Here is a 55059-nt window from a genome sequence, read left to right as displayed (position 1 = left end):
GGCGGCCGGCCGTGGGTGGTCAGCCAGAAGGCCCGCCCGCCCCGCCGCAGGAATAGCGGCACCGCCAGCAGCGTGCCGGCGGCGAATCCCCCCGCATGGGCCCAATAGGCCACCCCGGCATCGCCGCCATGCATCGCATAGCCCGAAAACAGCTGCAGCCCGAACCACACCGCCAGCATCACCCAGGCCGGGACGGTAAAGACCTTGATGAGGATGACGATGATCGCCACCACATCGACCTTGGCCTTGGGAAACATCAGCAGATAGGCCCCCATCACCCCCGCAATCGCCCCCGAGGCGCCGACCATCGGGATGCCGTTCGACGGGTCCGAGGCGATCTGCACCCCGGCCGCCGCCAGGCCGCACAGCAGGTAGAACACCATGAACCCCAGATGCCCCATCTGGTCTTCCAGGTTGTCGCCGAAGATCCACAGGAACAGCATGTTGCCGCCCAGATGCATGAGGCCGGCATGCATGAACATATGCGTCACCAGCCCCCACAGGTTCGACCCGTTCATCACCGCGACGGGATACAGGGCCAGATCCTCCCACAGCGCCTCCATCCCGCCGCCCCAGGGCGCGGTCAGCAGGAACAGCACGACGTTCACGAAGATCAGCCCGATGGTGACGTAGGGCGTGGTTTCGGAGGAGTTGTGGTCTCGGATCGGGAACATCAGGGTCTCTGCTGCTGCACGACGACGCGGTCGCGGCCGGCGCGGGTCAGCGCCACGGTGGCGCCGGGTCCGTGCCGGGCGCCGTCCACCTCGGCCAATGCGCGGGCCAGCCCGGCGGCGCGGTCCATCACCAGCGCCGGGCAGGCCATCAGCGTGCCGACCAGCGGCCCGATGCGCAGCGTCCGTTCGGTCTGCACGACCGGGCCGGACAAGGCGTTGCAGCCGTCGTTGCCCTCGAGCCGCCCGTCCCGGATGGTGAAACCGGCGCCAAAGCCATCCGGCACGAGTTGTCCGTCGATCGACACCACGTCATAGGCCGCGCCCTCGATGAGCGCGCCCGTGGCCGGAGCGGGGATGACCTCCTCGGGCGGCAGCGGCAGGGGGCCAGCGGGCACCGGCGTTTGGGCCGCGCAGGCCGCGAGCATCAGGATCGCGGGCACAAGCATCGCGCGCGGCATGGCATGGTCTCCCTTTCGGCGAACCCTGCGCCAGCGCGGTCCGGCTTTCAAGGGCTCCGATCCCGCTGGTCTCACCTGCGGCGCAGGGCTAGAACGGGCCAACCGCAGCCGCCCCCCGCAGGAGGAACCCGATGGCGACCGAGACGATGACCGACCGCAAGAACGCCGCCATCTCGCGCGGCGTGGGGATGACCACCCAGATCTATGCCGACCGCGCCGAGAACGCGGAAATCTGGGACAAGGACGGCAACCGCTATATCGACTTTGCCGCCGGCATCGCGGTCGTCAACACCGGCCACCGCCACCCCAGGGTGATCCAGGCCGTCAAGGACCAGCTCGACCGTTTTACCCACACCTGCCACCAGGTCGTGCCGTATGAGAACTATGTCGCGCTGGCCGAACGGCTGAACGCGCTGGTCCCCGGCGATTTCGAAAAGAAGACCATCTTCGCCACTACCGGCGCCGAGGCGGTGGAAAACGCCGTCAAGATCGCCCGTTATGCCACCGGGCGCAGCGCCATCGTGGCCTTCACCGGCGCCTTCCACGGCCGGACCTTCATGGGCATGACGCTGACCGGCAAGGTCCAGCCCTACAAGGCCGGCTTCGGGGCTATGATGCCCGACGTCTATCACCTGCCGTTCCCGAACGATCTGCACGGCGTCAGCCAGGACGACGCGTTGGCGGCGCTGGACAAGCTGTTCAAGGCCGACGTGGACCCGGGCCGCGTCGCCGCGATCATCGTCGAGCCGGTGCAGGGCGAGGGCGGGTTCTACCCCGTCCCCTCGGGCTTCATGCAGACGCTGCGCAGCCTGTGCGACGATCACGGGATGCTGCTGATCGCGGACGAGGTGCAGACGGGCTTTGCCCGCACCGGCAAGCTGTTCGCGATGGAACATCACGGCGTCGCCGCCGACATCACCACCATGGCCAAGGGGCTGGGCGGCGGCCTGCCGATCTCGGCCGTCACCGGCCGAGCCGAGATCATGGACGCCCCAAACCCCGGCGGCCTGGGCGGCACCTATGCCGGCAACCCGCTGGGCGTCGCCGCCGCCCACGCGGTGCTGGACATCATCGAGGAAGAGGCGCTGTGCGACCGCGCCGAGCGCCTCGGCCAGCGCCTGAAACAGCGCCTCGCCAGTCTGCGCGACGACGTGCCCGAGATCATCGACATCCGCGGCCCCGGCCTGATGAACGCGGTGGAATTCAACGTCGCCGGCACCGACACGCCGTCGTCCGAGTTCACCAACAAGGTCCGCGAAGAGGCGCTGAAGCGCGGCCTGATCCTGCTGACCTGCGGCGTCTACGGCAACGTGATCCGCTTCCTGCCGCCGCTGACGGTGCCGGATGCGGTGTTCGACGAGGCGCTGGACGTGCTGGATGACTCGGTGCGCGCCGCGCGCGGCTGAGCCGCCGCACCGGGGGCTGCGCGTCCCCGGACCCCGCGGGATATTTGGGACAGAAGATGGCGCCTCTGACAGTCCGCGTTTGGTGGGTCGAGACGATGCGCTTTGCCCTGTTCTGGGTGCTGTCGGTTGCTACGACGGCGGTCTGCGTGTCGCTCGTGGTGTCTGGGATGATGCTATGGGACGCGCCCGAGATCGGGACCGATCTACTTGTCGTCCCGCGATTCGTTCAGATCTCTCTGGTGTGGGGTGCGGCTCCTTTCATCGTGGTTCTGTGGCTGCCAACGGCTGCGCTCTGGCTCAACCCCGACCGCCGGGCGCGCTACACCGCGCCCACCAGCGCCTCGGTCAGCGGATGCTCCGCCGCGGTCAGCCCGGCGACCACGTCCATGTGGTGCCGCCCCGGCTCCACCGTCAGGCGCGTCTCGCGCGGGATGCCGGCCCACGCGTCGGCAATCAGGCGGGATTGCTGCAGGAACACCGGCCGCTCGTCGGCCCCGACCCAGACATGCAGCGACAGCTCCGGGTGCGGTTCGTGGAACAGCGGGCTTTCCAGCATCGCCGTGCGATCGTCCAGCCCCAGGTCGCCCCGCATCGCGGTGCGCCGCAGCGCGCGCAGGTCGAACAGGCCCGAGATCGGCACGCAGCGCGCCACCCGCGCCATGATCTCGTCGGGCAGCGGCGTGTCGGCGCAGATCAGCCGCGCCGCCAGATGCCCGCCGGCGGAATGGCCGGACAGCACGATCGGGCCGGGCACGCGCGCCGCGGCGCCGGCGATCTGCAGCGCGATCTCGTCGCGCATCGTCGCCAGCTGCCCGGCGGGCGCGAGCGTATAACCCGGCAGCAGTACCGCCCAGCCCCGCGCCAGCGCGCCGGCGGCGAGATGCGAAAACCAGCGCGGCCCGAACTTCATCCAGTAGCCGCCATGCACGATCACCGCGAGCCCGCGCGGGTCGTCGGGCAGATACAGCTCACCCAGCCCCAGCGTCGCCGGCGGGTGGCGGTCCCGGAAGGCCCCGGCCTCGGCCGCCCAGCGGTCAGGGAAACCGGCGCCGCCAGGGATATGCGGGGCGTTGGCATAGGCGTCGTCCCAGTCGGTTACTTGCGGGATCATTCCGGCTTGACCTTGGCTGCGGTGCCCTTGGCAAAGGCTTCGAGCCGCGCCTTGGCGGCCTCTTGCGTGTTCACCACGCCGGCCACCACCGCCTCGGCATAGGCGGCGTCCAGCGCGCTCATGTTCTGCATGTGCGAGATCGCCGAGCAGATGGCGAAGTTCGACAGCGGCGGGTTCTGGGCGGCGGCGCGGGCGATCTCGTAGGCCTTGGCCTCGCTGTCCTCGACCAGATACTGCGCGAGCCCTACGTCCACCGCCTCTTGCCCGCGATACAGGCGCCCCGACAGCATCATGTCGATCATCCGCGCCTTGCCGATCAGGTCGGCCACCCGGATCGTCGCCCCGCCGCCGGTGAAGAGGCCGCGCTGCCCCTCGGGCAGGCCGAAATAGGTGCTCTCGTCCGCGACCCGGATATGGGCGGCCGAGGCCAATTCCAGCCCGCCGCCCACCACGGCACCCTTCAGCGCCGCGATCACCGGGACGCCGCCATATTCCATCTTGTTGAACGCCTCGTGCCAGCGCAGGCAGACATGCATGAAATCGGCGGCCGAGCGGTCGGCGTGGTAATGTTCCACCAGGTCCAGCCCGGCGCTGAAATGGGTGCCCTCGCCGCGCAGCACGCAGGCGCGGACGCCGGCGCGGGGCAGGGTAGCGAAGACCTCGATCAGCTCGTCGATGGTGGCCGCGTCCAGCGCGTTGCGCTTGGTCGGGCGGTTCAGCGTGACCGTGGCGATGCCGTCCTCGTCCACGTCCAGCAGCAGGTTTTCCAGCGACAGTTGCGAGATTTTCTTCATGGCTCAGCCCTTGGGGATCAGGTGGATGACATAGGGGACGGTGGCGATGCTGATGGCCGTGGAAATCAGGATCGCAGCCGACACCCGTTCCTGCGCGACACCGAAATGATGGGCCAGGATATAGACGTTGCCCGCCACGGGCAAAGCGGCGGCGGCGACCATCACCCCGGCGGCGACCGGATCGACGGCCAGCAGGATCGCGGCCAGCCCGACCGCGGCGGGGTGGGCGACCAGCTTGGCAAAGCTCAGCGCCAGCGCCGGGACGGGGCGCCGCATCGGCCGATGCGCGAGCGACGCGCCGATAGCGAACAGCGCCCCGGGGGTGGCGGCGGCGCCCAGCAGGCTCAGGAACTCGGCCGCGGGCGCGGGCATCGGCAGGCGCAGCGCCGACCAGGCGAGCCCGGCCAGCATCGATACGATCATCGGGTTGGCGACGATGCCGCGGATCACCGGCAGCACCGTGCCCGGCCCCAGCCGCCCGTGCCGCGCGGCGGCGATGATCAGCGTGATGAGCGTCGAGAACACCACCAGGTCCAGCGCCAGCACCATCAGCACCGGCCCGATCGCGGGCGGGCCCAGCAGCACGACCAGCATCGGCACGCCCAGAAAGCCGGTATTCCCGGTCATGCCGGTATGGGCCAGCATCGCCGCCTCGACCACAGGCGTGCCCTTTCCGCGCGAGACTGCGAAGACCAGCGCCCAGACCACGGTCGAGCCCGCCACATAGGCCGCCGCAAAGCGCAGGTCGAACAGCGCCGCCAGGTCCAGCGTGGCGCTGAACCGGAACAGCATCGCCGACAGGGCGAAATAGAACACGAACCTGGTCAGCCAGGCCGTTGCCTCGGGCGGAAAGGCGCGCAGCCGCCCGGCCAGCCAGCCGGTGCCGATCAGCAGGAAGAACGGCAGGGTCTTGAGAAAGATGGCCAGCAACGGCTTCCCTCGCTCGATCCGCCTGCGGGGGGCACAGAACCACCGGCCGCGGCCCGGCGCAAGGTCAGCCGCGTTCCACGAGATAGCGGCGGGCGCCGTCGGGCAGCGGCTCGGTGGCGATCAGGCGGTGGCCGGCTTCGGCGCAGAAATGCGGCACGTCCAGCACCGCCGCCGGATCGGTGGCGACCAGCGCCACCCGCCCGCCCACAGGCAGCGCCAGCAGCGCCTTGCGCAGCCGCAGCACCGGCAGCGGGCACAGCAGGTTGCGGGCGTCGATCTCGGTCAGCGTCATCGCCACGCTCAGGCCGCGGCAGAGCGGGCCCCGCGGCACCAGTCGGCGGCCCCGTCCCAGCCCAGCCGGTGCGCATAGTCGCCGGCAAAGGCACGGAACGCCTGCAGCTGGTCGGCGGAGACGGTGGTCAGCACCGGTACCCCCTCGGCCAGGGCGGTGCCGATCAGGTCGCAGAAGCCGCGGCCGATCGCCTCTTGCCGGCCGAACTTGTTCACGATCAGCAGGTCGGTGGACCGGGTCAGCACCCGCGCCGACAGCGCGACGGCGCGTTCCAGCCCGTCGGCATCCAGCCGGCACCCCTGCGAGCCCGCGCCCAGCGAATGCGAGATCCGCACCGGCGCGGCGCCGCTGCCCAGCACCGTCAGCTCCATGTCGCAGGCGCAGTCCTGGCCCTGGCCGATATTCGTCTGCACCGCGCCCGCCAGCTTGAGCCCGTCCGCCATCAGCGCGACGGCGAGATCGGCCATCCGCGTGTTCGGGTCGTCACGGTCTTCGCTGATCACATATCCGAGCATGGGGAAGAGCCTAGGCGCTGCAACAGCTTATCACAAGCGTTGCATCAAATGCGCCGCGAACGGCCCGCAGCGGCCGGTGCGCCCGGCTTGCAGGTCCGCAGGCGGCGACGCATGGTGCCGGCGATGACCGGAACCCCACCCCCACAGGCCCAGACCCCGCCTTTCGCCGCAATCGTGCTGGCGGGCGGGCAGTCGCGACGCATGGGCGGGGGCGACAAGGCGCTGCTGGACCTGGGGGGGCGACCGATGGTCGCGCATGTCATCGACCGGCTGGGCGTCGTCCCGACCGCGATCAGCGCCAATGGCGATCCCGACCGATTCGCGGCCTTCGGCCTGCCGGTCCTGCCCGACCCGATCCCGGGCTGGCTGGGGCCGCTGGCCGGGGTGCTGGCGGGGATGGGCTGGGCCGCCGTGCAGGGCATCCCGCGTATTGTCACCGCCGCCGCCGACACGCCGTTCTTTCCGCGCGACCTGGCCGCGCGGCTCGCCGCCGCCGACGCGCCGGTGGCGATGGCGGTGCATGACGGCGACGATCACCCCGCCTTTGCCGCCTGGGACGTGTCCCTGCACGACACGCTGCGCCAGTCCCTGGCCGACGGCGACCGCCGGGTCCGCGCCGTCATGGAGCGTCTGGGCGTCGCCCGCATCGCGTTTGCCGGCCGCGACCCGTTCTTCAACGTCAACACGCCCGAGGATCTGGCCCTCGTGCGCCGCCGGCTGGCGACGGGGGACGCATGGACCTGAAATCGCTGTTCATGGGGCTGTCCTTCGCGGCGATCTGGGCCTCGGCCTTTACCGCGACGCGGGTCGTCGTGGTGCAGATGCCGCCGCTGTGGGCGCTGGTGGTGCGGTTCGGGATCTCGGCGCTGATCGCCATCGGCCTCGCGGCCGCGATGGGCCAGTCGATGCGCCTCAGCCGGGCCGAGTGGCGCACCGTCATCGTCTTCGGCCTGTGCCAGAACGCCCTGTATCTGGGGCTGAACTGGATGGGGATGCAGTGGATCGAGGCGTCGGCCGCCGCGATCATCGCCTCGATGATGCCGCTGCTGGTGGCGTTCGCGGGCTGGGCGTTCCTGGGCCAGAGGCTGCGGCCGATGGCCGTCGCAGGGCTGGTGATCGGGGTGGTCGGCGTCGTCATCATCATGGGGGTGCGGCTGTCGCACGGGATGGACCTGCGCGGCCTCGCCATGTGCCTTGCCGCCGTGGTGGCGCTGACCGTCGCCACCCTGGCGGTGCGCAACGCGGGGGGAGGCCCGAACGTACTGATGATCGTCGGGCTGCAGATGGCGGTCGGGTCGGTGGCGCTGGTAATCCCGTCCTTGCTGCTGGAATGGGGCCGCGAGGTTCACTGGACGCCGGAACTGGCCGGCGCGCTGGGCTTTTCGATCCTGATCCCCGGTATCCTCGCGACCTTCATCTGGTTCCGGCTGGTCACCCGGATCGGCGCTGTCAGGGCGGCGGCGTTCCATTTCCTGTCGCCGCCGCTGGGGGTCGCGATTGCCGCCTTCTGGCTGGGCGAGCGCTTCGGCTGGTCCGACGTGATCGGGTCGATCATCGTCGCCGTGGGCATCCTGATGGTGCAGCTGGCGCGGGTCGACCCGGCTCAGCCGGCATCGAGTTCGGCCACCCGGCGCACCGCCGGGCGGTCCTGACAGCGGGCGATCCAGTCCCGCATCGGGCCGGTGTCCGGGATCAGCTCCGCGTCCATCTGGCCGAAGAAGTGGAACGCCCCGGCGATCAGCAGGTCGGCCGCCGAATAGCGCGCGCCCAGCAGATAGGGCTGGTCCGCCAGCGCCGCCTCGACCTCGGCGATGGCGGTCGTCATGTCGCGGAAGGTGGCGTCCAGCCACAGATGAGCGACCCCGGTCGCCCGGAACAGCGCCACGGGTTCGAGCACGCCCTGATACCAGGCCAGCCACGACAGGTAGCGCCCGCGCTGCGGATCCCCCACCGGCCGTCCCAATTCGCTGTCGAAGCGGTCGGTCAGATACGCGATGATCGCCGAACGCTCGCGCACCCAGTCCGCGCCGTCGGTCAGATAGGGGACCTTCTTTTCGGGATGCGGGTTGCCGGCGTCCGGGGCGCCCGACCCGTCATGGCGGGGGATGGTGACGATCCGGACGCGGATCTGGTCGGCGACGCCCATCTCCTCGATCAGTTGCAGGATCGAGGTCGAGCGCGAGTTCGGGGCGTGGTAAAGCGTCAGCATGATGTGCCTCGTCGGGTTGTCGATGGCTCCACCTTGGCACGGCCCTGCTGACAGAAACTGACAGGATGACCCGCGCGCCGGCTGGGCGGGACCTTGCGGCGGCGGGGCTGCTGACTGAAACTGTCAGCATGGCCCGCTCTGACCGCCTGATGCGTCTGATGGATGCGCTGCGCCGCCTGCCGGCGCCGGTGACGGCGGAGCGGCTGGCGGCGGACTCGGGCGTCTCGCAGCGCCAGCTTTACCGCGACATCGCCACGCTGCGCGCCGGCGGGGCGCTGATCGACGGCGAGGCCGGTGTCGGCTATCGCCTGACCGAAGACCCCGCGCTGCCGCCGCAAAGCTTCAACCGGCTGGAGATCGAGGCGCTGCGCCTGGCCGTCGCGCTGCTGCCTCGGCTGGGCGACCCGACGCTTGCGCAGGCCGGAGAGGCGGCGCTGGCGCGCATCTTCGCCTCGCTACCCGAACGCCAGGCCCAGCAGGCGCTGCACGCGATCAGCCGCGCCTGGACGCCCGACCGGGACCGGATGGTGCCGCCGCATATCGACCTGGACCTGATCCGGCAGGCCTGCTGGGAGGAGTTCAGCCTGAGCATCCGCTATCGCGACCTGTCCGAGGCGGAAACCGACCGCGAGATCTGGCCGCTGGGCATCAGCCATTCCGACAACCACCTGATGTTGCTAGCGCATTGCCGGCTGCGGATGGATTTCCGGCTGTTCCACGTCCCCCGCATCCTGCGGCTGGCCGAGGGCGGGTTCAGCTTTCGCCCGCGCCGGGCGGCGCTGCTGCGCGACTATGTCGCCACGCTGAAACTGGCCGAGCCCTGTCCCGCCGAGACAGCAGGGGCAGACGCGGCTCAGGCAGCGGGCGAGAAGATCGCGCGGGACTCGTCGCAGGCATAGCGTGCGGCCAGCGCCGGGGCGCGGGCGGCCACGTCTTCGATCGCGTCGAGGATGAAGCGCACCTCGGATTCCGGCGCCAGCCAGCACAGGTTCAGCCGCACGAAGCCGGGCTTTTCCACCTCGTGCCCCGCCAGGATCGCCGCCCGCAGCCGGTCGGATGCGGCGCGGTCCAGCCCCAGCAGGCGGTGGACATAGGGCCCCGCGCAGGCGCAGCCGCCCCGCGCCTGCACCCCGTGCAGGTCCGACAGCATCCGCGTCGCCAACTGCTGGTGGACATGCCCGCCGCGCCCGTCGCGGATGCGGAAGGACAGGATCGGCAGCCGCGGACAGTCGAGCTTGCCCAGCAACTCGACCCGCGGGTGGGCGGCCAGCCGCGCCCGCGCCAGCGCCCACCAGCGCGCATGGGCGGCGTCGATGCGGGGCTGCCCCACGGCGTCCTTCACCGCCAGCACCAGCGCTGCGCGGATGTCGCCCACGACATTCGGGGTGCCGGCTTCCTCGCGCGCCTCGACGGCTGTGGCATAGTCGTGGCCGTGGGGCGAGACGAAGCGCACCGTGCCGCCGCCGGGCAGGGTGGGCCGGTCGGCGCGCACCGCGTCGCGGCGGATCACCAGCAGCCCCGACGCGCCGGGGCCGCCGACGAACTTGTGCGGCGACAGCACCACCGCCTGCATCCCCAAGGACAGGTCGATCGGCAGATAGGGCGCGCCGCCGGCGTAGTCCCAGACGATCTGCGCCCTCGCCTCATGGACCTGTGCGGTCAGCGCCGCGACGTCGCAGGTGATGCCGGTGACGTTGGAACAGGCCGACAGCGCGACCACCGCGCCGGGCTGCAGCGCCCGCGCCAGCGCGTCGGGGCAGGGGCCACCGCAATCGGCCTCGGGCAGCTCGATCACCCGCGCGCCGCTTTCCCGCCATGGCAGGATGTTCGAGTGATGCTCGTAGGGCCCCAGGATCACCGTCGTCCCCGGCCCGACGCCCAGCAGATGCACCAGCCGGTTGATCCCTGCCGTCGCCCCCGACCCTGCAAAGATCACCGCGTGGTCGTCCGAGCCATGCAGGCAACGCAGGATCTCCGCCCGCGCGGCCCGCCGCAGCCGGGTCATCGCGGCGCCGCAGGCCGAAGCCTCGGTGTGGCTGTTGGCATACCACGGCAGGATCTCGTCCATGACGAAGCCTTCCACCTGCCGCAGGGCGCGGCCCGAGGCGACGTAGTCGGCATAGACCAGCGGATGCGGGCCGAAGGGGCCCTCGACCGGGATGCCGTGGCCGATCAGGCCGGCGTGCAGCGCGGACAGGTCGGTTGGCAGGGTGGCGCGGAAGCGGGTGAAGATGTCGGTGCTCATGGGGCGATCTTGACCCGCCGGCGGCAAAAGATCACCATCGTTCGATCAGATAATATCGATGAAAGCGGGTCATATGAACGACAGACCGGCCGCATTGGACGAAATCGACCACCGCATCCTCGCCGAGCTTCAGGCCGATGCCGGCCTGTCCCAGCGCGAGCTGGCCGACCGGCTTGGCCTGTCCCAGAACGCCTGCTGGCGCCGGCTAGGGCGGCTGCGCGAGGCGGGTATCCTCGGCGCCAGCCGGGCAATCATCGACCCGGCGTCGGTGGGGCTGGCGCTGACCGTCTTCGTCCTGATCCGCACCCGCCACCACGACGACCGCTGGTCCGCCAGCTTCCGCCGCCGGCTCGAGGCGATCCCCGAGGTCGTCGAGTTCCACCGCATCGGCGGTGAGTGGGACTATATGGCCAAGGTCGTCACCACCTCGATGGCGGGCTATGACGGGGTCTACAAGCGCATGATCGCCGACCTGGACCTGGAACGGGTGACCGGCATGTTCAGCATGGAAACCATCTTCGCCGACCGGCCGCTGCCGACCCGGCGCGCCTGAACGGCAACCAACCCACCACCCCCGCGTTGAACCGGATGCGCGCCGACGATTTCCTGCATCCGACCCCGGCCGGGCTGTATTGCCCGCAAGGCGATTTCTTCATCGACCCGGTGCGCCCGGTGCCCAGGGCGCTGATCACCCACGGCCACGGCGACCACGCGCGGGCCGGACACGGCGCCGTGCTGGCCACCCGGCAGACGCTGGAGATCATGGCGATCCGCTATGGCGAGGGGTTCGCCGGGACGACCCAGGCCGCCGAGGGACCCGTGACGATCGGCGGGGTCGGCGTCAGCTTTCATCCGGCGGGGCATGTGCTGGGCTCGGCGCAGATCCGGCTGGCCCCCGAGGGCGGGCCGGTGATCGTGGTGTCGGGCGATTACTGCCGCACCCCGAACCCGGTCTGCGCCCCGTGGGAGCCGGTGCCCTGCGACGTCTTCGTGACCGAGGCGACCTTTGGCCTGCCGGTCTTCAAGCACCCCGACCCCGCCGCCGAGACGCGCCGCCTGCTGGCCAGCATGGCCGAGTTTCCCGACCGCGCGCATCTCGTCGGCGCCTATGCGCTGGGCAAGGCGCAGCGGGTCATCGCGCTGGTCCGGCAGGCCGGGCATGACGGGCCGATCCACCTGCATGGCGCGGTGCAGCGGCTGACCGATTATCACGTCGAACAGGGGATCGCGCTGGGCGACCTGCGTCCCGCGACCGTCCCCAAGGAGATCGAGGGCCAGCTGGTCATCGCCCCGCCCTCGGCCTTTGCCTCGCCCTGGGTGCAGCGGTTCCGCGACCCGGTGATCTCGTTCGCCTCGGGGTGGATGGCGGTGCGGGCGCGGGCGCGGCAGCGCGGCGTCGAACTGCCGCTTGTCATCAGCGATCACGTCGACTGGCCGCAGCTGACGCAGACACTGACCGAACTGCGCCCCGACGAGGTCTGGGTCACCCACGGCGCCGAGGAAGGGCTGGTCCGCTGGTGCGAGCTGAACCAGCTGCGCGCCCGCCCGCTGCGGCTGGTCGGTTACGAGGAGGACGAGGAATGAGGGCCTTCGCCGACCTGCTCGAGCGGCTGGCCTTCACCCCCTCGCGCAACGCCAAGCTGCAGCTTCTGCAGCATTATCTGGAACGCACCCCGGACCCCGACCGCGGCTATGCCTTCGCCGCGCTGACCGGCGATCTCAAGCTGCGCACGGTGACTCCGGGTCTGCTGCGGGGGCTGGTCGAGGAACGCTTCGACCCCGAGCTGTTCCGGCTGTCCTATGACTTCGTCGGCGACTTGGCCGAGACCATCGCGCTGATCTGGGACGGCGAGGCGCAGGGCGAACTGTCGGTCAGCGCGGCCGTGCATCTGCTGGAAACCACCGGCAAGGCCGGGCTGCCGGCCGCCATCGCCGGGGTGCTGGACCGGCTGGGCCCGTCCGAGCGGCTCGCCTTCCTCAAGCTCGCCACCGGGAACCTGCGCATCGGCCTGTCGGCGCGGCTGGCGCGCACGGCGCTGGCGCAGATGGGCGGGCCGGAGCTGCACGAGATCGAGGAGCTGTGGCACGGGCTGACCCCGCCCTTCACCGAGCTGTTCGCCTGGATCGGCGGCGGTGCGCGCCCGGAAAGCGCCGCGCTGGCGCCGTTCCGGCCGGTGATGCTGTCGACGCCCACCGATCTGGACGAGCTGCGGGCGCTGGACCCCGCCGATCACGTGGCCGAGTGGAAATGGGACGGCATCCGCGTGCAGGCGGTCAGCGACGGCGGCGTGCGGCGGCTGTATTCGCGGACCGGAGAGGACATCTCGGGCGCCTTCCCGGACGTCATCGCGGCGATGAACTATGACGGCGCGCTGGATGGCGAGCTGGTCGTGCGCCGCGAGGGCGCGGTGGCCAGCTTCAACGACCTGCAGCAGCGGCTGAACCGTAAGACGGTCAGCAAGCCGATGCTGTCGAGCCACCCGGCCGGGCTGCGGGTTTATGACGCGCTGATCTGGCAGGGCGCGGACCTGCGCGGCCTGCCGCTGATGGAACGCCGCGCGGTGCTGGAATCGGCTGATTTCGGGTCCGAGATGATCGACCTGTCGCCGCTGCTGACCTTCGCGACGTGGGACGATCTTGCCGCGCTGCGCGCCGACCCGCCCGATCCGGTGATCGAGGGGGTGATGATCAAGCGCCGCGATTCGGTCTATGTCGGCGGCCGGCCGCGGGGGCCGTGGTTCAAGTGGAAGCGCGATCCGCGGGTCGTCGACGCGGTGCTGATGTATGCGCAGCGCGGGCATGGCAAGCGGTCGGGGTTCTATTCCGATTTCACCTTTGGGCTGTGGGATGGAGAAGCCTTGGTCCCCGTCGGCAAGGCCTATTTCGGCTTTACCGACGAGGAGCTGCGCGAACTCGACCGCTTCGTGCGCAACAACACCGTGGAACGCTTCGGCCCGGTGCGGGCCGTGGCGCCGAAGCTGGTGGTCGAGGTGGCGTTCGAGGGGGTGAATCGCTCGACCCGCCACAAGTCGGGGGTGGCGATGCGCTTTCCCCGGATCAGCCTGATCCGCTGGGACAAGCCCGTGGCCGAGGCGGACCGGCTGGAAACGCTGGAGGCGATGATCGACGATCCCAACGTCTTCGGCTCGGACGCCGCGCGGGCCGGGACGAGGCATGGCCGCAAGAAGCGGCGCGAGGAGGGCGCGGGGTGATGCGGGTTTTGCGCCCCCGCTTCGGGTCTGCCGACCGCTCCTTCGATGAAAACGGTCCACCGGACCGTTTTCCGGGCGCTCGGGAGCCCGAGGATATTTAGGTCCGCCCGAAACCCGGGGCTGGCGCTGCCGGGACGCGAGGGCTAGATCGGGGCCGATGGAACAAGTGCAGAACACCAGCGTCCTGCCGCCCGCCTTCGCCGACTGGTTCGCGCGGCAGGGCTGGGCGCCGCATCCGCATCAGCTGGCGCTGCTGGGGGCGGCGGGCGACAGCCTGCTGATCGCGCCCACCGGGGGCGGCAAGACGCTGGCCGGGTTCCTGCCCTCGCTGGTGGAACTGGCGGATGGCTGGCAGGGGCTGCATACCGTCTATGTCTCGCCGCTGAAGGCGCTGACCGCGGACATTGGCCGCAACCTCGCCCGGCCGGTCGCCGATCTGGGGCTGCCGATCCGCATCGAGGACAGGACCGGCGACACCAGGTCCGCGGCCCGCCAGCGCCAGCGCACCGACCCGCCGCAGATCCTGCTGACGACGCCGGAAAGCCTCGCCCTGATGCTCAGCTATCCCGAGGCGCCGCGGATCTTCGGCAGCGTCCGGCGAGTGATCCTGGACGAATTGCACGCGCTGTCGGAAAGCAAGCGCGGCGACCAGCTGATGCTGGGGCTGGCGCGGCTGCGAACGCTGTCGCCGGGCCTGCGCGCCACCGGGCTGAGCGCGACGGTGGAAGACCCGGCGGCGCTCGCCCGCTTCATGGGCGGGGCGCAGGTGATCCACGCCGATCCGGGGCCGGACCCCGATATCGGGATGCTGGCGACCTCGCGCGCCGCGCCGTGGTCCGGGGGCGGCGGGCATTACGCGGTGCCCGACGTGCTGGCGGCGGTGCGCGGCGCCACCACGACGATCATCTTCATCAACACCCGCGCCCAGGCCGAGCTGTTCTTTCAGGCGCTGTGGGCCGCGAACGAGGACAACCTGCCGATCGGGCTGCATCACGGCTCGCTGTCGCGCGAGGCGCGCGCGCGGGTCGAGGCGGCGATGGCCGAGGGAAGGCTGCGCGCCGTGGTGGCGACGGGCAGCCTCGACCTGGGCATCGACTGGGGCAATGTCGATCTGGTGATCCAGGTCGGCGCGCCCAAGAACGTCAAGCGGCTGGTGCAGCGGATCGGGCGCGCCAACCACCGCTATAACGCGCCCTCGGTGGCGCGGATCGTGCCCGCGAACCGCTTCGAGGTGATCGAATGCGTCGCCGCGCTGGAGGCCGTGCGCGAGCGCGATCTGGACGGCGACGCGCGCGGGCCGGGGCCGCTGGACGTGCTGTGCCAGCATATCCTGCTGACCGCCTGTTCGGGGCCGTTCGACGCCGATGCGCTGTATGCCGAGGTCGTGACCGCCGGCCCCTACGCCGACCTCAGCCGCGCCGAGTTCGACGACTGCCTGAATTTCTGCGCCACCGGCGGCTATGCGCTGCGCGCCTATGACCGCTGGCAGCGATTGATGGAACGGGGCGGGCTGTGGGGCCTGCGCGACCCTCGCGCGGTCCGCGACCTGCGGATGAACGTCGGCACCATCGTCGAGGCCGAGATGACCAAGGTCCGCTGGAAGCGCGGCGGCGGACTGCTGGGCGAGGTCGAGGAGGCGTTCGCCGCCACCCTCACCCCCGGCGACACCTTCCTGACCGGCGGCCAGGTCGTGCGCTATGAATCCCTGCGCGAGATGTCGATCGAGGTGACGCCCAACCTCTCGAAGGAGCCCAAGATCGCGGTCTTCAGCGGGCTGAAGCTCGCCATGTCGACCGAGCTGTCGCACCGGGTGCTGGCGCTGATCGGCGATCCCGCGCGGTGGGAGGCGCTGCCACAGGACACCCGCGACTGGCTGGCGCTGCAGGCCGAGGTCTCGGCCGTGCCCCATCCCGGCACTCTGGTCGCGGAGACGTTCCCGCATATGGGTCGCTGGCACCTGGCGGTCTATGGCTTTGCCGGGCGCAACGCGCTGCAGACGCTTGGACTGCTGCTGACCCGGATGATGGAAACCGCAGGGCTGGGGCCGCTGGGCTTCCTGTCCACCGATTACGCGATGCTGATCTGGTCGGTCGATCCGGTGACCGATCTTGCCCCGCTGCTGGACCGCGCGGCGCTGCGCGAGGGGCTGGGCGAGTGGCTGGCCGACAATGCGGTGATGAAGCGGACCTTCAAGAACGTGGCCATCGTGTCGGGGCTGATCCACCGCAACGTCCCCGGCGGGCGGCGGACGGGCAAGCAGGCGACGTTTTCCACCGACATCCTGTATGACACGCTGCGCCGCCACGACCCCGACCATCTGCTGCTGCGGATCACCGCGACCGAGGCCGGGCGCGGGCTGGTCGACTTTGGCCGCATCGAGGAGATGCTGGACCGCAGCCCCCGGTTGGACCACCGGATGCTGGACCGCGTCTCGCCGCTGGCCGCGCCGCTGATGCTGGAAATGGGGCGCGTGAGGATCGAGGGGCAAGGGCGGATGCGGCTGGCCGAGGCCGAGGCCGAGGCGATGATGGCGGCCGCCGGCCTGCGGCTGGACGGCGGCACCGTGCTGGACCTGTCGGACCTGCCGGCCCCCGCGGCCCCTGCGGCGAAGCCGGCTGACCGGCGGCCGCGCCGGTCCCGCCCGCGCACGGTGCCGCTGCCGCGATGACCGGCGTGCTGTTCGACTGGCACGGGCTGCGGCTCGAGGCGCGCTGTTCGGGGGCGCTGTGGTGGCCGGAAGGGCGCTGGCTGATCGTGGCCGACCTGCACCTGGGCAAGTCCGAACGGATGGCCCGCCGCGGCGGCGCCCTGCTGCCGCCCTATGAGGCCGAGGACACGCTGCGCCGCCTGCGCGACGAAAGCGCGGCGCTGGACCCGCGCGCGATCGTCAGCCTGGGCGACGGGTTCGACGACGACCTGGCGGCGACGGGGCTGGACGCCCGCGTGGTCACCGAGTTGGCGGCGCTGGCCCGCGGCCGCGATTGGCTGTGGATTGCCGGCAACCACGATCCGGCGCCGGCGGGCGGGCATCTGCCGGGCCGGAGCCTCGAGCAGATCGCGCTGGGCGCGGTCACGCTGCGCCACCAGCCGCAGGGGGACGGGCCGGACATCAGCGGGCATTTCCATCCCGTCGTGCGGCTCGCCGGCGCCCGCCGCCGGGCGCTGCTGGTCGGCGCGCGGCACATGATCCTGCCGGCCTTCGGACAGTATACCGGGGGGCTCGCCGCCGATGCGCCGGCGATCGCGCAATGGGTGCCGGACGGCTTTGCGGTGGCCTGCATGCACCGCGCGCTGCCGGTGCCGCTGCGCTGAAACGAAAAGGGCCGCCGGATCGCTCCGACGGCCCCGATCCGCGATCACGCGGGGATCAGAACTTGAAGTTCAGGCCCAGCTTGATGTTGCTGAACTCGGGCGTGGAGCGCGTGGTGATGCCGCCGCCCAGATCGACCTCGGTGTTGCCGAAGTTCGAATATTCGTATTCCCCGGTCACCGACATGCGGTTGCTCAGCATCTTTTCCGCGCCCAGGCCGACGACATAGCCGTCCGCGTCATAGTCGATGTCGGTGCCGCTGTTGGTGTAGGTGAAGTCGCCCTTCTGCCAGCCGGCGATGCCGTAAACGAGCATGTCGGGCTGAACCAGGTAGCCGGTCTTCAGCTTGATCGCGAGGGTGTTGTTCACCTTCGATTCGAAGGTGCCGGCGGTGCCGTAGTCGAATTCGTCGCTGATGTCGCCGGCGGTATAGGACAGTTCCGGGCCGACCACCCAGTTGTTGCGCTGCCAGCGATAGCCGGCGCGCAGGCTCAGGTTCGGGCCGCCCAGCTCGGCCTTGCCGAGGTTGTCGACCAGCGTGCCGGTGACGTTCTCACCGATGCGGTCATCGCCACCGAAGGCATAGCCCAGGGCCGCGCCGACATAGCCACCCTGCCAGGCGGGCGACTCGGTCACGACGACCGGCTCGACCGGCGCGACGTCGACCACGGGGGCCGCGAAGCCGCCGGCATGAGCGGCGGAAACGGAAAACAGGGCGAGCGTCGAGGCCGCCAGGAACAGGGTACGCATGCAGAACTCCTTGTAACTCGGGAACCCGGGGAGGGTGACTGGTACCGAGATGGCATCGTTCTGCGGATATACCAAGCGGTGCGCCGCGATTTGTCTGCCTGCCAAAAAAGACAGGGAACCGGACAGCGCCGGGCGTTCTGCAACCGTAGCGAGAAAAACCGCGACGATTCCGCGGGTCCGGCAACCGTGGGTTTACGGATTTGCGAAATCTGGACGGCGAAATTGCAACGGATGTATGCCATCGCGGCGATCTGGCGACCGCCACGGCGCAATTTGTGGTGTTTTTGTCACGCGTCGAGGTTTTCCACGCTCAGCGCGTTCTGCTGGATGAAGTCGCGGCGCGGCTCGACCACGTCGCCCATCAGCTTGGTGAAGATGTCGTCGGCCTCGGCCACGTCCTCGATTCGCACCTGCAGCATGGTGCGCGCCTCGGGGTCCAGCGTGGTTTCCCACAGCTGTTCCGGGTTCATCTCGCCCAGGCCCTTGTAGCGCTGCAGGCTCAGCCCCTTTTCGCCCTCGGCGAAGATCGCGTCCAGCAGCGACAGCGGGCCGGTGATCGGCAGCTCGCGGTCCTTGCGGACCAGCGTCGCGCGGCCGGCATAGACCTCGCGCAGCGCCTCGGTCAGCTGGCCCAGCCGGCGGCTTTCGCCGGACCGCAGCATCGGGCCGTCCAAAAGGCGGCTTTCCTCGACCCCGCGCAGCAGGCGCGACAGGCGGATGCCGCCGTCCTGGGTCGGGCGGGCCGACCAGCCGCGCTCGAACTCCTCGGCGACCATGTCCAGCCGCTCGGCCACCGAGCGGCCCACCGCCTGCGCGTCGGCGTCGATCGCGCCGGGCAGCATCGCCCCGGCGATGGCCGCCTGTTCGGTGATGTGGGCCGGGTAGTGGGTCGGATAGGACCGCAGCACCCGGCGTACGGTCCGGGCCTCGTCCACCACCCGCAGCAGGTCGGCGCCGGTGATCTCTTCGCCCGAGCCGAGCCGCAGCGAGGTGCCCTCGATCCCCTGCTGGACCAGGTAATCTTCCAGCGCCGGCTGGTCCTTGAGATACACCTCGGAGCGCCCGCGGGCGACCTTGTACAGCGGCGGCTGGGCGATATACAGGTGCCCCGCCTCGATCAGCTCGGGCATCTGGCGGAAGAAGAACGTCAGCAGCAGGGTGCGGATATGCGCGCCGTCCACGTCGGCATCGGTCATGATGACGATCTTGTGGTAGCGCAGCTTGCGCAGGTTGAATTCGTCGCGTCCGATGCCGGTGCCCAGCGCGGTGATCAGCGTGCCGATCATGTCCGAGGACAGCATCCGGTCGAACCGCGCCCGTTCCACGTTCAGGATCTTGCCGCGCAACGGCAGCACGGCCTGGTTCTGGCGCGACCGGCCCTGCTTGGCCGAGCCGCCGGCGCTGTCACCCTCGACGATGAACAGTTCGGCCAGCGCCGGGTCCTTTTCCTGGCAGTCGGCAAGCTTGCCGGGCAGCGAGGCCACGTCCATCGCGGTCTTGCGGCGCGTCAGCTCGCGCGCCTTGCGGGCCGCCTCGCGGGCCAGCGCGGCCTCGACGATCTTGCCGACGATGGACTTCGCCTCGGCCGGGTTTTCCTCGAACCACTCGGCCAGCTTCTCGCCGACCAGGTTTTCCACCGCCGGGCGCACCTCGGAGGAGACCAGCTTGTCCTTGGTCTGGCTGGAAAACTTGGGGTCCGGGACCTTGACCGACAGCACGCAGGTCAGCCCCTCGCGCGCATCGTCGCCGGTGAATTCCACCTTTTCGCGCTTGGCGATGCCGCTGTCCTGGGCGTATTTCCCGATCACCCGGGTCAGCGCGCCGCGAAACCCCGCCAGGTGGGTGCCGCCGTCGCGCTGGGGGATATTGTTGGTGAAGGGCAGCACGGTTTCGTGGTAGCTGTCGTTCCACCACATCGCGACCTCGACCCCGATGCCGCCGCGCTCGCCGGTCATGAAGATCGGCTCGGGCATCACCGCGGTCTTGGAGCGGTCGAGATACTTGACGAACTCGCGCACCCCGCCTTCGTAGAACAGCTCGGTCCGCAGCGGCTCGGCCGGGCGGTCGTCTTCCAGCACGATGCGGACGCCCGAATTCAGGAAGGCCAGCTCGCGCAGCCGGTTTTCCAGCGTCTTGAAGCTGTAATCGAGGTTCGAGAACGTCCCCGTCCCGCCATCGACCTTGGATGAGGCGAGAAACCGCACCTCGGTCCCCTTTTCGCCGGGCGCGGCATCGCCCACGACGCGCAGGTGTTCGACCGTGTCGCCGTGTTCGAAGCGGGCGAAGTGTTCCTTGCCATTGCGCCAGATGCGCAGTTCCAGCCAGTCCGACAGCGCGTTGACGACCGAGACGCCGACGCCGTGCAGCCCGCCCGAGACCTTGTAGCTGTTCTGGTCGAATTTGCCGCCCGCGTGCAGCTGGGTCATGATGACCTCGGCCGCGCTGACACCCTCGCTGGGGTGCAGGTCAACGGGGATGCCGCGGCCGTTGTCGCGTACCGAGACGCTGCTGTCGGCGTGGATCTTGACCAGCACGAGGTCGGCATGGCCGGCCAGCGCCTCGTCGATGCCGTTGTCGACGACCTCATAGACCATGTGGTGCAGGCCGGACCCGTCATCGGTGTCGCCGATATACATCCCGGGCCGCTTGCGGACGGCCTCTAGTCCCTTGAGAACCTTGATGGAATCGGCGCCATATTCGGGCTGCGCCGCTGGTGTCGCGCTCATGCGTCTGTATTCCTGCCGTTGACCTGCATCATATAGCGGTCCGGGCCGGGAATGTCACGCAAACCCTAGCAGATTTGGGGCTTTGCGCGCGATTATGTCAGATTTGCTGCCGGACCGCGCGGGCCCCGTCAGTCGCGCAGGAACCGCCGCAGCACCCGTTCCAGCTTGGCGGCGCCGAGGGGGGCCATCTGCTTGGTGTGATCGTGGCTGATCCGTTCCGCCGACAGCCCCGCGCCCATGTTGGTGATGACCGAAATCGCCGCGCAGCGCATGCCGAGGAAGCGGCCGAGGATCACCTCGGGCACCGTGGACATGCCCACCGCATCGGCGCCCAGCACCCGCGCCGCCCGGATCTCGGCCGGGGTTTCGAAGGACGGGCCCGAGAACCAGCAATAGACCCCCTCGGGCAGGGCGACGCCTTCGGCGGCGGCGGCGGCGCGCAGGTCGGCGCGGATGCCGGGGTCATGGGCGTCGGTCATCGGCACGAAGCGGCGCTCGTCCGCCTCGCCGATCAGCGGGTTGGTCCCGGCGAAGGCGATGTGGTCGGACAGCAGCATCAGCCCGCCCGGCGGGATGTCCTCGCGCAGGGACCCCGCGGCGTTGGTCAGGATCAGCCGATCGCAGCCGAGTTCGTCCAGCAGTTCCAGCGCCGGGCGCATCGCGTCGGCGCGGCCGGTTTCGTAATAATGCGAGCGCCCTCCGAAGACCGCGACGCGGCGCCCTTCCAGGTCGCCGATGTAAAGCTGCGGGACGTGGCCCGAGACGCCGGCATGGGGCAGTCCCTCCAGATCGGCATAGGGGATCGCGACCCCGTCGACCGACGCGCCCAGGTGGCCCAGCCCCGACCCCAGCACCAGCCCGTAATCGGGCGGCGCGGACCCCGCGCGGTCGCGGACCAGGCGGGCGAGATCACCGCTCTTTGACATAGGGCTCTCCTCCGGCGCGCGGGGGGGTGGCGCGGCCGATGAAACCGGCCAGGATGATGACGGTCAGGATATAGGGCAGGGCCGACATGAACATCGACGGGATGGTTACAGGCCCGAGGTCAATTTCCGGATAACGGTTGGCGACCGCCTCCATCAGCCCGAACAGGAAGGTGGCCCCCAGCGCCCGCCACGGCATCCAGTTGGCAAAGATCAGCGCCGCCAGCGCGATATAGCCCCGCCCGGCGGTCATTTCCTTGACGAAGCCCGCCGACAGGCCGGCGGCCAGATAGGCGCCCGCCAGCCCGCACAGAACGCCGGTGATGGCGACCGCTGCCCAGCGCAGCCGCACCACCGAGACGCCGGCGGTATCGACCGAGGCCGGGTTGTCGCCCACCGCCCGCAGCCGCAGGCCAAAGCGGGTGCGATACAGCAGCCACCACGTCGCCGGTACCAGCGCCAGCGCGACATAGACCGGCAGCGTGTGGCCCGAGAGCACCTCGGCATAAAGCGGCCCGACCACCGGGACGCCGCGCAGCGCCTCGGCACCGGGCAGGGTGATGGTGGCGAACCGCGCGCCGCCCTCCAGCGCCGGGGTGCGCCCGCCCAGCCCGAACCAGCTCTGCCCCAGCAGCACGGTCAGCCCCGAGGCGAGGAAGTTGATCGCCACCCCCGAGATCAGCTGGTTGCCGCGGAACGTGATCGCGGTCATCCCGTGGATGGCGGCCAGCGCCAGCGAGGCCAGCACCGCCGCCCCCAGCCCCAGCCAGACGCTGCCGGTCAGCGCCCCGGCGGCACCGGCGGCAAAGGCCGCGATCAGCATCTTGCCTTCCAGCCCGATGTCGAAGATCCCCGATCGCTCCGAGAACAGCCCGGCCAGGCAGGCGAGCAGCAGCGGCGTCATCAGCCGCAGGGCGCTGTCGAGGATCTGCAGGACGGTCGCGTAATCCATCAGCCCGCCCTTCGCCCGAACAGCCGTTCCAGCGGCATCCGCACCATGTTGTCCAAGGCCCCGGTGAACAGGATCACCAGCGCCTGGATGACGGTGATCAGCTCGCGCGGGATGTTGGAAAACAGCGCCAGCTCGGCCCCGCCCTGATACAGGAAGCCGAACAGCAGCGCGGCGAGGAAGATGCCCAGCGGATGGTTGCGCCCCATCAGCGCCACGGCGATGCCGATGAAGCCCGCGCCCTCGACGTTGTTCAGGACCAGCCGCCCGGCCTCGCCCATCACGTTGTTCACCGCCATCAGCCCGGCCAGCGCACCCGAGATCAGCATCGCCACCACGGTGATCCGGACCGGAGAGATGCCGGCATAGCGGGCGGCACGCTCGGACTTGCCGAAGGCGCGGATCTCGTACCCCAGCGGGGTGCGCCAGATCAGCAGCCAGACCAGCAGGCAGGCGGCGATGGCGATCAGGAAGCTGACATTGGCGGGCGTGGCCTTGCCCCACTGGACGCCGATCGCCCCGGCCATGTCCGACAGCGTCGGCAGGTGGGTGCCGGCGGGGAAGTTCGCGGTGGCGGGGTCCTGGCTGCCCGGCGGGCGCAGCACGTTGACCAGAACCCAGTTCAGCAGCGCCGCGGCGATGAAGTTGAACATGATCGTGGTGATGACCACGTGGCTGCCGCGCTTGGCCTGAAGCCAGGCGGGGATCAGGGCCCAGGCGGCGCCGAACAGCGCCCCGCCCAGCATCGCCGCCGGCAGCGCCAGCGCCCAGTGCGGCCAGGGCAGCGCCAGGCACACCAGCGCGACACCCAGGCCCCCCAGCGTGGCCTGCCCCTCGGCCCCGATGTTGAACAGCCCGGCATGGGCGGCCACCGCCACGGCGAGGCCGGTGAAGATGAAGTTGGTGGCGTAATACAGCGTATAGCCCCAGCCATAGGACGACCCGACCGCGCCGGTGACCATCGTCTTCAGCGCCGCCCACGGGTCCTGGCCGATGGCGAGGATGACCACCGCCGAGATCGCGAAGGCGAGTGCCAGCGAGATCAGCGGCGTCAGGATCAGGTCGGCCCAGCGGGGCAGGCGGGTCATCAGAGAATGCCTTTTGCCAAGTCGGGCCGCGCATCGGGATGCGCGCGAGGCTGGCCCTGGGCGGGCGGGATGCCGCCCCCCTCCACCCCCGCCATCAGCATCCCCAGCTCGGCCGCCGAGGTCTGGTCGGGCTGGCGTTCGCCCATGATCCGGCCGTCGAACATCACCACGATGCGGTCGGACAGGCCCATGATCTCGTCCAGTTCCACCGACACCAGCAGGATCGCGGCGCCGGCGTCGCGCATCTCGATCAGGCGGCGGTGGATGAACTCGATGGCGCCGATGTCGACGCCGCGGGTCGGCTGGCCGACCAGCAGCAGGGCGGGCTTTTCCTCGATCTCGCGGGCGACGACGATCTTCTGCTGGTTGCCGCCCGAGAAATTGCGCGCGGCGAGGTGGCAGTTGGCCGGGCGGACGTCGAACTGCGCGATCAGGCGTTCCGCGCGCTGGCGGACGCGGTCGTTGTCCATCAGCGGGCCGGACTGGTATTCGGGGTCGCGGTGATGGCCGAAGACAGTGTTTTCCCAGCAGGAAAAGTCCATGATCAGGCCTTCGACCTGCCGGTCCTCGGGGATGTTGCCGATGCCCGCGCGGCGGCGCGCGGCGGCGTCGGTCCGGGTCAGCGGCAGGTCGGCGCCGTTCATCCGCACCGCGCCGGTGACCCGGGCGCCGGGTTCGGCATAGCCACCGAGGATCTCCATCAGCTGGGTCTGGCCGTTGCCGCTGACCCCGGCGATGCCCACGATCTCGCCCGCGCGCACGGTCAGATCGACGCCGCGCAACCGGGTGACGCCCGTGCGGTCCACCATCTCCAGCCGCACGACCTCCAGCACCGGGGCGCCGGGCCGGGCCGGGGCCTTGTCCACGCGCAGCAGCACCTTGCGACCGACCATCAGCTCGGCCAGCTGCTCGGGCGAGGTGTCGGCGGTGCGCACCGTGGCCACCATCTCGCCCCGCCGCATGACCGAGACGTTGTCGGTGATCTCCATCACCTCGCGCAGCTTGTGGGTGATGACGATGATCGTCTTGCCCTGCTCGCGCAGCCCGCGAAGGATGCGGAACAAATGTTCGGCCTCGGCCGGGGTCAGCACGCCGGTCGGCTCGTCCAGGATCAGGATGTCGGCGTGGCGATACAGCGCCTTGAGGATCTCGACCCGCTGCTGGTGGCCGACGGACAGGGTTTCCACCACCGCGTCGGGATCGACCTGCAGCTCGTATTCTTCGGCCAGCCGCCGCAGCTCGCCGCGGGCGCGGGACAGCGAGGGCGCCAGCAGGGCGCTGTCCTCGGCCCCGAGGATGACGTTTTCCAGCACCGTCATGTTCGGCACCAGCTTGAAATGCTGGAACACCATGCCGATGCCGGCGCGGATCGCCGACTGGCTGTCGGTGATGCCGGCGTCCCGGCCGCCGATCAGGATCTGCCCGGCGTCGGGCCTGTAGAAGCCATACAGGATCGACATCAGCGTCGACTTGCCGGCGCCGTTTTCCCCCACGATGCCGTGGATCGTGCCGCGCGGCACGGTCATCGAGATGTCCTTGTTGGCCTGCACCGGGCCGAAGGCCTTGGAAATCCCGCGCAGCTCGATCGCCGGCGCGACCGAGGCGGTTTCGGGGGCGGCGTGCCGCCCCGCGACGCTGTCGGTGGCGGTCACTTACTGGACCGGGCAGGCGTTGCCGGTGTTGTAGTTGACAACCTTCAGCTCGCCCGAGGCGATCTTTGCGCGCGCATCCTCGACGGCCTTGGCCATCTCGTCGGAGACCAGCGGCTTGTTGTTGTCGTCCATCGCCACGCCGACGCCGTCGTGGGCGACGTCCCAGATGTTGGTCTTGCCGACCTCGACCTCGGTCCCGGCCTTGAAGGCGTCATAGACGGCGGTGTCCACCCGCTTGATAGCCGAGGTCAGGACCTTGCCCGGATGCAGGTGGTTCTGGTTCGAATCGACCCCGATCGACAGGATGCCCTCGTCGGCCGCGGCCTGCAGCACGCCGATCCCGGTGCCACCGGCGGCGGCATAGATCACGTCGGCGCCCTGCGCCTTCTGCGCCTTGGCGAGCTCTCCGCCCTTGACCGGGTCGTTCCAGGCGGCGGGGGTGGTGCCGGTCATGTTCTGCAAGACCTTGATCGCCGGATCGACCGACTTGACGCCCTGCACATAGCCGCAGGCAAAGTTGCGGATCAGCGGCACGTCCATGCCGCCGATGAAGCCGACGGTCTTGGTCTTGGTGGCCATGCCCGCCATCACCCCGGCCAGGTACGAGCCCTGTTCGTCGGCGAACAGGTTCGACTGGACGTTGGCACCCTCGACGGCGCTGTCGATGATGACGAAGCGGGTGTCGGGATAGTCCGGCGCGACCTTCTTGAGCACCTCGGCAAAGGCAAAGCCGGTCATCACGATCGGGTTCGCCCCGGTCTCGGCCAGCCGGCGCAGCGCCTGTTCGCGCTGGGCCTCGGACTGCATTTCCAGTTCCTTGTAGGTGCCGCCGGTCTCGGCCTTCCATTTCTCGGCCCCGGCATAGGCGGCCTCGTTAAAGGATTTGTCGAACTTGCCGCCGAGATCATAGATCAGGGCGGGGTCGGCGGCGGCCAGGCCGGCGGACAGCGCCAGGAGGGCGGCGCTGGCGGCAAGGCGGGTCAGAAAGGTCATGGTCATCTCCCGTTGGGTTTTGGCGGATTACAGGGAAACCGCAAGCCCGCGTCAATCTCAAACGCCGCGGCAGGGCGCGGGGGGCGCGGCAGGAGGTTGGACAGGCAAAGTCAATGCTGCTAACCCGGCGCTGCAAACATGATCCGCGCCTTGGATCCGCATTTCTGACCCCCGCTCCTGACCCGCGAGGCCCCCGTGATGACCGCTCCCGCCGCGATGACCGCTTCCCGGATGCCCGTTTCGGACCCCCGGCGTCCCCCGCGCCGGCACTGGACCGCGGCCGAGGCCCGCGCCATCCACGACCTGCCCTTCATGGAACTGCTGTTTCAGGCCCAGACCGTCCACCGCCAGCATTTCGACCCCAACCGCGTGCAGCTGTCGCGGCTGCTGTCGATCAAGACCGGCGGCTGCCCCGAGGACTGCACCTATTGCAGCCAGTCGGCGCGCTACGATTCGGGGCTGTCCGCGTCCAAGCTGATGGAGGTGCAGCGCGTCATCGCCGAGGCCGCCAAGGCCAAGGCGGCGGGCGCGACCCGCTATTGCATGGGCGCCGCCTGGCGCAGCCCGAAGGAACGCGACATGCCGCAGGTGCTGGCGATGGTCGAGGGCGTCAAGGCGCTGGGGATGGAAACCTGCATGACGCTGGGGATGCTGGACGCGGGCCAGGCCGCACGGCTTAAGGCGGCGGGGCTGGATTACTACAACCACAACGTCGACACCTCGGAATCCCATTATTCCAATGTGATCACGACCCGGACCTATGCCGACCGGCTGGATACGCTGGCGGTGGTCCGCGACAGCGGGATCAAGGTCTGCTCGGGTGGCATCCTTGGCCTCGGCGAGGGCGCGCAGGACCGCGTGGACATGCTGGTGACGCTGGCGAACCTGCCCGAGCCGCCCGATTCTGTGCCGCTGAACATGCTGATCGCGATCCCCGGCACGCCGCTGGCGGATGCGGCGCCGGTCGATCCGATCGACTTCGTGCGGACCATCGCGCTGGCCCGGATCATGATGCCCGAAAGCCATGTCCGCCTGTCCGCCGGCCGCACCGGGATGACCGACGAGATGCAGGCGTTGTGCTTCTTCGCCGGGGCGAACTCGATCTTCGTCGGCGACACGCTGCTGACCGCGGGCAACCCGGACGAGGACAAGGACATGCAGCTGCTGGCGAAACTGGGCATGGCGCCAATGGTCGCGTGGGAACACGCGCCGGCGCCCGCCGAGGTGCCGGTGCCCGAGGCGGCCCCCGCCGAATGCCCGCTGCGCGCGGCTCAGGCGGCCGGCGCCGTCCAGGAACGCCCCGTCCCGATCCTGCGCTGAGCGCCGGCTTGGACCGGCTGGCCCCGTTCCGCGCCGATCTGGACCGGCTGGCCGTGGCCGGCCGGACCCGGCGGCTGATCCCGCGCGCCGGCGTCGATTTCGCCTCGAACGACTATCTGGGACTGGCCGGGCATCCGCGGCTGGCGGCGGCGGTGCGGGATGCGCTGGACTCGGGCGTGCCGGTGGGGGCAGCCGGGTCGCGGCTGCTGCGCGGCAATACCGAATGGCAGGAAGCCTTTGAGACCAGGGCCGCCGCGTTTTTCGGTGCCGAATCCGCGCTGGGCTTCGGCGGCGGCTACCCGGCCAACGTCGCGCTGTTTTCGACGCTGCCGCAGACCGGCGACCTGCTGCTGCTCGACGCTTTGTCCCACGCCTCGACCCGCGAGGGCGCCCGGCTGTCGCGGGCCGAGGTCGCCGAGTTCCGACACAACGACGCGGGCCACGCTGCGGATGTGATCACAGGCTGGCGGGCGGGCGGCGGGCGTGGTGCGGTGTGGATCGCGGTGGAAAGCCTCTACAGCATGGACGGCGACCGGGCGCCGCTGGACGATCTGGCGCAACTCGCGGATCGGGAAGGGTTCCTGATCATCGACGAGGCCCACGCCACCGGCGTCTGGGGACCGCAGGGCCGGGGTCTGGGTCACGCGCTGGAAGGCCGCGACAACGTCATCACCCTGCACACGCTTGGCAAGGCGCTGGGCGGGTCGGGGGCGCTGCTGTGCCTGCCGGGGGTGCTACGCGATTTCCTCGTGAACCGGGCGCGGCCCTTCATCTTCGCCACCGCGCCTTCGCCGCTGATGGCGGTGGCGGGGGCCGCCGCGCTGGACATGCTGCGCGACGAGCCCGACCGGCAGCAGCGGCTGCACGACCTCATCGCCTTGTTCTCGCAGGAAATGTCGGCGCGGTTGCCGCATCTGCCGATGTCGGGCAGCCAGATCGTGCCGCTGATCGTCGGCGGCGACGCCGAGACGATGGCGCTGGCCGAGCGGGTGCAGGCGGCGGGCTTCGACCTGCGCGGCATCCGCCCGCCGACCGTGCCCGCCGGCACCGCGCGGCTACGGGTGTCGCTGACCCTGAACGCCGCCGCGGACGACGTGCGCCGGCTGGCCAGCACGCTGGAGGAAATGTGGCCCGCTTTGTGATAACAGGCACCGGCACCGATATCGGCAAGACCGTCTTCGCCGCCGGTCTGACCGGGCTGCTGAACGCCAGCTACTGGAAACCCGTGCAGACCGGCGTCGCCGACCCCGGGCCGCGCCGTGACGGGCCGTGGCCGGGCAGCGACGCGGCCTTCGTCCACGCCATGACCGGCGCGCCCATCCTCCCCGAAGCCATCATCCTGCCCGAGCCGCTGTCCCCCCACCGCGCCGCCGAACTGGCGGGGGTCACGATCCCCGACCTGACCCCGCCCGCCGCCGACCCGCTGGTGATCGAGGGCGCGGGCGGCGTTCTCGTCCCGATCACCCGCGAGATGCTGTCCGCCGACCTCTTCGCCCGCTGGGGTATCCCGGTGGTCCTCGTGGCGACGACCGGGCTGGGCACGATCAGCCACACCCTCACCGCGCTCGAATCGCTGCGCGCGCGGAGCTGCCGGGTCCACGGCGTGGCCTTCGTCGGTGACGACAACCCCGACAACATCGCCACCATCGCCGCGCTGGGCCGGGTCCGCGCGCTGGGCCGCCTGCCGCGGCTGGACCCGCTGACCCCCGCCACGCTCTCGGCCGCGATGCGCACCCATTTCGACCCGCAGGACTTCGCGTGACCTTCTTCTTTGCCCAAATATCCCCGCCGGAGGCATCTTCGGGCGGAACGGAGCGCCCATGACCGACTCGCCCGTCTGGCACCCCTTCACCCAGCACGCCACCGAACCCAGCCCCCCGCGGGTGACGCGGACCGAGGGCGCCACGATCCACACCGATCGCGGCCCGCTGATCGACGCGATCTCAAGCTGGTGGGTCATTACCCACGGCCATCGCCACCCCCCGATCATGGACGCGATCCGCGCCACCGCGGAGCGGCTGGACCAGGTGATCTTCGCCGGGCTGACCCACGATCCGGCCGAGGATCTGGCCCGGGCGCTGGTCGATCTGGCTCCCGCCGGGCTGACCCGGGTGTTCTATTCCGACAGTGGCTCGACCAGCGTCGAGGTGGCGCTCAAGATGGCGCTGGGGTTCTGGAAGCACACCGCGCCGGGCCGCCCCCGCCACCGCATCGCGGTGCTGGAAGGCAGCTATCACGGTGACACCATCGGCACGATGAGCGTGGGCGAGCGCGGGGTGTTCAACGCCGCCTACGATCCGCTGCTGTTCGCGGTCGACCGCCTGCCGCTGGGCGCCGACACGCTGGCGGCGTTCGAGACGGTCGCCGCCTCGGGCGAGCTTGCGGCGCTGATCGTCGAGCCGCTGGTGCTGGGGGCGGGCGGGATGGTGATGTATCCGCCCGAGCTGCTGGCCGCGCTGCGCGCCGTCTGCGACCGGCATGGCGTCCTGCTGATCGCCGACGAGGTGATGACCGGCTGGGGCCGCACCGGGCGGCTGTGGGCCTGCGACCATGCGGGCATCGCGCCGGATATCCTCTGCACCTCGAAGGGCCTCACGGGCGGGGCGATCCCGCTGGCCGCGACGCTGGCGACCGAGGCAATCTTTGCCGCCCACTGGTCCGAGGATCGCAGCCGGACCTTCTTCCATTCCTCGAGCTATACCGCCAACCCGATTGCCTGCGCGGCGGGGCTGGCTAATGCGCGGATCTGGCAGGCCGAGGACATGCAGGCGCGGCTGGACCGGGTGGCGGCGATGCAGGCCGACCGGCTGGAGGCGCTGGCCGGCGACCGTCGCTTTGCCAACCCCCGCCAGACCGGCACCATCGCCGCGCTGGACCTTCGGACCGAAGGGGCGGGTTATCTCGCCGCCGCCGGGCAGCAGCTGCGGGCCCGGGCGCTGGATCGCGGGGTGTTCCTGCGGCCCTTGGGCAGCACTGTCTATGTGCTGCCGCCCTACTGCATCTCGGGGGATGAACTCGACCGGGTCTGGGGCGTGGTGGCGGATTTCGCCGGCTGACCGGCGCGCCCGATGCACCGCATCTGACCGGGAATTGACCGGCCGCGCTGATGCGGCCCGGTGACAGGGGGCGGGCTTTGCGGCAAGCTTGGGCGGGACCGCTTTCCGGGCTCGGGCAAGCCGATTATGCTTGCAACCGGAACGCAAGGCGGGCGCCAAAGACCCGCATCGCGCCATTGAACGAGCCGAGACAGGAACCCTGATCTGATGATGAAACCGACCGCATTGCTTTTCGCCGCGACCGCCGCGCTTGCCGGCTGCGTCGCCCCCGTCGCGACCACCACGGTGATCGACCCGGCGCCCGTCGTCGTGCCCGAACCGGCCGCGGTGACCGGCGTCGCCGGGCTGCAATCCCGCGAGCCCGATGCCTGCCACGCCGCCGATTACCGCCACGTGATCGGCCAGCCGGCCTCGGTCGTGCCCACCCTGGGCATCACCCGCCAGTACCGGATCGCCGAATATCGCGGCATCGAGCCCGAGGAATACAACGGCCTGCGGATCGCCTTCAAACTGGACGCCGCCGGCAACATCCAGTCCGTCACCTGCGGCTAAGGAGGTTCCCCATGCGCGCGCTTGCAATCCTGCCGCTGCTGGCCCTGGCGGGCTGCGTCGAGCCGGTCCCGGCCCCGGTCCAGCCCGACACCGACCAGTGCAAGGCCTCGACCCTGCAAGGGCTGGTCGGGCAGCCGAAATCGGTGCTGCAGACGATGCTGCTGCCGGCCGGGACACGGGTGATCGGCCCCGGCGATGCGGTGACGATGGATTTCCGGCCCGACCGGATGAATGTCGAGGTCGGCACCGACGGCCGCATCGCCAAGATCGGCTGCTACTGAGCCGACCCCTCGAGGCGACGGAACCGGGCGGCCTGCGGGCCGCCCGTCTGCATTTTTGGCGTTGATCGGCGGGCGGGGGGGTGTCACGCTGCGGCCCATGACGATCCATCCGATCCAGCCGCCGCAGCCGGCGCCCGACGTGGTGGCCTTCGACCGGCGCGAACTTGCGGTGATCCTGTCGCTGTATGGCCGCATGGTCGCGGCCGGGGAATGGCGCGACTATGGCATGTCCTTCCTGCGCGACCTGGCGGTGTTTTCGGTCTTTCGCCGGGCCGCCGAGAACCCGCTGTACCGGATCGAGAAGCGGCCCAGGCTGCGCGCCGCCCAGGGCATGTATGCGGTCGTCGGCATGGACGGGCAGGTTCTGCGCCGGGGCCACGACCTGGCCACCGTGCTGCGAGTGCTGGAACGGCGGCTGATCCGGCCGGTCTGAGCGCGGGATCGGAGGCCCGGGAACTCGCGGCCGTTTTCGCGGTTGGCGTGGAAACGGACGAAGGAGAGCCCGATGCGGTGGTCGCATGTGCAGGAAAACTGGAGCGCTTTTTACGAAGCCATCCAGGAAAAATGGGAAGATGCCGACGAATCGATGCTGGACGAGATCGACGGCGACCAGCGCGCCTTCATCCGCTATATCGCCGAGATCACCGAGCAGGACCCGCAGGAGGCGCGCGAGGAGATCAAGGAGTGGCTGGCCGGCGAGATCCCCTCGGATGTCGTGATGGACCCTTCGCACGACAACCATTCGATCGCGCTGTCGGGCAAGTATGTGGGCGAGGGCGAGGATGAATTCGCCGACGACGCCCGGTTCGGGGACGACGACGACTATCCGGATGACGGGGACCGCTAGGGGCGCTCGGTCGGACCGGGGGCTTCGCGCCCCCGGACCCCCGCGGGATATTTGCGGACAAGAGATTTTGCGGCGGCGGCGTCAGTCGGCCGGAGCGGGAGGCTCGGACCACCAGACCTCGGGCAGGAAGCCGGGCCAGTCGCCGTAGATCGGCAGGCGCTGCGGGTGGCGCAGGCGGGCGGCGTGGGCAATGCGGCTGACCTGCGGATAGCTGACCGGGATCACATAGCGCCCCGCGGTCAGGAGCCGGTCGAGCGCCCGGACGGCGGCGACGTGGCCGTCCAGATCGGTTGCGTTCACCGCCTCGGCGATCATCGCGTCCACGGCAGGCGAGCGGACGCCCATCCAGTTCTTCGACCCCTCCTGATCGGCGCTGGCGATGCCCCAGTACAGCGCCTGTTCGTTGCCGGGCGACAGCGACAGGCCGCGTTCGTACCAGGTCATATCGAAGGCGAAGCGGTTGGTGCGCTCGATATACTGGGCGCTGTCCAGCAGGGTGACGCGGGGGGCGATGCCCAGGGGCTTGAGCGCCTCGACATAGATGTCGACGATCTGCTGGACCTCGGAGCCCGCCCGCATCGCGCTGCCCGACTGGTTCAGCAGGATCTCGGGGGCGAAGGGCGCACCGTCGGCGTTGCGCAGGATGCCGTCGGCGCCGACGGTCCAGCCGGCCTCGGCCAGCAGGCCCACCGCCTCGCGGAGCGCGGTACGGTCCAGCAGCCGGTCCGAGCCTTGGGGCAGGGCATAGCCCTCGATCGTGCCGGGCGGCAGGCCGGCGGCGAAGGGGGCCAGCAGCTCTGCCTCGCGCCCGGTGGCGGGGCCGGGCTGCATGGCGAGGGTCGAGTTCGAAAAGTAGCTTGCGATCCGGGGGTCCGACCCGCCGGCCAGCGTGGCGTTGATGAAGCGGTAGTTGAACGCCAGGATCATCGCCTGCCGCACCCGCCAGTCGGCGAACATGGGCGAGCGGGTGTTCATCACCAGCCCCATGATCCCCGAGGGGCGCTGGTGGGGGATGTCCTCCTTGACCACCGCGCCCGAGGCGATGGCCGGAAAGTCGTATTCGGTCGCCCATTTGACGCCGTTCAGCTCGCGCCAGACGTCGATCTCGCCGGCCTTGAAGGCCTGAGACATGGCGTTGCTGTCGGCGAAGTAATCATAGCGGATGCTGTCGAAATTATAGAGCCCGCGGGTCAGCGGCAGGTCGCGGCCCCAGTAATCGGGATTGCGCCGGAAGCTGATCGAGCGGCCGGGATCGACCCGGTCGACGACATAGGCGCCCGATCCGATCGGCGGGTCAAGCGACGAGGCGGCGAAGTCCTTGCCCTCCCACTGGGCCTGTTTGAGGACCGGCCGCATGCCCATCAGCAGCGGCAGCTCGCGGTCCTTTTCGGCGAACTCGATGCGGATGCCGCGCGCGCCCACCGGGGCGATGCGGGCGACCTTGGCCCAGGCGCCGGCATAGCGGGGGTGGCCCTGGGTGCCGAGGGTCTGGAAGGACCAGATCACGTCCTCGGCGGTGACCGGGGTGCCGTCGGAAAACCGCGCCTCGGGGCGCAGGGTGAATTCGACCCAGCTCCGGTCGGGATCGGTGTCGACGGTCTCGCAGAGCAGGCAGTAGAGCGTGAACGGCTCGTCGATCGAGCGCAGCATCAGCGGTTCGGCGACATGGACGCCGACGCCCCAGGCGGCGTTGCCTTTCAGCACCCAGGGCTTGAGCGAATCGAAACCGCCGGGTTCGGCGAAGCGAATCGTTCCCCCTTTGGGCGCCTGAGGATCGGCGTAGGGCAGCGATTCCAGCGTCGCGGGCAGCGCAGGTTCTCCATACATTGCAAGGGCATGGGACGGCTCGGCCGCGCTTGCCAGCGGCATCGCTGCAACAGTCGCAAGGCTGAGGGACAGCACACGCATAAGGCGACCCATCGCGGAATCGTTAGAGAAATTGAAGATTCGCATGTGTGCCCGTGATCTGCGCCGCGGCTTTCGTGCCGGGTCTTGGCCGGACAGTAACCCTGCATTCACCCTGTGGCAAACCGGGGGCTTGGCGTTTGGGGGTTTCAAGCGTATATCAGAACCACTGCTCGATAGGTTTCTTGCCTGTATGAAACCTGCCTCATGACTTGACGCCCGCCTTGTGCGGGCGTCTTTTTTTCGCGGCGCGCGCCCGTTATTCTGCACGGGCAGCATCAAGGAGAGCGCGAGATGGTCGAACAGAACCTTGCCGGCAAGCTGGCCGTCGTCACCGGGTCGAACAGCGGCATCGGGCTGGGCGTCGCCGAAGCGCTCGCCGCGGCGGGCGCGGACCTGGTCATCAACAGCTTCACCGATCGCGACGAGGATCATGCGCTGGCGAAGGACCTGGCCGACCGGCATGGGGTCGAGGTCCGCTATGTCGCCGCCGACATGTCGAAGGCCGCCGATTGCCGGGCGCTGATCGCGGCGGCCGGCCGCTGCGACATCCTGATCAACAACGCCGGCATCCAGCACGTCGCCCCGATCGACGAGTTCCCGCAGGACAAGTGGGACGCGATCCTGGCGATCAACCTGTCGAGCGCGTTTCACACCACCGCCGCCGCGCTGCCGCTGATGCGCAAGGCCGGCTGGGGGCGGGTGGTCAACGTCGCCTCGGCGCACGGGCTGACGGCTTCGCCGTTCAAGTCGGCCTATGTGGCGGCCAAGCACGGCGTCGTCGGTCTGACCAAGGTCACCGCGCTGGAAACCGCCGGGCAGGGGATCACCTGCAACGCGATCTGCCCCGGCTATGTGCTGACCCCGATCATCGAGGCGCAGATTCCCGACCAGATGAAGACCCACAACATGAGCCGCGAGGACGTGATCGCCAAGGTGATGCTGTCGCGGCAGCCCTCGGGGCAGTTCGCCACGGTCGAGCAGATCGGCGGGACGGCGGTGTTCCTGTGTTCGGACACGGCCGCGCAGATCACCGGGACGACGATCTCGGTCGATGGGGGCTGGACCGCGCTGTGAGGGGATGCCCGCTGGCGCGGGCAGCCTCCGGCGGGGATATTTCGGGTCAGAAGATCGGGGCCGTCAGGCGTCGGCGGCTGCCTCGGTCAGGATGAACTTGCGGAAGGCGCGGATCGCCGGGCGGTTGCGACGCGCGGGCGGATAGACGAGCCAATAGGCCTTGCCGTTGGTGGCGGTCACGGCAAAGGGCTGGACCAGCGCGCCGGTCGCCAGCTCGAAGCGGAAGAAGCGCGGCGTCAGCAGCGCTGCGCCCTCGCTTGCCATCGCCGCCCGCGCCTCGTGCAGCTGCGCGTTCAGCACCAGCGCGGCGCGGGGGGACGAGGTGCAATGCGCGCTGACCCCGGCGGCGGCGAGCCACATCTGCCAGCTGGGGTCGGGGCCGCTGACCCAGGGGACGGGCAGCATCTGCGCCGGGTCGGTCAGCGGGCCGAAGCGTTCGGCCAGGGCGGGCGACAGCATCGGGGTGAACTCGACCTCGAACAGCCGGGTGGCGGTCAGGCTGGGCCAGTTTCCCTCGCCCATGCGGATCGCGACGTCGACATCCTCGCGCGCGAAATCGACCACCTGCTCGGACGCCTCGAGCCGCACGGCGAGGCCCGGGTTGTCGATCTGGAACCGCCCCAGCCGCTGGGCGAGCCAGTTCCCCGCCAGCGTCGGCAGGGTCGAGATCGACAGCGTCTGCGCGTCCCGCGCCGGCGCATAGGCGCTGCGCAGCGTGTCGAAAGCCTGGTGCGTCGGCTGCGCCAGTCGCGCCCCCAGCGCGGTCAGCTCGATCCCCTTGGGCTTGCGCAGGAACAGCGGGCCGCCCAGCCGCTCCTCGAGCAGGCGGACCTGATAGCTGACGCCCGCCTGGGTCATCCCAAGATCGCCCGCCGCGGCGGTGAAGGACAGCCGCCGCGCGACCGCGTCGAAGACGCGCAGGGCGGCGAGCGGGGGCAGGGTGTCCATCAGTTGACCTTATGCCGCCATGCCGGCGGTTGATTGGAAATCTCGGTGAAAGCCTAGCATCTTGAGGTCAGGCATCAAGCCAGACTTGAAGGAACACCGACATGGTTGCGATCACCGAATGCCGCGCGGCGCCGGCCGCGCGCGGATGGAACCTGCGCGCCCGCTGGGCGGAATACCGGGCGCGGAAAGACTGCCGGGCGAGCCTCGGGGAACTGCCCGCCGATCTGCGCCGGGACGTCGGCGTGGACGGGGGGCTGCCGCTGGCGCGGCACGAGAACGGCGGGCGGGTCTTTGTCAGCCACGGCCGCCCGGACAGCACGCTGAGCGGGTGGCACTGGTAGAGGGCGCGTGACGGGGCTGCGGTGCCGCCCGTCACACCCGCCGCACCGGGCCGCCATAGGCGTCCAGCGCGTGGTCGGCGGTCAGCAGGACCATGCCCTCGGTCGCGGCCTGCGCGATCAGCATCCGGTCGAAGGGATCGGCGTGGTGGCGGGGCAGGGTGGCGAGCGCAAGGACATGCCGGCCCTCGACCGGCAGTTCCAGATAGCCGCCCGCCACCAGCCCGGCGCGCAGCGGGCCGGGATCGACGCGGAAGTCGGGCCGGTCGAGGGCGCGCTTGATCGCCACCTCCCACAGCGAGGCCACGCTGAAATGCAGTGCGTTGGCGGGGTCGAGGATCGCCTGCCGCGCCGCGTCCGGCAGCCGCGCGGGTTCGGCCGCGGCCCACAGCAGCAGGTGGGTGTCGATCAGCAGGTTCATGCGGCGATCAGGCCGGGGCCTCGCCCTCGAACATCGCGCGGATCTCGTCGGCGCCCATACGGTCGAAGTCGTCGGGCACGGTGAAGGCGCCGGCGAGGAAGCCGATCCGCGGCGGCGGCGCATCCGCAATCACCTCGACCCGGACCACCGGCTTGCCGGCGCGGGCTATGAGGAAAGGCTCGCCCCGGACCGCATCCTCGACGAGGCGCGACAGGTGGGTCTTGGCTTCGTGCATGTTGACGGTCTTCATGGCGGGTATCCCTTACTTAGTCTGGTGAACTTAGTCTGACGTGCTCGGTTCCGCAAGGGAGGGGGCCTCATCGCCAGGACGCCCCCCTCACCCCAACGTCGCCGGGCTGCCTGACAGCGTCAGTGGCCGGGCGCTCAGGCGCGCGGCCTCGGCGGGATCGTGGGTCACGAGGATCAGCCCGGCGCCGCTGCTGTCCAGCAACTGCGCCGTCAGGTCCAGCATGCGGTCGCGGGTGGCCTCGTCCAGCGAGGCGAAGGGCTCGTCCATCAGCAGGATGCCCGGCCGGGCGGCAAAGGCGCGGGCCAGCGACAGGCGGCGCTGCTGGCCCAGCGACAACTGGCGGGGATAGGCTGCCTCGCGGCCGGCCAGCCCGACCTGGGCCATCAGCGCGGCGGCCTCGGCCCGGGTGGCGCCAGTGGGCAGGGTCAGGTTGGTCAGCGCCGTGCGCCACGGCAGCAGCGTCGGTTCCTGGAACACCATCGCCAGCCGGTCGGGCACCGCGCGGGTGCCGGCGAAGTCGCGGTCGAGCCCGGCGATGATGCGCAACAGCGTCGTCTTGCCGACCCCCGACGGCCCCAGCAGGGCGACCCGCTGGCCCGCCCCCACGGTCAGCGAGACCGGGCCGAGGATCGGGCGCGGGCCGAAGGACTTGGCGGTCAGGTCAAGGCGCATCGACCCTCCACCGGTTGGCGCGGGCCTGCCACGGGCGCAGCACGGCCATGTCGATCAGCAGCATCACGGCGACGAAGGCCAGCGACCAGGCCAGCAGCCGCGCCACGTCGAAGTTGGAGAACGCGAGGTGGATCTTGAAGCCGACGCCGTTGGAGCGGCCCAGGAACTCGACCACCAGCACGATCTTCCAGATCAGCGCGATGCCGGACCGGGCCGCGGCGGCGATGGCGGGGGCCAGCTGCGGCAGCACCACATGGCGCAGCCGCGCCAGGGGCGACATGCGGAAGGCGGTCGCCATGTCGTCCAGATCGGGGCGCAGGGCACCGGCCGATTCGCGCAGCATCACAGCGACCACCGGGATCTTGTTCAGCGCGACGGCGAGGATGGCCGCGGTCTCGTTGAGGCCGATCCAGATGTAGCATAGCACGATGACGACCAGCGCCGGGATGTTCAGCAGCACCACCAGCGCCGGGTTCATCCAGCGGTCGGCGGTGCGCGACCGCCCCATCCACAGCCCTAGCGCGCCCCCCAGCGCCATCGCCGCGACGAAGGCGGCGGTGACGCGGAACAGGGTCATGCCGACATGCAGCCACAACTCGCCCGAGCCGATCAGCTGCCCCAGCACCCGGAACACCGCCACCGGCGAGGGCAGGTGCTGGGGGCGCTCGGTGAGGCTGGCCGCCACCGCCCAGACGGCAATCAGCAGGGCAGCCGAGACCAGGCCGGGCCCCAGCGCCACGCCGGGGCGGCGCAAGGTGCGGCGATGCTGCGGCTCAGTCACCCGACCAGAACATTCCCTGCGGCAGTTCGGTGAGGCCGCCGGTCAGCTCATGCCCGCCCAGTCCGGCGATGACCGAGAACATCTTCTGCGCGGCCGCCGCGTCGACCTTTTGCGACGCCGGGATGCCGGCGCGCCAGCCGTCGCGCAGGGCGGTGAACTGGCCGTCGTCCTTGGCGTTCATGATCGGGCGCAGCGCGTCCCAGGCGGCGTCGTCCTTGGCGAGGATCGCCTTGGCCTCGGCCGATGCCTTGGCCAGCCCACGGGCGGCGTCCGGGTGTTCCTTGATCCAGCTTTCGCGCAGCACATAGCCCAGAAGCGGCGTAGCCGGGTCCAGCCCCAGGTCGCGGGCGGCGTCGTTGATGTCCAGGATCTGGCGCGCGCCGGCAGCCTCCATCTTGGCCTGGAAGTGCCAGAAGTTGATCGCCGCCGCGACCTCGCCGCTGTCGAGCGCGTTCTGGATCATCGGCGGGGCGCCGAAGACCTGGGTGGTCATCGCGCCGATGTCCTTGCCGCTGGTCGGGCTGTCCGGCCGCATCGACCAGGCGCGCAGGATCAGCCAGCTCTTGTCCACCGGCCCGCCGGCGATGCCGATCTGCTTGCCGTCCAGGTCGGCCAGCGTCTGCACCGGGCTGTCCTTGCCGACCATCAGCCCGCCGACCGACGTCGAATAGGGCAGGAACACGAAATCCCCCCCCGCGCCGCGCTGCTGGGCGACCCACAGCAGGTCGGAGACGATGGTATCGACCTCGCCCCCCTGCATGGCGACCTGGGTGGCCGGGTTGCCGGCCAGCGGCAGGATATTCAGCGTAAAGCCGTTGGCAGTATCCAGGCCGCGCGCCTTGATGGTTTCCAGTTCCCAGCTGACCGTGCCGTTTTCCAGCGTGCCCACGGTGATTTCGGTCGGGGTCTGGGCGCTGGCCGGAAGCGCGAGGGACAGGACCGACAGGGCGGCGGCGGCAAGGCGGCGAAGCGTGGACATGACAGGCCCTTGTTTGCACAGACCCGCAGGCTGCCACGCCAACGCCGCGCAGGCAATCCGACCAAGATGTGACGGGGGCTGCCGCGCACCGCGCAGGCGATGGCTTGCGCTGGTGCCGATGTGCCCTAGATTGGCCGGGCAACGGGACTGCCCGCCACGGCGGGCCGCGGGCGGGGTCCGAGGAGAAACCGCCGGCCGCGACACGTCCCGCCTGCTGGAGGACAACATGCAGCCTGCAATAATCCCCGCCGGCGACACGTCGGGCGCCGCCGTGCCCGGCAGGCTGTCGGCCGATCGGGTCAAGGACATCCTGATCGTGGACGACCACCCGCTGATGTGCGACGCGCTGGCGCTGACGCTCAAGATCAGCTTTGGCCGCAAGACCGTGCGCACTGCCCGCAGCCTCGCCTCGGCGGTCGAACAGATCCGCACCCACGGCGCCCCCGACGCGGTGATCCTGGACCTGAACCTGCCCGATGCGCGCGGCGCCGAAGGCATCGTCACCCTGCGCCGGCAACTGCCCGAGGTGCCGATCACGATGATCTCGGCCGACCTGGAAAACGCCATGATCTCGGCCGCGATGGCGGCGGGGGCGCAGGGCTACATCTCGAAATCGCTGGGCCGCGAGGCGCTGGTCGACAGCCTGCGCCGGATGTGGGAGGGCGAGCGGGTCACCCCCGAGGGCTACGAGCCCGAGGCCGCCGGGACCGAGGACGAGGCGCGGGCCGAACTCGCCCGCCGCTTCGCCACCCTGACGCCCCAGCAGATGAAGATCCTGCGGCTGATCTGCCAGGGCAAGGCGAACAAGGAAATCAGCTATGAGCTGTCCATCGCCGAGGCCACGGTCAAGACCCACATCACCGCGATCATGTCCAAGATCAACGCCCGCCGCCGGACCCAGACGGTGCTGCTGGCCAACAGCGCGCGGCTGTTCGAGCCGGCCTGACCCCCATGCCCCGCGCGCCTGACCATGCCCCGCGCGCCTGACGAGGTGACGCCCGACGCCGCCCTGCGGGCGCTGGCCCCGGTCGGCGTCAGCGTCGCGTCGGACGACCCGGCCGCCGCCGCCACCCTGGCCGGGCTGCTGACGGGCTGCGACCCGGCGCTGGTGCTGCTGTTCGGATCGCCGCGCGAGGTGCTGGCGCCGGTGGCGCGCGACCTGTCCGCGGCGCTGCCCGCCGCGCGGCTCGCCGGCTGTTCCTCGGCCGGCGAGATCGGGGCCTGCGGCTATCAGCGCGGCACCATCCTGGCCATCGGCTTTCCCGCCGCCTCGTTCCGGGCCGAGGCGGTGGCGCTGGCCGGACAAAGCCGCATCCCGGTGTCGGCCTGGCTGTCGCAGCTGCGCCTGCTGCGCGCCGGTTTCCCCTCTCGGCCCGGGCGGTCGCTGTTCGGCGTCCTGCTGGCCGACGGCACCGCCTGCAACGAGGACGTGCTGGTCACCGCGCTGGACGCGGCGCTGCCCGGCGTGCCGGTGGTCGGCGGATCGGCCGGCGACGGGCTCGACTTCGGCCAGACCCTGCAGATCCTGAACGGCGTCCCGATGCCGGGGGCTGCGGTGTTCGTGCTGGTGGAAACCGCGCTGGCGGTGTCCGAGGTAAGCTTTGCGCATTTCACCTCGACCGCGCGGCGGGCGGTGGTCACGCGCGCCGATCCGGCCGCGCGCCAGATCCTGGAACTGAACGCCGAACCAGCGGCCGACGAATATGCCCGGCTGGCCGAGCTGGACCCGGCGCGGATGCAGCGGGCGGATTTCGCCCGCCATCCGCTGCTGCTGCGGACCGGGCGGCGGCACCATGTCCGGGCGATCAGCGGCGTCGATGCCGGCGGCGCGCTGCGGCTGATGTCGGCGATCGAGCCGGGGACGGTGCTGACGCTGGGCCAGGCCGGCGACGTGACCCAGGGCTTCGCCGATGCGCTGGACGCGCTGCCGCGGCCGCCGCTGATGGTGCTGGGCTTCGACTGCATCCTGCGCCGGCTGGCGGTGGAACGCGCCGGCATGACCGCGCGCATGGCCGAGCTGTTCGCCCGCTACCGGGTTGCGGGGTTCAACACCTATGGGGAACAATTCAGCGGGATGCATGTGAACCAGACCTTCGTGGGCCTTGCCCTGATGCCGCCCGAGGCCGCGCCATGATGCTGCGCGAGACCGACGACGCCGAGACCCGCGCCGCCAAGCTGCAGCGCATCGCCGATGCGCTGATCGACCGCGTGGACCGGCTCGAGGAGACCCGCGGCTCGGCCTGGTCGATGTTCCAGGCCGCGGTGGCGCTGGAACAGGAAGCCATCGCCCGCACCCGCGACCTGGAAAAGGCGCTGGCCGACCTGTCGGAAAAGAACCGTGACCTGGCTGTGGCCCGGCACGCGGCCGAGGAAGCCAACCGATCCAAGACCCGGTTCCTGCGCGCCGCCAGCCACGACCTGCTGCAACCCCTGGCCGCCGCGCGGCTGTTCCTGTCGGCGCTGACCGACACCCAGCTGGACCCGTTGCAGCGCGAACTGACCGGGCGGCTGGCCGGCGCCTTCGAATCGGTCGAAGAGCTGATGCACGCCGTGCTGGACATCAGCCGGCTGGACAGCCAGCGCATCGAGTTTCACCGCAAGCCCGTCGACCTGGACAAGCTGTTCCGCCGGCTGGCCGTCGAATACGCGCCGATGGCCGAGGCGGGGGGCCTGCGGCTGAGCTTCGTTCCGACCTCGGCGGTGGTGGACAGCGACCCGACCTTTCTGCGCCGGATCGCCCAGAACCTGATCTCGAACGCCATCAAGTACACCGAAACCGGCGGGGTGGTGGTGGGCGTGCGGCGCCGGCGCGGGCGGGTCTGGCTCGAGGTGCATGACAGCGGCCCGGGCATCGGCAAGGCCGACCGCAGCCGCATCTTCGACGAATTCCAGCGCGCCGTCCCCGATGGCGGGCCGCAGGGGATGGGGCTGGGCCTGTCCATCGTGCGGCGCGCCTGCACCAAGCTGGGCCACCCGATCGAGGTCGACAGCACCCCCGGCCGCGGTACGGTGTTCCGGGTCGGGCTGAACGCCGTCGATCCCGCTGCCGGCGAGGGCGCCGGCGACGCCGCGAGCCCGCGCGGCCTGCGGTCCCGCGTGGTGCTGATCGTGGAAAACGACGCCGCGATGCGGCGCGGCTACGAGCTGATGCTGGGCGGCAGCCTGGGGATGGTGGTCCGCGCCACCGGCGGCACCGCCGAGGCGCTGGCCGCGATGGGGCAGGACGACCCGCCCGACGTGATCGTCGCCGACTACAACCTGGACAACGGCGACACCGGGATCGGCGCGATCCGGGCGCTGCGGGCGGCGGCGGGGCAGCCGGTGCCGGCGGTGATGGTGACCGCGCAGCGCGATGCCCGCATCGCGCGCGATTGCGCCGACGAGGGCGTGGCGCTGGTCGAAAAGCCTGTCGGTGCCGACGAGCTGGCCGCGGCGCTGCTGCAGGCGACGGGCTGAGCGCCCTGGTCCCAACGGCGCAGGGCTCGCGCCCGGGGGCTTGGCAAGCCGCCCGCGCCCCGGCATCGTCGGCTCCGCAACCCCGAGGATACCCCATGCTGCACCACCTGCGATCCGCCGCCGCGGCCCTTCTGCTGACCCTGGCCGCCGCCCCACTGGCCGCGGGCGAGGCGGGCGACCTGATCTTTGCCGAACGCGGCCCCTGGGCGCTGGGCGACCGGGTGCTGACCTGGCGGCTGACCCGCGAAGGCCCGGCGCTGCCCGGGCTGAACCCGGCCAAGGCGGGACAAGTGACGCTGGCCGAGGAAACCGACCCCGCGGACGGCAAGCCGGTGCTGAAGCTGCACCAGAAGACCGACGCCGGCGAACGCGGCGCGGGGCCGTTCCCGGTCTCGGGCGGCGATCCGGTGCTGGTGTTCTTCCTGGAAAACACCGCCCGCGACATGGCGACGATGACCGGCGGCAGCCCGTTCTATATCCGCAACCGGATCAAGGACGCGGTGTTCCAGGGCGGCACCGTCCGGCGCGAGGGCGGCAAGGTCACCGTCGAGATGCAGCCCTTTGCCGAGGACCCCAACCGCGACCGCATGGGCGGCTTTCAGACCCTCACCCTGCGCTTCGTGATGGGCGCGGACCCGAAGGCGCCGATCGCCGAGATGGTGGCCGAGACCGCGGATCCGGTCACCGTGAAGCTGCCGGTGGAGATGGCCAACCAGCCCGTCGCCCCGGCCCGCTATCTGCACAGCATGGTGATGAAATGAAACGCGCGCTTCTTGCGGTGCTGGTGGTTCCGGCGACGGCCTCGGCCCAGGCGGTGAACGATTACCCGACCGAGGCGCGGGTCGAATACGTGCTGGCCTGCATGGCCACCAACGGCGAATCGCCCGACGCGCTGCGGCGCTGTTCCTGTTCGATCGACAACATCGCCACGGTGCTGCCCTACGAGCGCTACGTCGCGGCCGAAACGGTGCTGCGGATGCAGCAGGTGTCGGGCGACCGCGCCGCGATGTTCCGGCAGGGCGCGATGATGGACACGGTGACCGCCGATCTGCGCAGGGCCGAGGCCGAGGCCGAGATCCTGTGCTTCTGACCGGCTTCGCCGGCGCTTGACCTTGCCGCCCGCCGGGCGTTCCCTGCGACGGCACAGCAAGGGAAGGGCAGGGCGATGGATCTGGGCATCCGGGGAAAGAAGGCGCTTGTCTGCGCGGCGTCGAAGGGGCTGGGCCGGGGCTGCGCCGAGGCGCTGGCCGCCGAGGGCGTCAACCTCGTCATCAACGCGCGCGGCGAACAGGCGCTGACCCAGACCGCGTGGGAGATCGCCGACAGGTATCAGGTCACCGTCGAGCCCGTCGCCGCCGACATCACCACCGAGGCCGGGCGCGCGAAGGTGCTGGCGGTGCTGGGCGGGCAGGCGGACATCCTCGTGAACAACGCCGGCGGCCCGCCGCCCGGCCACTGGACCAACTGGGACCGTGACGATTTCATCCGCGCCATCGACGGCAACATGCTGTCCGCCATCGCGCTGATGCAGGCGCTGGTGCCGGGGATGATCGAGCGCGGCTGGGGCCGGGTCGTCAACATCACCTCGCAATCCGTGCGCTCTCCGATCGCGCAGCTGGGGCTGTCGAACACCGCCCGGGCGGGGCTGACCGGCTTCGTCGCCGGCATGGCGCGGCAGGTCGCCGAACACGGCGTCTGCGTGAACAACCTGTTGCCCGGCATCCACGACACCGACCGCGCCACCTCGCTGGACACCGGGGTGGCCGAAAGCTCGGGCATCACCCGCGACGAGGCCCGCGCCCGGCGTCAGGCGACGATCCCCACGCGCAGCTACGGCAAGGCCGACGACTTCGGCGCCGCCTGCGCGTTCCTGTGTTCCCAGCAGGCGCGGTTCATCGTAGGGCAGAACCTGCTGCTGGACGGCGGCGCGCTGAACGTGACGGTCTGAAACTTTACCCCGCGCCGCGGCGCTGGTATCGGTCCCCGACCGAAACAGTCGGATCGCCGTGACCCAAGCTCCGCCCCGCCTTGAAGTCCAGAACCTCGTCCGCAGCTTCGGCGGACAGGCGGTCGTGGATGACGTGTCCTTTGCGGTCCCGGCCGGGCAGGTCGCCTGCCTGCTGGGGCCGTCGGGCTGCGGCAAGTCCACCACGCTGCGGATCGTCGCCGGCGTGGACATGCAGGACAGCGGCAAGATCTTCGTCGACGGCCGCCTCGTCTGCGACACCGTGTTCCGCGTCCCGCCGGAACGCCGCAATATCGGGATGATGTTCCAGGACTTCGCGCTGTTCCCGCATCTGTCGGTGGCCGAGAACGTGGCCTTCGGCCTCGGCGGCGGGGCAAAGGCCAATCGCGGCCGTGTGGGCGACCTGCTGGAGCGGGTGCGGATGAGCCGCCACATGGACAGCTATCCGCACGCGCTGTCGGGCGGCGAACAGCAGCGCGTCGCGCTGGCCCGGGCGTTGGCCCCGAACCCACGCATCCTGCTGATGGACGAGCCGTTTTCGGGGCTGGACGAACGGCTGCGCGACGGCATCCGCGACGAAACTCTGGCGCTGCTGAAAGAGGAAGGCACCGCCGTCCTGCTGGTCACCCACGAGCCGCACGAGGCGATGCGGATGGCCGACCAGATCCTGCTGATGCGCCACGGGCGGATCGTCCAGCGCGGCGCGCCCTACAACCTGTATAACGCTCCGGTCGACGGCGAGGCGGCGGCGTTCTTTTCGGACGTGAACGTGCTGACCGGCACCGTGCGCGGGGCGCTGACCGACACGCCCTTTGGCGACTTCCTGACGCCGGGCGTGCCGGACGGGACGCCGGTGGACATCGTGATCCGGCCGCAGCATCTGCGGATCGACTTCGACCGCTCGGGCAAGGGGCCAGCGCCGACGCCGGAACATGGCACGGCGGCGCATGGGGTGGTGCAGCGGGCGCGCTTCCTGGGGCGCGAATCGTTGGTCGAGTTCCGCATGGACCATGACGGCTCGGTCCTGCGCGCGACCGTCCCGGCGGTGTTCCTGCCCGACCCCGGCACGCCGATGTGGCTGATGCTGCGGCGCGACCGGGCCTTCGTCTTTCCGCGCCGGGGAACCTGACCCCCCCGCCTCGGTTGGTCCCCGTGTCAGTCACGAACGGGAGGGGACCATGCCCCGCGGAGACAGGGACGCCTATACCGACAAGCAGAAGCGCAAGGCCCGGCATATCGCCGAGGGCTACGAGGAGCGCGGCATGTCCGAGGACCGGGCCGAGGAGATCGCCTGGGCCACGGTCAACAAGGAGGATGGCGGCGGCAAAAAGTCCGGCTCGGGTCGCGGCAAGCCCGACAGCAAGGCCTTGGCCAGGCGCGGGGGCGCGAAGGGCAAGGCCAGCGCCGACCTTGCGGATCGCTCGGCGGCGGCCAGGAAGGGCTGGGAAACCCGGCGCCGGAACGGCAATGCCTGAGCGGCGGGCGTGAACCGCGGGCCTGAACCGCCCGTCAGACAAAGGTCTTGCCAGCGGCCCGTCGCCCCGGCTACCAGATGGACGGACATCGGGAGACGCCGGCCTTGCGCCGGGGCCGAAGGAGCAGCCGCCCTGGCAAACTCTCAGGCAAAAGGACCGGGTCCGCATAGAACTCTGAAGAGTGGCCGATCCCGGCCCGCCGAAGGATAACGATCTCAGGCGTCCCCGTGCCCCCAGGGCCAGCGGACAGGGACAGAGAGGGCATCACGCGGCCGCGGCCGCATGAGGGGGGATGCCGATGGACGCGCTGAAACGCACGCCGCTTTACGATCTGCACGTCGCGCTGGGCGCCAAGATGGTGCCCTTTGCCGGCTGGGAGATGCCGGTCCAGTATCCGATGGGGGTGCTGAACGAACACCTGCACACCCGCAAGGCTGCAGGGCTGTTCGACGTGTCGCATATGGGCCAGGTGATCCTGGGCGGACGCGACGCCGTGGCCGGGCTGGAAAAGCTGGTCCCCGCCGATGTCGCCGGGCTGGCGCAGGGGCGGCAGCGTTACGGGCTGTTCACCAATCCCGAGGGCGGCATTCTCGACGACCTGATGATCGCCAACAAGGGCGACCACCTGTTCCTGGTGGTGAACGCCGCCTGCGCCGCGCAGGACATCGCCCATCTGGACGCCGCGGGTCTGGCCCCCGAGGTGGTCACGGACCGCGCGCTGCTGGCGCTGCAGGGCCCGGCGGCCGAGGCCGCGCTGGCCCGGCTGGTGCCGGGGGTGGCCGGGATGCGGTTCATGGACGTGGCCGAGTTCGAATGGACGGCACCGGACGGGGGCAGCGCCACGCTGTGGGTCAGCCGCTCGGGCTATACCGGCGAGGACGGGTTCGAGATCTCGCTGCCCGCTGACCACGCCGAGGCCTTCACCCGCGCGCTGCTGGACCAGCCCGAGGTCGCGCCGATCGGCCTCGGCGCCCGCGATTCGCTGCGGCTCGAGGCCGGGCTGCCGCTGTATGGGCATGACATGGACCAGGGCGTCTCGCCCGCCGCCGCGGGGCTCGGCTGGTCGATCCCCAAGGTCCGCCGCGCAGGGGGCGAGCGCGAGGGCGGCTTCCCCGGCGCCGAGCGTATCCTGCCGGAACTGGGCAAGTCGGCCCGCGCCCGCCGCGGCCTGATCCCCGAGGGCCGCGCCCCGATCCGCGAGGGCGTGGAGCTTTACCGGACCTCCGGGTCGGCCGAGCCCATCGGCCGCGTCACCTCGGGCGGCTTCGGCCCCTCGGTCGGCGGCCCGGTGGCGATGGCCAGCCTGCCCGCCGACCTGCCCGAGGGCGAGACCGTCTTTGCCGAGCTGCGCGGCAAGCGCATCCCCGCGCGGATCGCCCCCATGCCCTTTGTCACCCCCACCTACAAACGCTGAGAGGCCGGAATGCTGAAATACACCGAGGACCACGAGTGGCTGCGCCCCGAGGGGGACGAGATCGTCGTGGGCATCACCGCCCATGCCAGCGAGCAGCTGGGCGACGTGGTGTTCATCGAACTGCCCGAGGTCGGCCGCGAGGTCGCCGCGGGCGAGGAGATCGTGGTGATCGAATCGGTCAAGGCGGCGTCCGACATCGTGGCGCCGGTGGCGGGCACGATCACCGCGGTCAACGAGGCGCTGGCCGACGCGCCCGGCGACGTGAACGCCGACGCGATGGCGGCCTGGTTCTTCCGCATCAAGCCGGCGGATGGCGTCGACCTGGCGGGCTTCATGGACGAGGCCGGCTATCAGGCGCTGATCGGCTGACGTCGCGGCCCGGACCGGGGCGCTGCCCCGGACCCCGGGATATTTCGGCAAAGAAGAACGCGCGCAGCCGCGGGGCGGCGCGTCCCCAGGTGAAGGACAGGCCATGACCCGCTGGACCCCGACCGACTACAACCCCGACGATTTCGCCAACCGCCGCCATATCGGGCCGTCTCCTTCGGAGATGGCCGAGATGCTGGCCGCGCTGGGTTGCGGCAGCCTCGACGAGCTGATCGACCAGACCGTGCCGCGCTCGATCCGGCAGGACGGGGCGCTGGACTGGCCGGCGCTGTCCGAACGCGAGCTGCTGGCGAAGATGCGCGAGGTCGCGGGGCAGAACCGGGTGATGACCTCGCTGATCGGGCAGGGCTATTACGGCACCGTCACGCCCCCGGCGATCCAGCGGAACATCCTTGAAAACCCGGCGTGGTACACGGCCTACACCCCCTATCAGCCCGAGATCGCGCAGGGGCGGCTCGAGGCGCTGTTGAACTATCAGACCATGGTCGCCGACCTGACCGGGCTGCCGGTGGCCAACGCCTCGCTGCTGGACGAGGCGACGGCGGCGGCCGAGGCGATGGCGATGGCGCAGCGGGTGGCCAAGTCGAAGGCCGGGGCGTTCTTTGTCAGTGAGAACCTGCACCCGCAGACCATCGCGGTGATCGAGACCCGCGCCGCCCCGCTGGGGATCGAGATCATCCGCGGCGCGCCCGAAGACTGCGATCCGGCGGCGGTGTTCGGCGCGATCTTCCAGTATCCGGGCACCTTCGGCCATATCCGCGACCTGTCCGCCGAATGCGCTGCGCTGCAAGAGGTGGGCGCGGTGGCGGTCGTCGCGACGGACCTGCTGGCGCTGACCTTGCTCAGGGAGCCGGGCGCGATGGGCGCGGACATCTGCGTAGGGTCCTCGCAGCGCTTCGGGGTGCCGATGGGCTATGGCGGGCCGCACGCCGCCTTCATGTCCTGCCGCGACGAGATGAAGCGGGCGATGCCGGGGCGGATCGTGGGCGTGTCGGTGGATGCGGCCGGGCGGCCGGCCTATCGGCTGGCGCTGCAGACCCGCGAGCAGCATATCCGCCGCGAGAAGGCCACCAGCAACGTCTGCACGGCGCAGGCGCTGCTGGCGGTGATGGCGTCGTTCTATGGCGTGTTCCACGGGCCGGTCGGGCTGAAGGCCATCGCCCAGCGGGTGCATCTGCACGCGGTCACGCTGGCGAATGCCCTGCGCGCGGCCGGGGCCGAGGTCGAGCCCGAGGCGTTCTTCGACACCCTCACCGTGCGGGTGGGGGTCGGGCAGGCTGGCATCCTGGCCGCCGCCGAACAGCGGGGGATCAACCTGCGCCGGGTGGGGCGCGACCGGGTCGGCATCTCGGTGGACGAGACGACCGACGCGGGCGTGATCGCCCGCGTGCTCGACGCCTTCGGCATCACCGATCCGGCCGAGCCGGCGACTTCGCCGGCGATCCCCGAGGCGCTCCTGCGGGACAGCGACTTCATGACCCATCCGGTGTTCCACATGAACCGGGCGGAATCCGAGATGATGCGCTATATGCGCCGGCTGTCGGACCGCGACCTCGCGCTCGACCGGGCGATGATCCCGCTGGGGTCATGCACGATGAAGCTGAACGCCGCGGCCGAGATGATGCCGCTGACCTGGCCCGAGTTCGGCGCGCTGCATCCCTTTGCGCCGGAATCGCAGGCGGCGGGCTATCACGAGATGTTCGCGGACCTCACCGAAAAGCTCTGCGAGATCACCGGCTATGATGCCTTCTCGCTGCAGCCCAACAGCGGGGCGCAGGGGGAATATGCCGGGCTGCTGACCATCGCCGCCTATCACCGCGCCAATGGCGACGATCAGCGCGACGTCTGCCTGATCCCGACCAGCGCGCATGGCACCAACCCGGCCAGCGCGCAGATGGCGGGGATGAAGGTCGTCGTGGTCAAGTCGGCGCCGAACGGAGACATCGACCTGGAAGATTTCGCCGACAAGGCCGCGCAGGCGGGCGACCGGCTGGCGGCGGTGATGATCACCTATCCTTCGACCCACGGCGTCTTCGAGGACACCGTGCGCGAGGTCTGCCGGATCACCCATGACCACGGCGGGCAGGTCTATATCGACGGCGCGAACATGAACGCGCTCGTGGGGCTGGTGAAGCCCGGCGAGATCGGCGGCGACGTGAGCCACCTGAACCTGCACAAGACCTTTGCCATCCCGCATGGCGGGGGCGGGCCGGGCATGGGGCCGATCGGGGTCAAGGCGCATCTGGCGCCGCATCTGCCGGACGACCCGCGCTCGGGCGCGGGCGACATCGGCGGCGCGGTGTCGGCGGCGCCCTGGGGGTCGGCGTCGATCCTGCTGATTTCCTGGGCCTATATCCTGATGATGGGCGGCGCCGGGCTGACCCAGGCGACGCGGGTGGCGATTCTGAACGCCAACTATATCGCCGCCCGGTTAAGCGGAGCTTACCCGATCCTGTTCATGGGCAATCGCGGCCGCGTGGCACATGAATGCATCGTGGACACCCGCGTCTTCGCGGCCCACGGCGTGACCGTGGACGACATCGCCAAGCGCCTGATCGACAACGGATTCCACGCCCCCACGATGAGCTGGCCGGTGGCCGGCACGCTGATGGTGGAGCCGACGGAATCCGAGACCAAGGCCGAACTCGACCGCTTCATCACCGCGATGCTGGCGATCCGCGACGAGATCACCGAGGTCGCCGAGGGGCGGATCGAGGCCGCGCAAAGCCCCCTGCGCCACGCCCCGCACACGGTCGAGGACCTGGTCGTGGACGACTGGGACCGGCCCTATTCGCGCCAGCAGGGCTGCTTCCCGCCCGGCGCCTTCCGGGTGGACAAGTACTGGCCGCCGGTCGGGCGGGTGGACAACGTGCATGGCGACCGGAACCTGATCTGCACCTGCCCGCCGGTCGAAAGCTACGCCGAGGCGGCCGAGTAGGTCATTCCGCCGCAGCCAGCGCCTCGGCAAAGAAGTCCGGGCCGCCGAAATTGCCCGATTTCAGCGCCACGGCCAGCGGGCCGGCGGCGTCGCGGGCCACGCACCACGGCACGCCTGGGGCGATCTCGGCGCCGATGTCCAGCCGGTCCACGGCCAGCGCCTGGGTGACGGCGCCCGAGGTCTCGCCCCCCGCCACCACGAACCGCGCCACGCCGGCATCGCGCGCGGCGCGGGCGGCGGCGGCCAGCGCCGCCTCGACCACCCGTCCGGCGCGGTCGGTGCCCAGTTCGGCCTGCGCGGCGCGGACCTGGTCGGGCTCGGCGGTGGCATAGACCAGCGGCGCCGGATGGTCCTGCGCGGCCAGCCAGTCGCGCATCCGCGCCGTCTCGCCGGCCCCGTCGCGGGCCAGCGCCCGCGGATCGATCCGGAAGGCCGGCGCCACCGCGCCATAGGCCGCGACCTGCTGGCGGGTCATCGCCGAACAGCTGCCCGACAGCACGATGGCCCGGCCCGCAGGCATCTTCGGGCGGTTCGAGGCGGCGCCCGCCCCCAGCAGCCCCGCCGCCCGCAGCCGGTCGGGCAGCTTGCCGGCAAAGGCGCTGCCCCCGGACAGCAGCGGCCAGTCCCAGACCGCTTCGGCGAGCGTGTCCAGATCGCCATCGCTGATCGCATCGCCGATCCAGTGGCCGGGGCCGACCGCGGCGCGCACCGCCCCCGCCGCCACCGTCGGCCAGTCCACCAGCCCGACCGGCAGGGTCGATTGCGCGGCCAGCACCCGGGTCAGGTCGCTGTCGGTCATCGGGTTCAGCGGGTGGTCCTTCATCGGGCTTTCCGCCAGCGGCTGGCGGCCGACGAACAGGTTGCCCATGAACACCCGCCGCCCGTTTTCCGGGAACGAGGGCGCGTGCAGCGTCCGGTCGGTGCCCAGTGCCGCCATCAGCGCCTCGGCCACCGGGCCGATATTCCCCTGCGGAGTCGAATCGAAGGTCGAGCAGTATTTCCAGTAGCACCGCCGCGCCCCGGCCGCCTGCAGCCAGTCCAGCGCGGCCCGCACCTGCGCCACCGCCTCGGCCGCGGGGGCTGAGCGGATCTTGAGCGCAACGACCTCGCATTCCGCGGTGTCGGTGGCCGGGGCCGCGGGCACGCCGATGCGCAGCGCCACGCGGGCACCCGACCGGGCCAGCAGCGCGGCGAGATCGGTGGCACCCGTGAAGTCGTCGGCGATGCAGCCGAGCGCGGTCATGCGCCCTCCTCCGGATCGCCGGGCAGCCGCCGCCCGCCCTGCCGGGCCAGAAACAGCGCCACCGCGGCGTCGTCCAGCCGCCCCATCCCGGCGGCCGAGGCCTGCCGGAACAGCGCCAGCGCCGCGTCCGACAGGGGCGTCGGCGCGCCGGCCCCGCGGGCGGCGTCGGTCACGATCCCCAGATCCTTGACGAAGATGTCCACCGCCGAATGCGGGGTATAGTCGCCGGCCACGACATGGGCGCCGCGATTGGCGAACATCCAGGAATTGCCGGCGCAGGACTGGATCACCCGGTGCACCTCGGCCAGGTCCATGCCGAAGGCGTCGGCCAGCGCCAGCGCCTCGGCGGCGGCGGCGATGTGGACCCCGGCGAGCAGCTGGTTGATCGTCTTCATCCGCGCCCCGGCGCCGGGGTCTTCGCCCAGCCGGAACACGGTGGCCGAGATCGCCTCCAGCACCGGCGCGGCGCGGTCGAAGGCGGCGGCCGGGCCGGCGGCCATCATGGAAATCTCGCCCGCCGCGGCCTTGACCGACCCGCCCGAGACCGGCGCGTCGATGGCCAGCATCCCGGCCTGCGCTAGCCGGGCGCAGATGTCCTGCGCGTCGGCGGGCTGCATGGTGACGCAGATCACGAAGACCGTGCCCTGCCTGGAAGCGGCGACGGCGCCATCCGGGCCGAACAGCACCTCGCGCGCCTGCGCGGCGTTGACGACATAGACCAGCACCACCTCGGACCGCGCGCCCAGATCGGCGGCGTCGGTCGCGGCCTGCCCGCCCGCGGCGGTCAGCGTGGCCAGCGCCTCGGGGCGCAGGTCCAGCCCGATCACCGGCAGCCCCGCGCGCAGCGCCGACAGCGCCGCGCCCATCCCCATCGAGCCGAGTCCGATCACCCCGGTCGCGGGCCGTGTGTGGTCCATCGCCTGCGCCCTTCCCAATCCCGGGCCAGTTTTCTGGCTGATGTATACATTGTCAATCGCGCGGGTTTGCGCTGCATGATGCGGCCGAGGCAACCTGCGTGGTCGCGAAACCGCTTGCGTCCCCGTCCGGTCCGGGCCTAGCATCGTCGCAAATGCTCTTGGGGAGGAGTGTGCATGGCTTCGGTGACCATCGACGACGTCCGCAAGTCCTATGGCACGGTCGAGGTCCTGCACGGGATCAATGTCGACATAGACCAAGGCGAATTCGTCGTGCTGGTCGGGCCGTCCGGCTGCGGCAAGTCCACGCTGCTGCGGATGCTGGCGGGGCTGGAACACATCACCTCGGGCCAGATCCGCATCGGCAACCGGGTGGTGAACGACTTGCCGCCCAAGGACCGCGACATCGCGATGGTGTTCCAGAACTACGCGCTCTACCCCCACCTGACGGTGGCCGAGAACATGGGCTTTTCGCTCAAGCTCGAGGGGCAGAGCCGGGCGCGGATCGCGGAACAGGTGCGGCCGGCGGCGGAAATCCTCGGGCTCGCGCATCTGCTGGACCGCTATCCGCGGATGCTGTCGGGCGGCCAGCGCCAGCGCGTCGCGATGGGCCGCGCCATCGTCCGCAACCCGCAGGTGTTCCTGTTCGACGAGCCGCTGTCGAACCTCGACGCCAAGCTGCGGGTGACGATGCGGACCGAGATCAAGAACCTGCACCAGCGGCTGAAGACCACCACCGTCTATGTCACCCACGACCAGATCGAGGCGATGACCATGGCCGACAAGATCGTGGTCATGCATGACGGCCGCGTCGAACAGATCGGCGCACCGCTGGAACTGTATGACCGCCCCGCCAACCTGTTCGTGGCCGGGTTCATCGGGTCCCCGGCGATGAGCATGGTCAAGGGGCGGCTGGCCGAGGACGGCCAGTTCCAGGCAGCCGACGGCACCCGCCTGCCTGTCGGCAACCCCGGCTCTGCCCGCGCCGGCCAGCCGCTGGTCTATGGCGTCCGCCCCGAGGCAATGAGCCTCGGCGGCCCGATCCCGCTGACCGTCGAGGTGACCGAACCGACCGGGGCGGAAACCTATGTCGTGGGCCAGCTGGGCGGGACCGAGATCACCGGCGTCTTCCGCGACCGCGTGTCCCCACCCCCCGGCGGGGTGCTGAACATCGGCATCGACCCGTCGGCCGTGCACCTGTTCGACGAGGGCACCGGCCAGCGGCTGACCGCATGAGATACCCCGGCGCCAAGGGAGAGAGGGCGCGCGGGGGCCAGAAGGCGGCATCGACCGCCAGACCAGGGAGGAAGGAATGACCATCGACCGCAGAACGCTGCTGAGAGGCTCGGCCGCCATGGCCGCCGCCGGCGCGCTGATCGGCCCGTTCGGCGCCCGCAGCGCCGCCGCGCAGGCCGCGCGCCTCCCGGTCTGCACCGTCGAACCGAACGTCGGCGAGGGCGCCGTGCCCGGCCCCCGGGTCGGCCGGCTGGCCGGGATCGCCGGGTCGAAGCAGACGATCCCGACCCGCATCGCCTTCGTCGACATCGCCGAACTGGTGAAGGGTGCCAGCAAGGGCGAGGGGCTGGGCAACCAGTTCCTGGC

56 protein-coding genes, 1 pseudogene and 1 riboswitch (1 of these 58 only partly in view) are annotated in these 55059 nt (G+C 70.5%); of the genes and pseudogenes, 32 read left to right on the top strand and 25 right to left on the bottom strand.

Annotated features, from left to right (window positions below; genetic code table 11):
- Both IC63_RS06475 and IC63_RS06470 read right to left on the bottom strand, forming a co-directional pair.
- A protein-coding gene (locus IC63_RS06475) for a rhomboid family intramembrane serine protease (protein ID WP_036718173.1) crosses the window boundary here: on the bottom strand, positions 1-674 show its 5' portion. The gene continues 52 nt to the left of window position 1, outside the view; only the first 674 of its 726 coding nucleotides appear in the window; it begins with the start codon at positions 672-674; its stop codon lies beyond the left edge, outside the window.
- Positions 674-1132 carry an META domain-containing protein gene (locus IC63_RS06470; protein ID WP_036718170.1) on the bottom strand — a complete coding sequence of 153 codons (459 nt, stop codon included), beginning with the start codon at positions 1130-1132 and terminating at the stop codon, positions 674-676. The genes IC63_RS06475 and IC63_RS06470 overlap by 1 nt, the downstream gene beginning before the upstream one ends.
- A 131-nt stretch (positions 1133-1263) precedes the next feature.
- Between IC63_RS06470 and IC63_RS06465 the strand changes: the two genes are divergently transcribed.
- Positions 1264-2538 (top strand): 4-aminobutyrate--2-oxoglutarate transaminase, encoded by a 1275-nt coding sequence (locus tag IC63_RS06465; protein ID WP_036718166.1) that lies wholly within the window; start codon positions 1264-1266, stop codon positions 2536-2538.
- A 319-nt stretch (positions 2539-2857) separates the two neighbouring features.
- Here IC63_RS06465 and IC63_RS06460 read toward each other — a convergent pair whose 3' ends face one another.
- From IC63_RS06460 to IC63_RS06440, 5 genes are all read right to left on the bottom strand, one after another.
- Positions 2858-3649, bottom strand: a complete 792-nt coding sequence (locus IC63_RS06460) for an alpha/beta hydrolase (protein ID WP_036718163.1) — start codon at positions 3647-3649, stop codon at positions 2858-2860.
- Entirely contained in the window at positions 3646-4443 is a 798-nt protein-coding gene (locus tag IC63_RS06455) for a crotonase/enoyl-CoA hydratase family protein (RefSeq protein WP_036718160.1), read from the bottom strand. The genes IC63_RS06460 and IC63_RS06455 overlap by 4 nt, the downstream gene beginning before the upstream one ends.
- 3 nt (positions 4444-4446) lie before the next feature.
- A complete protein-coding gene (locus IC63_RS06450) occupies positions 4447-5373 on the bottom strand; it encodes an AEC family transporter (RefSeq protein ID WP_036718158.1) in 927 nt (308 codons plus the stop codon).
- A 64-nt stretch (positions 5374-5437) separates the two neighbouring features.
- Complete coding sequence (locus tag IC63_RS06445; protein WP_036718198.1) at positions 5438-5665, bottom strand: sulfurtransferase TusA family protein; 228 nt, start codon at positions 5663-5665, stop codon at positions 5438-5440.
- 8 nt (positions 5666-5673) lie between these two features.
- Entirely contained in the window at positions 5674-6180 is a 507-nt protein-coding gene (locus IC63_RS06440) for a DUF2478 domain-containing protein (protein WP_036718157.1), read from the bottom strand.
- Positions 6181-6303: 123 nt separating this feature from the next.
- Between IC63_RS06440 and mobA the strand changes: the two genes are divergently transcribed.
- Positions 6304-6924: a molybdenum cofactor guanylyltransferase MobA gene (gene mobA / locus IC63_RS06435; RefSeq protein WP_052041924.1), complete on the top strand. Its 621-nt coding sequence runs from the start codon at positions 6304-6306 to the stop codon at positions 6922-6924.
- Positions 6915-7832, top strand: a complete 918-nt coding sequence (locus IC63_RS06430; RefSeq protein WP_036718156.1) for a DMT family transporter — start codon at positions 6915-6917, stop codon at positions 7830-7832. Before mobA ends, IC63_RS06430 begins: the two co-directional genes overlap by 10 nt.
- Here IC63_RS06430 and IC63_RS06425 read toward each other — a convergent pair.
- The gene (locus IC63_RS06425; RefSeq protein ID WP_036718155.1) at positions 7784-8389 is read right to left on the bottom strand and encodes a glutathione S-transferase family protein; all 606 of its coding nucleotides are present in this window, start codon (positions 8387-8389) and stop codon (positions 7784-7786) included. The two genes, IC63_RS06430 and IC63_RS06425, sit on opposite strands and share 49 nt — an antisense overlap.
- Before the next feature lie 128 nt (positions 8390-8517).
- Here IC63_RS06425 and IC63_RS06420 point away from each other — a divergent pair, with 128 nt between their 5' ends.
- The gene (locus IC63_RS06420; protein WP_084115570.1) at positions 8518-9288 is read left to right on the top strand and encodes a helix-turn-helix transcriptional regulator; all 771 of its coding nucleotides are present in this window, start codon (positions 8518-8520) and stop codon (positions 9286-9288) included.
- Here IC63_RS06420 and IC63_RS06415 read toward each other — a convergent pair.
- Positions 9243-10634, bottom strand: a complete 1392-nt coding sequence (locus tag IC63_RS06415) for an aminotransferase class V-fold PLP-dependent enzyme (protein WP_036718154.1) — start codon at positions 10632-10634, stop codon at positions 9243-9245. The genes IC63_RS06420 and IC63_RS06415 overlap by 46 nt on opposite strands.
- A 73-nt stretch (positions 10635-10707) precedes the next feature.
- Here IC63_RS06415 and IC63_RS06410 point away from each other — a divergent pair, with 73 nt between their 5' ends.
- The 5 genes from IC63_RS06410 (at position 10708) to pdeM (ending at position 17158) form a co-directional block, all read left to right on the top strand.
- Complete coding sequence (locus IC63_RS06410; RefSeq protein ID WP_036718153.1) at positions 10708-11187, top strand: Lrp/AsnC family transcriptional regulator; 480 nt, start codon at positions 10708-10710, stop codon at positions 11185-11187.
- Between the two features lie 35 nt (positions 11188-11222).
- Complete coding sequence (locus IC63_RS06405; protein WP_036718152.1) at positions 11223-12218, top strand: ligase-associated DNA damage response exonuclease; 996 nt, start codon at positions 11223-11225, stop codon at positions 12216-12218.
- On the top strand, positions 12215-13846 hold the full coding sequence (locus IC63_RS06400) for a cisplatin damage response ATP-dependent DNA ligase (RefSeq protein ID WP_084115564.1): 1632 nt from the start codon (positions 12215-12217) through the stop codon (positions 13844-13846). The genes IC63_RS06405 and IC63_RS06400 overlap by 4 nt, the downstream gene beginning before the upstream one ends.
- Before the next feature lie 157 nt (positions 13847-14003).
- Entirely contained in the window at positions 14004-16514 is a 2511-nt protein-coding gene (locus IC63_RS06395) for a ligase-associated DNA damage response DEXH box helicase (protein ID WP_084115562.1), read from the top strand.
- The gene (pdeM, locus tag IC63_RS06390) at positions 16511-17158 is read left to right on the top strand and encodes a ligase-associated DNA damage response endonuclease PdeM (RefSeq protein WP_036718151.1); all 648 of its coding nucleotides are present in this window, start codon (positions 16511-16513) and stop codon (positions 17156-17158) included. Before IC63_RS06395 ends, pdeM begins: the two co-directional genes overlap by 4 nt.
- Before the next feature lie 55 nt (positions 17159-17213).
- On the opposite strand, the gene IC63_RS06385 is transcribed toward pdeM, so the two are convergent.
- From IC63_RS06385 to IC63_RS06355, 7 genes are all read right to left on the bottom strand, one after another.
- Entirely contained in the window at positions 17214-17906 is a 693-nt protein-coding gene (locus tag IC63_RS06385) for an outer membrane protein (RefSeq protein WP_036718150.1), read from the bottom strand.
- Positions 17907-18193: 287 nt separating this feature from the next.
- Complete coding sequence (gyrB, locus tag IC63_RS06380) at positions 18194-20632, bottom strand: DNA topoisomerase (ATP-hydrolyzing) subunit B (RefSeq protein ID WP_036718149.1); 2439 nt, start codon at positions 20630-20632, stop codon at positions 18194-18196.
- A 128-nt stretch (positions 20633-20760) separates the two neighbouring features.
- On the bottom strand, positions 20761-21558 hold the full coding sequence (locus IC63_RS06375) for a purine-nucleoside phosphorylase (RefSeq protein ID WP_036718144.1): 798 nt from the start codon (positions 21556-21558) through the stop codon (positions 20761-20763).
- Positions 21542-22507 carry an ABC transporter permease gene (locus IC63_RS06370; RefSeq protein WP_036718141.1) on the bottom strand — a complete coding sequence of 322 codons (966 nt, stop codon included), beginning with the start codon at positions 22505-22507 and terminating at the stop codon, positions 21542-21544. Before IC63_RS06370 ends, IC63_RS06375 begins: the two co-directional genes overlap by 17 nt.
- Positions 22507-23592 carry an ABC transporter permease gene (locus tag IC63_RS06365; RefSeq protein ID WP_036718138.1) on the bottom strand — a complete coding sequence of 362 codons (1086 nt, stop codon included), beginning with the start codon at positions 23590-23592 and terminating at the stop codon, positions 22507-22509. Before IC63_RS06365 ends, IC63_RS06370 begins: the two co-directional genes overlap by 1 nt.
- The gene (locus IC63_RS06360) at positions 23592-25244 is read right to left on the bottom strand and encodes an ABC transporter ATP-binding protein (RefSeq protein ID WP_084115560.1); all 1653 of its coding nucleotides are present in this window, start codon (positions 25242-25244) and stop codon (positions 23592-23594) included. The genes IC63_RS06365 and IC63_RS06360 overlap by 1 nt, the downstream gene beginning before the upstream one ends.
- Positions 25245-26237: a BMP family lipoprotein gene (locus tag IC63_RS06355; protein ID WP_036718188.1), complete on the bottom strand. Its 993-nt coding sequence runs from the start codon at positions 26235-26237 to the stop codon at positions 25245-25247.
- Positions 26238-26468: 231 nt separating this feature from the next.
- On the opposite strand from IC63_RS06355, the gene bioB reads away from it, so the two are divergent.
- From bioB to IC63_RS06315, 8 genes are all read left to right on the top strand, one after another.
- Positions 26469-27557 carry a biotin synthase BioB gene (gene bioB, locus IC63_RS06350; RefSeq protein WP_198026267.1) on the top strand — a complete coding sequence of 363 codons (1089 nt, stop codon included), beginning with the start codon at positions 26469-26471 and terminating at the stop codon, positions 27555-27557.
- A gap of 8 nt (positions 27558-27565) precedes the next feature.
- Positions 27566-28699: an 8-amino-7-oxononanoate synthase gene (locus tag IC63_RS06345; RefSeq protein WP_036718135.1), complete on the top strand. Its 1134-nt coding sequence runs from the start codon at positions 27566-27568 to the stop codon at positions 28697-28699.
- Positions 28684-29319, top strand: a complete 636-nt coding sequence (gene bioD / locus IC63_RS06340; RefSeq protein WP_036718132.1) for a dethiobiotin synthase — start codon at positions 28684-28686, stop codon at positions 29317-29319. The genes IC63_RS06345 and bioD overlap by 16 nt, the downstream gene beginning before the upstream one ends.
- Positions 29320-29377: 58 nt before the next feature.
- Positions 29378-30613, top strand: a complete 1236-nt coding sequence (locus IC63_RS06335; protein ID WP_036718129.1) for an adenosylmethionine--8-amino-7-oxononanoate transaminase — start codon at positions 29378-29380, stop codon at positions 30611-30613.
- 207 nt (positions 30614-30820) lie between these two features.
- On the top strand, positions 30821-31165 hold the full coding sequence (locus tag IC63_RS06330; protein WP_156965377.1) for a hypothetical protein: 345 nt from the start codon (positions 30821-30823) through the stop codon (positions 31163-31165).
- Positions 31166-31176: 11 nt separating this feature from the next.
- Positions 31177-31446, top strand: coding sequence for an I78 family peptidase inhibitor (locus IC63_RS06325; RefSeq protein ID WP_036718127.1), 270 nt, complete (start codon positions 31177-31179; stop codon positions 31444-31446).
- A gap of 97 nt (positions 31447-31543) precedes the next feature.
- Positions 31544-31879, top strand: a complete 336-nt coding sequence (locus IC63_RS06320) for a DUF2794 domain-containing protein (protein WP_036718124.1) — start codon at positions 31544-31546, stop codon at positions 31877-31879.
- Positions 31880-31951: 72 nt separating this feature from the next.
- Positions 31952-32293, top strand: a complete 342-nt coding sequence (locus tag IC63_RS06315) for a hypothetical protein (RefSeq protein ID WP_036718121.1) — start codon at positions 31952-31954, stop codon at positions 32291-32293.
- An 81-nt stretch (positions 32294-32374) separates the two neighbouring features.
- On the opposite strand, the gene IC63_RS06310 is transcribed toward IC63_RS06315, so the two are convergent.
- A complete protein-coding gene (locus IC63_RS06310) occupies positions 32375-34162 on the bottom strand; it encodes an extracellular solute-binding protein (protein ID WP_232222527.1) in 1788 nt (595 codons plus the stop codon).
- Between the two features lie 330 nt (positions 34163-34492).
- Between IC63_RS06310 and IC63_RS06305 the strand changes: the two genes are divergently transcribed.
- Positions 34493-35275: a 3-hydroxybutyrate dehydrogenase gene (locus IC63_RS06305; RefSeq protein WP_036718116.1), complete on the top strand. Its 783-nt coding sequence runs from the start codon at positions 34493-34495 to the stop codon at positions 35273-35275.
- Between the two features lie 63 nt (positions 35276-35338).
- Here IC63_RS06305 and IC63_RS06300 read toward each other — a convergent pair whose 3' ends face one another.
- Positions 35339-36223 (bottom strand): LysR substrate-binding domain-containing protein, encoded by an 885-nt coding sequence (locus tag IC63_RS06300; protein ID WP_036718113.1) that lies wholly within the window; start codon positions 36221-36223, stop codon positions 35339-35341.
- Positions 36224-36324: 101 nt separating this feature from the next.
- Here IC63_RS06300 and IC63_RS06295 point away from each other — a divergent pair, with 101 nt between their 5' ends.
- Positions 36325-36564 carry a hypothetical protein gene (locus tag IC63_RS06295; protein ID WP_036718110.1) on the top strand — a complete coding sequence of 80 codons (240 nt, stop codon included), beginning with the start codon at positions 36325-36327 and terminating at the stop codon, positions 36562-36564.
- Positions 36565-36595: 31 nt separating this feature from the next.
- On the opposite strand, the gene IC63_RS06290 is transcribed toward IC63_RS06295, so the two are convergent.
- The 5 genes from IC63_RS06290 to IC63_RS06270 all read right to left on the bottom strand — a co-directional run bounded on the left by IC63_RS06290 (position 36596) and on the right by IC63_RS06270 (position 39664).
- Complete coding sequence (locus IC63_RS06290; protein ID WP_036718108.1) at positions 36596-36982, bottom strand: type II toxin-antitoxin system VapC family toxin; 387 nt, start codon at positions 36980-36982, stop codon at positions 36596-36598.
- 7 nt (positions 36983-36989) lie between these two features.
- Positions 36990-37232 carry a type II toxin-antitoxin system Phd/YefM family antitoxin gene (locus IC63_RS06285; RefSeq protein ID WP_036718105.1) on the bottom strand — a complete coding sequence of 81 codons (243 nt, stop codon included), beginning with the start codon at positions 37230-37232 and terminating at the stop codon, positions 36990-36992.
- An 87-nt stretch (positions 37233-37319) separates the two neighbouring features.
- The gene (locus IC63_RS06280) at positions 37320-37904 is read right to left on the bottom strand and encodes an ABC transporter ATP-binding protein (protein ID WP_036718103.1); all 585 of its coding nucleotides are present in this window, start codon (positions 37902-37904) and stop codon (positions 37320-37322) included.
- A complete protein-coding gene (locus IC63_RS06275) occupies positions 37894-38685 on the bottom strand; it encodes an ABC transporter permease (RefSeq protein WP_036718101.1) in 792 nt (263 codons plus the stop codon). Before IC63_RS06275 ends, IC63_RS06280 begins: the two co-directional genes overlap by 11 nt.
- Entirely contained in the window at positions 38678-39664 is a 987-nt protein-coding gene (locus IC63_RS06270) for an ABC transporter substrate-binding protein (RefSeq protein WP_036718099.1), read from the bottom strand. The genes IC63_RS06275 and IC63_RS06270 overlap by 8 nt, the downstream gene beginning before the upstream one ends.
- A 226-nt stretch (positions 39665-39890) precedes the next feature.
- Here IC63_RS06270 and IC63_RS06265 point away from each other — a divergent pair, with 226 nt between their 5' ends.
- From IC63_RS06265 to gcvP, 11 genes are all read left to right on the top strand, one after another.
- Entirely contained in the window at positions 39891-40610 is a 720-nt protein-coding gene (locus tag IC63_RS06265; RefSeq protein WP_036718097.1) for a response regulator transcription factor, read from the top strand.
- 24 nt (positions 40611-40634) lie between these two features.
- The gene (locus tag IC63_RS06260) at positions 40635-41798 is read left to right on the top strand and encodes an FIST N-terminal domain-containing protein (RefSeq protein ID WP_036718096.1); all 1164 of its coding nucleotides are present in this window, start codon (positions 40635-40637) and stop codon (positions 41796-41798) included.
- Positions 41798-43120 (top strand): ATP-binding response regulator, encoded by a 1323-nt coding sequence (locus IC63_RS06255; protein WP_052041923.1) that lies wholly within the window; start codon positions 41798-41800, stop codon positions 43118-43120. Before IC63_RS06260 ends, IC63_RS06255 begins: the two co-directional genes overlap by 1 nt.
- A 95-nt stretch (positions 43121-43215) precedes the next feature.
- Positions 43216-43881 carry a hypothetical protein gene (locus IC63_RS06250; RefSeq protein ID WP_198026266.1) on the top strand — a complete coding sequence of 222 codons (666 nt, stop codon included), beginning with the start codon at positions 43216-43218 and terminating at the stop codon, positions 43879-43881.
- Complete coding sequence (locus IC63_RS06245) at positions 43878-44210, top strand: hypothetical protein (RefSeq protein ID WP_036718092.1); 333 nt, start codon at positions 43878-43880, stop codon at positions 44208-44210. The genes IC63_RS06250 and IC63_RS06245 overlap by 4 nt, the downstream gene beginning before the upstream one ends.
- A gap of 75 nt (positions 44211-44285) precedes the next feature.
- On the top strand, positions 44286-45068 hold the full coding sequence (locus IC63_RS06240) for an SDR family oxidoreductase (protein ID WP_036718089.1): 783 nt from the start codon (positions 44286-44288) through the stop codon (positions 45066-45068).
- A gap of 58 nt (positions 45069-45126) precedes the next feature.
- Complete coding sequence (locus tag IC63_RS06235) at positions 45127-46215, top strand: ABC transporter ATP-binding protein (RefSeq protein WP_408633545.1); 1089 nt, start codon at positions 45127-45129, stop codon at positions 46213-46215.
- Between the two features lie 49 nt (positions 46216-46264).
- Entirely contained in the window at positions 46265-46561 is a 297-nt protein-coding gene (locus IC63_RS06230) for a hypothetical protein (RefSeq protein ID WP_036718086.1), read from the top strand.
- 79 nt (positions 46562-46640) lie between these two features.
- Positions 46641-46730: riboswitch (glycine riboswitch) on the top strand.
- 129 nt (positions 46731-46859) lie between these two features.
- Entirely contained in the window at positions 46860-47975 is a 1116-nt protein-coding gene (gene gcvT, locus IC63_RS06225; protein WP_036718182.1) for a glycine cleavage system aminomethyltransferase GcvT, read from the top strand.
- Positions 47976-47987: 12 nt separating this feature from the next.
- A complete protein-coding gene (gene gcvH, locus IC63_RS06220) occupies positions 47988-48344 on the top strand; it encodes a glycine cleavage system protein GcvH (protein WP_036718180.1) in 357 nt (118 codons plus the stop codon).
- A 103-nt stretch (positions 48345-48447) separates the two neighbouring features.
- Positions 48448-51300, top strand: a complete 2853-nt coding sequence (gene gcvP / locus IC63_RS06215) for an aminomethyl-transferring glycine dehydrogenase (protein WP_036718084.1) — start codon at positions 48448-48450, stop codon at positions 51298-51300.
- 1 nt (position 51301) lies between these two features.
- Here gcvP and otnK read toward each other — a convergent pair whose 3' ends face one another.
- The gene (gene otnK, locus IC63_RS06210; RefSeq protein ID WP_036718081.1) at positions 51302-52543 is read right to left on the bottom strand and encodes a 3-oxo-tetronate kinase; all 1242 of its coding nucleotides are present in this window, start codon (positions 52541-52543) and stop codon (positions 51302-51304) included.
- The gene (ltnD, locus tag IC63_RS06205; protein WP_036718078.1) at positions 52540-53460 is read right to left on the bottom strand and encodes an L-threonate dehydrogenase; all 921 of its coding nucleotides are present in this window, start codon (positions 53458-53460) and stop codon (positions 52540-52542) included. The genes otnK and ltnD overlap by 4 nt, the downstream gene beginning before the upstream one ends.
- A 174-nt stretch (positions 53461-53634) precedes the next feature.
- On the opposite strand from ltnD, the gene IC63_RS06200 reads away from it, so the two are divergent.
- Positions 53635-54693, top strand: a complete 1059-nt coding sequence (locus IC63_RS06200; protein WP_036718077.1) for an ABC transporter ATP-binding protein — start codon at positions 53635-53637, stop codon at positions 54691-54693.
- 118 nt (positions 54694-54811) lie between these two features.
- Positions 54812-55059, top strand: a pseudogene (locus tag IC63_RS06195) (hypothetical protein); the annotation flags it as partial.

This window comes from Paracoccus sphaerophysae (assembly GCF_000763805.1).
GTDB classification, from domain to species: Bacteria; Pseudomonadota; Alphaproteobacteria; order Rhodobacterales; family Rhodobacteraceae; genus Paracoccus; species Paracoccus sphaerophysae.
Note: the sequence above shows the minus strand (reverse complement) of the source record. Positions and strands in the feature narration are given on the sequence as shown.

Bases quoted from the DNA above. Each gene is read 5' to 3' on its own strand.
- IC63_RS06470 (WP_036718170.1), bottom strand. From the start codon at position 1,132: ATGCCGCGCGCGATGCTTGTGCCCGCGATCCTGATGCTCGCGGCCTGC.
- IC63_RS06465 (WP_036718166.1), top strand. From the start codon at position 1,264: ATGGCGACCGAGACGATGACCGACCGCAAGAACGCCGCCATCTCGCGC.
- IC63_RS06460 (WP_036718163.1), bottom strand. From the start codon at position 3,649: ATGATCCCGCAAGTAACCGACTGGGACGACGCCTATGCCAACGCCCCG.
- IC63_RS06455 (WP_036718160.1), bottom strand. From the start codon at position 4,443: ATGAAGAAAATCTCGCAACTGTCGCTGGAAAACCTGCTGCTGGACGTG.
- IC63_RS06445 (WP_036718198.1), bottom strand. From the start codon at position 5,665: ATGACGCTGACCGAGATCGACGCCCGCAACCTGCTGTGCCCGCTGCCG.
- IC63_RS06440 (WP_036718157.1), bottom strand. From the start codon at position 6,180: ATGCTCGGATATGTGATCAGCGAAGACCGTGACGACCCGAACACGCGG.
- mobA (WP_052041924.1), top strand. From the start codon at position 6,304: ATGACCGGAACCCCACCCCCACAGGCCCAGACCCCGCCTTTCGCCGCA.
- IC63_RS06430 (WP_036718156.1), top strand. From the start codon at position 6,915: ATGGACCTGAAATCGCTGTTCATGGGGCTGTCCTTCGCGGCGATCTGG.
- IC63_RS06425 (WP_036718155.1), bottom strand. From the start codon at position 8,389: ATGCTGACGCTTTACCACGCCCCGAACTCGCGCTCGACCTCGATCCTG.
- IC63_RS06420 (WP_084115570.1), top strand. From the start codon at position 8,518: ATGGCCCGCTCTGACCGCCTGATGCGTCTGATGGATGCGCTGCGCCGC.
- IC63_RS06415 (WP_036718154.1), bottom strand. From the start codon at position 10,634: ATGAGCACCGACATCTTCACCCGCTTCCGCGCCACCCTGCCAACCGAC.
- IC63_RS06410 (WP_036718153.1), top strand. From the start codon at position 10,708: ATGAACGACAGACCGGCCGCATTGGACGAAATCGACCACCGCATCCTC.
- IC63_RS06405 (WP_036718152.1), top strand. From the start codon at position 11,223: ATGCGCGCCGACGATTTCCTGCATCCGACCCCGGCCGGGCTGTATTGC.
- IC63_RS06400 (WP_084115564.1), top strand. From the start codon at position 12,215: ATGAGGGCCTTCGCCGACCTGCTCGAGCGGCTGGCCTTCACCCCCTCG.
- IC63_RS06395 (WP_084115562.1), top strand. From the start codon at position 14,004: ATGGAACAAGTGCAGAACACCAGCGTCCTGCCGCCCGCCTTCGCCGAC.
- pdeM (WP_036718151.1), top strand. From the start codon at position 16,511: ATGACCGGCGTGCTGTTCGACTGGCACGGGCTGCGGCTCGAGGCGCGC.
- IC63_RS06385 (WP_036718150.1), bottom strand. From the start codon at position 17,906: ATGCGTACCCTGTTCCTGGCGGCCTCGACGCTCGCCCTGTTTTCCGTT.
- gyrB (WP_036718149.1), bottom strand. From the start codon at position 20,632: ATGAGCGCGACACCAGCGGCGCAGCCCGAATATGGCGCCGATTCCATC.
- IC63_RS06375 (WP_036718144.1), bottom strand. From the start codon at position 21,558: ATGTCAAAGAGCGGTGATCTCGCCCGCCTGGTCCGCGACCGCGCGGGG.
- IC63_RS06370 (WP_036718141.1), bottom strand. From the start codon at position 22,507: ATGGATTACGCGACCGTCCTGCAGATCCTCGACAGCGCCCTGCGGCTG.
- IC63_RS06365 (WP_036718138.1), bottom strand. From the start codon at position 23,592: ATGACCCGCCTGCCCCGCTGGGCCGACCTGATCCTGACGCCGCTGATC.
- IC63_RS06355 (WP_036718188.1), bottom strand. From the start codon at position 26,237: ATGACCTTTCTGACCCGCCTTGCCGCCAGCGCCGCCCTCCTGGCGCTG.
- bioB (WP_198026267.1), top strand. From the start codon at position 26,469: ATGCCCGTTTCGGACCCCCGGCGTCCCCCGCGCCGGCACTGGACCGCG.
- IC63_RS06335 (WP_036718129.1), top strand. From the start codon at position 29,378: ATGACCGACTCGCCCGTCTGGCACCCCTTCACCCAGCACGCCACCGAA.
- IC63_RS06330 (WP_156965377.1), top strand. From the start codon at position 30,821: ATGATGAAACCGACCGCATTGCTTTTCGCCGCGACCGCCGCGCTTGCC.
- IC63_RS06325 (WP_036718127.1), top strand. From the start codon at position 31,177: ATGCGCGCGCTTGCAATCCTGCCGCTGCTGGCCCTGGCGGGCTGCGTC.
- IC63_RS06320 (WP_036718124.1), top strand. From the start codon at position 31,544: ATGACGATCCATCCGATCCAGCCGCCGCAGCCGGCGCCCGACGTGGTG.
- IC63_RS06315 (WP_036718121.1), top strand. From the start codon at position 31,952: ATGCGGTGGTCGCATGTGCAGGAAAACTGGAGCGCTTTTTACGAAGCC.
- IC63_RS06310 (WP_232222527.1), bottom strand. From the start codon at position 34,162: ATGCCGCTGGCAAGCGCGGCCGAGCCGTCCCATGCCCTTGCAATGTAT.
- IC63_RS06305 (WP_036718116.1), top strand. From the start codon at position 34,493: ATGGTCGAACAGAACCTTGCCGGCAAGCTGGCCGTCGTCACCGGGTCG.
- IC63_RS06300 (WP_036718113.1), bottom strand. From the start codon at position 36,223: ATGGACACCCTGCCCCCGCTCGCCGCCCTGCGCGTCTTCGACGCGGTC.
- IC63_RS06295 (WP_036718110.1), top strand. From the start codon at position 36,325: ATGGTTGCGATCACCGAATGCCGCGCGGCGCCGGCCGCGCGCGGATGG.
- IC63_RS06290 (WP_036718108.1), bottom strand. From the start codon at position 36,982: ATGAACCTGCTGATCGACACCCACCTGCTGCTGTGGGCCGCGGCCGAA.
- IC63_RS06285 (WP_036718105.1), bottom strand. From the start codon at position 37,232: ATGAAGACCGTCAACATGCACGAAGCCAAGACCCACCTGTCGCGCCTC.
- IC63_RS06280 (WP_036718103.1), bottom strand. From the start codon at position 37,904: ATGCGCCTTGACCTGACCGCCAAGTCCTTCGGCCCGCGCCCGATCCTC.
- IC63_RS06270 (WP_036718099.1), bottom strand. From the start codon at position 39,664: ATGTCCACGCTTCGCCGCCTTGCCGCCGCCGCCCTGTCGGTCCTGTCC.
- IC63_RS06265 (WP_036718097.1), top strand. From the start codon at position 39,891: ATGCAGCCTGCAATAATCCCCGCCGGCGACACGTCGGGCGCCGCCGTG.
- IC63_RS06260 (WP_036718096.1), top strand. From the start codon at position 40,635: ATGCCCCGCGCGCCTGACGAGGTGACGCCCGACGCCGCCCTGCGGGCG.
- IC63_RS06255 (WP_052041923.1), top strand. From the start codon at position 41,798: ATGCTGCGCGAGACCGACGACGCCGAGACCCGCGCCGCCAAGCTGCAG.
- IC63_RS06250 (WP_198026266.1), top strand. From the start codon at position 43,216: ATGCTGCACCACCTGCGATCCGCCGCCGCGGCCCTTCTGCTGACCCTG.
- IC63_RS06245 (WP_036718092.1), top strand. From the start codon at position 43,878: ATGAAACGCGCGCTTCTTGCGGTGCTGGTGGTTCCGGCGACGGCCTCG.
- IC63_RS06240 (WP_036718089.1), top strand. From the start codon at position 44,286: ATGGATCTGGGCATCCGGGGAAAGAAGGCGCTTGTCTGCGCGGCGTCG.
- IC63_RS06230 (WP_036718086.1), top strand. From the start codon at position 46,265: ATGCCCCGCGGAGACAGGGACGCCTATACCGACAAGCAGAAGCGCAAG.
- gcvT (WP_036718182.1), top strand. From the start codon at position 46,860: ATGGACGCGCTGAAACGCACGCCGCTTTACGATCTGCACGTCGCGCTG.
- gcvP (WP_036718084.1), top strand. From the start codon at position 48,448: ATGACCCGCTGGACCCCGACCGACTACAACCCCGACGATTTCGCCAAC.
- otnK (WP_036718081.1), bottom strand. From the start codon at position 52,543: ATGACCGCGCTCGGCTGCATCGCCGACGACTTCACGGGTGCCACCGAT.
- ltnD (WP_036718078.1), bottom strand. From the start codon at position 53,460: ATGGACCACACACGGCCCGCGACCGGGGTGATCGGACTCGGCTCGATG.
- IC63_RS06200 (WP_036718077.1), top strand. From the start codon at position 53,635: ATGGCTTCGGTGACCATCGACGACGTCCGCAAGTCCTATGGCACGGTC.